Annotated in this window: 31 protein-coding genes and 1 pseudogene; 21 read left to right on the top strand and 11 right to left on the bottom strand. The window is 74.3% G+C overall.

Annotated elements, in window-relative coordinates; translation table 11 throughout:
• The 5 genes from IF73_RS0131410 to moeZ form a co-directional block, all read left to right on the top strand.
• Window positions 1-1,512, top strand: a 1,512-nt coding sequence (locus IF73_RS0131410; RefSeq protein ID WP_078868364.1) for a glycosyltransferase, incomplete at its 5' end; no start/stop codon positions are given.
• Window positions 1,505-3,055, top strand: a complete 1,551-nt coding sequence (locus IF73_RS42335; RefSeq protein ID WP_234338397.1) for a hypothetical protein — start codon at window positions 1,505-1,507, stop codon at window positions 3,053-3,055. The genes IF73_RS0131410 and IF73_RS42335, both read left to right, overlap by 8 nt.
• A gap of 126 nt (window positions 3,056-3,181) precedes the next feature.
• Window positions 3,182-4,153, top strand: a complete 972-nt coding sequence (locus tag IF73_RS0131400) for an NAD-dependent epimerase/dehydratase family protein (protein WP_031013908.1) — start codon at window positions 3,182-3,184, stop codon at window positions 4,151-4,153.
• Window positions 4,141-4,890, top strand: coding sequence for a spherulation-specific family 4 protein (locus tag IF73_RS0131395; protein WP_031013907.1), 750 nt, complete (start codon window positions 4,141-4,143; stop codon window positions 4,888-4,890). The genes IF73_RS0131400 and IF73_RS0131395 overlap by 13 nt, the downstream gene beginning before the upstream one ends.
• A gap of 63 nt (window positions 4,891-4,953) precedes the next feature.
• The gene (moeZ, locus tag IF73_RS0131390) at window positions 4,954-6,132 is read left to right on the top strand and encodes an adenylyltransferase/sulfurtransferase MoeZ (RefSeq protein WP_031013906.1); all 1,179 of its coding nucleotides are present in this window, start codon (window positions 4,954-4,956) and stop codon (window positions 6,130-6,132) included.
• 57 nt (window positions 6,133-6,189) lie between these two features.
• Here the strand turns inward: moeZ and IF73_RS0131385 are convergent, their stop codons facing one another.
• The 3 genes from IF73_RS0131385 to IF73_RS0131375 form a co-directional block, all read right to left on the bottom strand.
• A complete protein-coding gene (locus IF73_RS0131385) occupies window positions 6,190-7,734 on the bottom strand; it encodes an alpha/beta hydrolase (RefSeq protein ID WP_031013905.1) in 1,545 nt (514 codons plus the stop codon).
• Between the two features lie 229 nt (window positions 7,735-7,963).
• A complete protein-coding gene (locus tag IF73_RS0131380; RefSeq protein WP_031013904.1) occupies window positions 7,964-9,544 on the bottom strand; it encodes an alpha/beta hydrolase in 1,581 nt (526 codons plus the stop codon).
• A gap of 110 nt (window positions 9,545-9,654) precedes the next feature.
• Window positions 9,655-10,134 (bottom strand): MarR family transcriptional regulator, encoded by a 480-nt coding sequence (locus tag IF73_RS0131375; protein ID WP_031013903.1) that lies wholly within the window; start codon window positions 10,132-10,134, stop codon window positions 9,655-9,657.
• A gap of 104 nt (window positions 10,135-10,238) precedes the next feature.
• On the opposite strand from IF73_RS0131375, the gene IF73_RS0131370 reads away from it, so the two are divergent.
• The gene (locus IF73_RS0131370; protein ID WP_031013902.1) at window positions 10,239-10,607 is read left to right on the top strand and encodes an HGxxPAAW family protein; all 369 of its coding nucleotides are present in this window, start codon (window positions 10,239-10,241) and stop codon (window positions 10,605-10,607) included.
• 12 nt (window positions 10,608-10,619) lie between these two features.
• Here IF73_RS0131370 and narI read toward each other — a convergent pair whose 3' ends face one another.
• Genes narI through IF73_RS0131350 form a run of 4 tightly spaced genes read right to left on the bottom strand, consistent with a single transcriptional unit; the run spans window position 10,620 to window position 17,194 of the window.
• Window positions 10,620-11,342, bottom strand: a complete 723-nt coding sequence (narI, locus tag IF73_RS0131365) for a respiratory nitrate reductase subunit gamma (RefSeq protein ID WP_031013901.1) — start codon at window positions 11,340-11,342, stop codon at window positions 10,620-10,622.
• Window positions 11,342-11,971 carry a nitrate reductase molybdenum cofactor assembly chaperone gene (gene narJ / locus IF73_RS0131360; RefSeq protein ID WP_031013900.1) on the bottom strand — a complete coding sequence of 210 codons (630 nt, stop codon included), beginning with the start codon at window positions 11,969-11,971 and terminating at the stop codon, window positions 11,342-11,344. The genes narI and narJ overlap by 1 nt, the downstream gene beginning before the upstream one ends.
• Window positions 11,968-13,497, bottom strand: coding sequence for a nitrate reductase subunit beta (narH, locus tag IF73_RS0131355; protein WP_031013899.1), 1,530 nt, complete (start codon window positions 13,495-13,497; stop codon window positions 11,968-11,970). Before narH ends, narJ begins: the two co-directional genes overlap by 4 nt.
• A 1-nt stretch (window position 13,498) precedes the next feature.
• Complete coding sequence (locus IF73_RS0131350; protein ID WP_031013898.1) at window positions 13,499-17,194, bottom strand: nitrate reductase subunit alpha; 3,696 nt, start codon at window positions 17,192-17,194, stop codon at window positions 13,499-13,501.
• 139 nt (window positions 17,195-17,333) lie between these two features.
• Between IF73_RS0131350 and IF73_RS0131345 the strand changes: the two genes are divergently transcribed.
• Window positions 17,334-18,074 (top strand): YwiC-like family protein, encoded by a 741-nt coding sequence (locus IF73_RS0131345; RefSeq protein WP_037881107.1) that lies wholly within the window; start codon window positions 17,334-17,336, stop codon window positions 18,072-18,074.
• 88 nt (window positions 18,075-18,162) lie between these two features.
• Here IF73_RS0131345 and IF73_RS0131340 read toward each other — a convergent pair whose 3' ends face one another.
• Window positions 18,163-20,814 (bottom strand): lysylphosphatidylglycerol synthase domain-containing protein, encoded by a 2,652-nt coding sequence (locus IF73_RS0131340; protein ID WP_031013896.1) that lies wholly within the window; start codon window positions 20,812-20,814, stop codon window positions 18,163-18,165.
• Between the two features lie 150 nt (window positions 20,815-20,964).
• Between IF73_RS0131340 and IF73_RS0131335 the strand changes: the two genes are divergently transcribed.
• From IF73_RS0131335 to nudC, 7 genes and pseudogenes are all read left to right on the top strand, one after another.
• Window positions 20,965-21,357 (top strand): MGMT family protein, encoded by a 393-nt coding sequence (locus tag IF73_RS0131335; protein WP_402309943.1) that lies wholly within the window; start codon window positions 20,965-20,967, stop codon window positions 21,355-21,357.
• Between the two features lie 380 nt (window positions 21,358-21,737).
• Window positions 21,738-25,223 carry an ATP-dependent DNA helicase gene (locus tag IF73_RS0131330; RefSeq protein ID WP_031013894.1) on the top strand — a complete coding sequence of 1,162 codons (3,486 nt, stop codon included), beginning with the start codon at window positions 21,738-21,740 and terminating at the stop codon, window positions 25,221-25,223.
• A 168-nt stretch (window positions 25,224-25,391) separates the two neighbouring features.
• Window positions 25,392-26,159: a hypothetical protein gene (locus tag IF73_RS0131325; RefSeq protein WP_031013893.1), complete on the top strand. Its 768-nt coding sequence runs from the start codon at window positions 25,392-25,394 to the stop codon at window positions 26,157-26,159.
• 75 nt (window positions 26,160-26,234) lie between these two features.
• A complete protein-coding gene (locus tag IF73_RS0131320) occupies window positions 26,235-27,047 on the top strand; it encodes a hypothetical protein (RefSeq protein WP_031013892.1) in 813 nt (270 codons plus the stop codon).
• Between the two features lie 101 nt (window positions 27,048-27,148).
• Window positions 27,149-30,484: an ATP-dependent helicase gene (locus tag IF73_RS0131315; protein ID WP_031013891.1), complete on the top strand. Its 3,336-nt coding sequence runs from the start codon at window positions 27,149-27,151 to the stop codon at window positions 30,482-30,484.
• Between the two features lie 10 nt (window positions 30,485-30,494).
• Window positions 30,495-31,913: a dipeptidase gene (locus IF73_RS0131310; RefSeq protein WP_031013890.1), complete on the top strand. Its 1,419-nt coding sequence runs from the start codon at window positions 30,495-30,497 to the stop codon at window positions 31,911-31,913.
• A 56-nt stretch (window positions 31,914-31,969) separates the two neighbouring features.
• Window positions 31,970-32,782 (top strand): annotated as a pseudogene (gene nudC, locus IF73_RS0131305) (NAD(+) diphosphatase); the annotation flags it as partial.
• 192 nt (window positions 32,783-32,974) lie between these two features.
• Here the strand turns inward: nudC and IF73_RS39965 are convergent.
• On the bottom strand, window positions 32,975-33,229 hold the full coding sequence (locus tag IF73_RS39965) for a mycoredoxin (protein WP_037881113.1): 255 nt from the start codon (window positions 33,227-33,229) through the stop codon (window positions 32,975-32,977).
• Between the two features lie 221 nt (window positions 33,230-33,450).
• Between IF73_RS39965 and IF73_RS0131300 the strand changes: the two genes are divergently transcribed.
• The 5 genes from IF73_RS0131300 to IF73_RS0131280 all read left to right on the top strand — a co-directional run bounded on the left by IF73_RS0131300 (window position 33,451) and on the right by IF73_RS0131280 (window position 37,321).
• Entirely contained in the window at window positions 33,451-35,655 is a 2,205-nt protein-coding gene (locus tag IF73_RS0131300) for an ATP-dependent DNA helicase UvrD2 (RefSeq protein ID WP_037881110.1), read from the top strand.
• A 175-nt stretch (window positions 35,656-35,830) separates the two neighbouring features.
• The gene (locus IF73_RS0131295; RefSeq protein ID WP_031013887.1) at window positions 35,831-36,145 is read left to right on the top strand and encodes a hypothetical protein; all 315 of its coding nucleotides are present in this window, start codon (window positions 35,831-35,833) and stop codon (window positions 36,143-36,145) included.
• 169 nt (window positions 36,146-36,314) lie between these two features.
• On the top strand, window positions 36,315-36,683 hold the full coding sequence (locus tag IF73_RS0131290; protein ID WP_031013886.1) for a WhiB family transcriptional regulator: 369 nt from the start codon (window positions 36,315-36,317) through the stop codon (window positions 36,681-36,683).
• Entirely contained in the window at window positions 36,680-37,039 is a 360-nt protein-coding gene (locus tag IF73_RS0131285; RefSeq protein WP_031013885.1) for a hypothetical protein, read from the top strand. The genes IF73_RS0131290 and IF73_RS0131285 overlap by 4 nt, the downstream gene beginning before the upstream one ends.
• Window positions 37,040-37,138: 99 nt before the next feature.
• Entirely contained in the window at window positions 37,139-37,321 is a 183-nt protein-coding gene (locus tag IF73_RS0131280) for a hypothetical protein (RefSeq protein WP_031013884.1), read from the top strand.
• A 9-nt stretch (window positions 37,322-37,330) separates the two neighbouring features.
• Here IF73_RS0131280 and IF73_RS0131275 read toward each other — a convergent pair whose 3' ends face one another.
• Window positions 37,331-38,680 (bottom strand): ABC1 kinase family protein, encoded by a 1,350-nt coding sequence (locus tag IF73_RS0131275; RefSeq protein ID WP_031013883.1) that lies wholly within the window; start codon window positions 38,678-38,680, stop codon window positions 37,331-37,333.
• Window positions 38,673-39,893: a ThiF family adenylyltransferase gene (locus tag IF73_RS0131270; RefSeq protein WP_031013882.1), complete on the bottom strand. Its 1,221-nt coding sequence runs from the start codon at window positions 39,891-39,893 to the stop codon at window positions 38,673-38,675. The genes IF73_RS0131275 and IF73_RS0131270 overlap by 8 nt, the downstream gene beginning before the upstream one ends.
• A 167-nt stretch (window positions 39,894-40,060) precedes the next feature.
• On the opposite strand from IF73_RS0131270, the gene IF73_RS0131265 reads away from it, so the two are divergent.
• The gene (locus IF73_RS0131265; RefSeq protein WP_051717507.1) at window positions 40,061-40,594 is read left to right on the top strand and encodes a M48 family metallopeptidase; all 534 of its coding nucleotides are present in this window, start codon (window positions 40,061-40,063) and stop codon (window positions 40,592-40,594) included.
• Between the two features lie 112 nt (window positions 40,595-40,706).
• On the top strand, window positions 40,707-41,401 hold a 695-nt coding region (locus tag IF73_RS0131260), incomplete at its 3' end, for a TerD family protein (RefSeq protein ID WP_031013880.1).

The raw sequence follows: 41,401 nt of genomic DNA, 5'->3' as shown, positions 1-41,401 counted from the left end.
CCCCCCAACACCCGGCCCCTCCCCGCCACCGGCGAGGGCGCCCTCCCCGCCGGCCCGCCCGAGCGCGGCGGCCGCCGCGCCTACGGCCGCCGCGACCGCCGCCGCTTCGCCGAGGGCTTCCACGCCCTCGCCACCGGCCTCACCGCCGAGACCGACCCCGCCCACCCCGCCGGCGGCGACCCCGCCGACTCCTTCGCCACCGGCCTCGGCGCCCTCGCCGACCTCGCCCGCGACCGCGGCGGACTGCCCGCCGCGCTCCGCTCCGACGACGCCGTCCGCCTCCTGGAGACCGCCTGCCGCGCCCCCGGCGCCCGCCGCGCCGCCGCCGCGGCCGGACTCCACGACCACCTCGCCTTCGCCGACCACCTGGAGCGGGCCCTGCGCCCCCTCTCCCTCGACTGGTACGACGAGACCGCCCTCGGCGCCGCCGACCTCTGCCACGCCACCGCCGGCGGACCCGTCGCGCTCCCCGGCCTGCTGGCCAAACGCTTCTTCGGCACCCCGCTCCTCGTCACCGAGTACGGCGTCGGCCTGCGCTCCCACTACCTCGACGCGGAGGCCGGCGACCGCTCCACCGCGCTGCGCACCCTGCTCGCCGCCCTCCACGGCCGCCTCGCCGGCGAGACGTACCGCCAGGCCGCCCTCCTCACCCCCGGCAACGCCCACGCCCGCCGCTGGCAGGAGAGGCTCGGCGCCGACCGGGACCGGGTCCGCACCGTCCACCCCGGGATGCCCGCCGAACGCTTCGCCGAGGTCGGCGAGGACGAGGAGAGCGGCGAGCCCGGCACCCTCGTGTGGATCGGCCGGGTCGAACCCGCCAAGGACCTCGTCGCCCTCCTCCACGCCTTCGCCGAACTGCGCGCCCACCGGCCCGACGCCCGGCTGCGGATCGTCTCCGTCCCCGCCGACGGCGGCGAGGCCGAACCGGGCGGCGACCACTGCGCCTATCTCGCCCAGTGCGCCGCGCTCGCCGCCCAGCTCTTCCCCGACGAGGCCCCCGGCGCCCACGCCGTCGGCGAGAACCCCGTCTCCTTCGAGGAGCTCGGCGGACCCGAGGCCCCCACCCTGGAGGACGTCTACGCCTCCGCCGCCGTCGTCGTCCTCTCCAGCACCGTCGAGGGCTTCCCCGCCAGCCTCGTCGAGGCCATGTTCTGCGCCCGCGCCACCGTCTCCACCGACGTCGGCGCGGTCGTCGAGATCATCGGCGGCACCGGGCTCGTGGTCCCCCCGCGCAACCCCCGGGCGCTCGCCGACGCCTGCCTCGCGCTGCTGCGCGACCCCGAGCGCCGCCACCGGCTCGGCGCCGCCGCCCGCGCCCGCGCGCTGGAACTCTTCACCGTCGAGCAGAACCTCGCCGCGTTCCGCGGCATCTACCTGGAACTCCTCTCCCACGCGCCGGTACGCCACCGTGCCGGGTCCGACGTGCCCTTCGCCCACCCCGCCGAGGCGCACCTCGCCGGCGGCTGGGCGCCGAAGGCCGTCGCCGCGGACAGAGGAGCCCCCGATGCCTGAAGGAGGCACCCCCATGCGCGGCCCCGCCGCCCCGACGAGCCCCGGAGCCTGGGACGCACGCTCCGAGGCTCTCCTCGGCGCCCCCGCGGTGGACGCGGAACCCGCGCCCCCCGCCATAGCCGCGGGGCCCGCCGGCGCGCTCCCCACCCTCGACCTCCACGGGGACCCCCGGCCCGCCTCGCCGGACCCCGCCCCCGGCGCGTCCGCCCTCGACGACCTCCTCTCCGCCTTCGGCCCGCCCCGCCACCCCGCCGCCGACCCGGCACCCGCCCCCGCCGCCGAGGCGGACGAGGCGGACGAGGCCGAGCCCGAGTCCGAGCCCCACGCGGAACAGCCGGAAGCGGCGGAGCCGCAGGAGCCGGACGAGCCGCACGAGCCGGAGGCCGGAAGCGCCCCCGTGCCTGCCGCGCCGCCCGCCTCTGCCCCCGCCCCCGGCGGTGCCGTCGCGCCCGGCCCCGGGGCCGCCTGGGGCGAGGCGCCCGCGCCCGCCGAACCGCCACCCGCCGCCAAGCCCCCGCGGCGCACCGCCGGAGACCCCGTCAAGGTGCTCATGCACCGGCACCGGGAGCTGTGCGCCCGCGCCGTCGACCCGATGGAGATCGCCGCCGGGCTCGAAGCGCAGGGCTTCACCGACCGGACCGCCGCCCGCTACCGGCACCGGGACGTCTTCTCGCTCGCCGAGGAGCTGTACGCGCGCGTACCCCGCGGCCACCTGGAACCCGCGCCCGCCGAGCACGCCCCCGAGCCCCGCGCCCCGTGGGCGCTCGCCGCGCTCGCCCCCGGCGCCGCCGCCGCGCTCCTGGTGCCCGCCCTGCTCCACCTCGACGGGGCCGCCCGGGTCGCCGCCGCGACCGCCGGGGCGCTCGCGCTCGCCGGCGCGCTCGTCCTCGCCGTCCGGCGCGGACCGCTGCGCGCCGCCGCCCCCGTGCCCGCCGCCCGGCTCTGGACCCTGTGGCTCCTCGCGTACGCCGTCGCCGGCGACGGCCTCCTGGAGCAGGTGCTCGGCGGTGGACCCGACGGCGCCTGGACCCTCGCCCCCGCGCCGCTCCTCGGTCTCGCGCTCGCCGTCGCGCCCGCCGCCTGGTGCGCCCACCTCTTCGCCGGCCGGGCCCGTCGGCGCATCGCCGCCAGCCGCGGCCTCGCCGACTTCGCCGCCGCCACGCGCGCGTGGCTGCTCGCCGCCGTCCTCCTCCACCTCGCCGCCCTCACCGCCCTGCTGGCGCTCACCGGCCTCACCGCCGGCGCCCTCGCCCTCGGCGCCCTGCTCCTCCTCGCCCGGCTGCTCACCGTCCACGGACACCCCGAGACCGCCGCCGCCGCCCTCGCCGCCGCCTGCGCCGCCGAAGCCCTCGGCCTCGCGAGCGTGCTGGCCGCCCGGCTCCCGCTCCCCGGCTTCGACGCGCTCGCCGTCCCCGTACGGACCCTCGTCGGCGCCTGGGGACCCGGAGCCCTCCCCGCCCTCGTCTGCGGCGCCGCCGCGCTCGGCCTGCTGGCCCACGCGACCGGCGCCCTCGCCCGGGCCTCGGCCCACACCACCCCCTGACCCCGGGCACCCGCGGAGCCGACGCCGCGGGCGCACGGCCCCTCTCTCTCATCACCCCGCAAGGAGAACCCAGACCATGACCCCTCTCTCCCCAGCACCGGCCGGTCGGCACGAAGGGGCCGCACGATGAGGGTGCTACTGCTCGGAGCCAACGGATTCATCGGCCGCTTCGTCGCCGACCGGCTGCTCGCCGACCCGGCCGTCCACCTCACCGCCCTCGGCCGCGGCGACGACGCCGACGTCCGCTTCGACCTCGCCACCGGCAGCCCCGGCGCGCTCACCCGCTTCCTGGACGCCGTCCACCCCGGCGTGGTCGTCAACTGCGCGGGCGCCACCCGGGGCGGCGCCCGCGACCTGACCCGGCACAACACCGTCGCCGTCGCCACCGTCTGCGAGGCCCTGCGCCGCAGCGGCTGCGGCGCCCGGCTCGTCCAGGTCGGCTGCGCCTCCGAGTACGGGCCCAGCCAGCCCGGCTCCTCCACCGCCGAGGACGCCGTGCCGCGCCCGGGAGGCCCGTACGGCGTCTCCAAGCTCGCCGCCACCGAACTCGTCCTCGGCTCCGGGCTCGACGCCGTCGTGCTCCGGGTCTTCTCCCCGGTCGGCCCCGGCACCCCCGCCGGCTCCCCGCTCGGCCGGCTCGCCGAGGCGATGCGCCGGGCCATGCAGGCCGGGGACGGCGAGCTCAAGCTCAGCGGCCTCGGCGTGCAGCGGGACTTCGTGGACGTCCGGGACGTGGCCCGCGCCGTGCACGCGGCCTCCCTCTCCGCCGCGCAGGGCGTCGTCAACATCGGCACCGGACGGGCCGTCCGGCTCCGGGACGCCGCCGCCGTCCTCGCCCGGGTCGCCGGCTACGCGGGCAACCTCCACGAGGTGGACGCCCCGCACGGCATCCCGCAGCGGCCCGTCATCGGCCCCCCGCGCACCGAGGCGACCATCGCCGAACAGCTGGCCGCCGCGCCCTTCCCGTACCCCGACGGCTGCGGTCCCTGGCAGCAGGCCGACGTCCGCACCGCCCGCGACCGGCTCGGCTGGCGCCCCCGGATCAACCTGGAGGAGTCGCTCGCCGACATCTGGATGGAGGCGGCGTGTCGCATCTGACCGCCACGGGCACGGTCCGGGCGCTCGGGGTGGGCGCTCCCGGCTACGCCCACCCGCTGCTCGCCCCGGTCGAGTGGGCCGAACTGACCCGCCCCGGGACCCCGGTGCACTGGGCGGTGCTCAACGTCGCCGACGGCCCCGGCAGCCGCCCCGACCCGCACTGCCTGGAGACCGCCGGCCGGCTGCGGCACGCGGGCGTGCGGGTGCTCGGCCACCTGGACCTGGCGCACGGCTCCCGCCCCTTCGGCGAGCTGGTCTCGCAGGCGCAGCGGTACCTCGACTGGTACCGGGTCGGCGGCTTCTATCTGGACCGCTGTCCCACGGACCGGACGGACCTGCCCGGAGTGAGAAGGGTCACCGCCACCCTGTCGGCGCTCCTCGGCGGCGACGCCCACCTCGTCCTCGGTCACGGCAGCCACCCGTACCCCGGCTACGCGGAGGCGGCGGACCAGCTGGTGACCTTCTCCGGCGCCTGGGCGGAGTACCGCTGGTCGCAGGTGGCGGAGTGGACGGCCGAGTATCCGGAGGGGAAGTTCGCCCACCTCGTCCACGGGGTGCCGCGCACCCACCTCGACGAGGCGCTGCGGATCGCCCGCTGGCAGGGCGCCGGCACGATCTTCTTCACCGACCGCAGCGGAGGTCCCGGCGGAGCACCGGGACAGAACGCGCCATTTCACTCGCTGCCCGGCTACTGGGACGAAATCGTCTCGCGGATCGGACCGGGTGTCTCGGAATGAGAAGGGGCGTGGCAGTGTTACGGGGAGAACAACCGTACTGACATACCGACAACCGGAGTCCCCGTGTCGCTGCCACCCCTGGTCGAGCCGGCCGCCGAGCTCACCGTAGACGAGGTCCGCAGGTACTCCCGCCACCTGATCATCCCCGACGTGGGCATGGACGGGCAGAAGCGGCTGAAGAACGCGAAGGTGCTGGCCGTCGGCGCCGGCGGCCTCGGGTCGCCGGCGCTCATGTACCTGGCCGCGGCCGGTGTCGGCACCCTCGGCATCGTGGAGTTCGACGAGGTCGACGAGTCGAACCTCCAGCGCCAGATCATCCACAGCCAGGCCGACATCGGCCGCTCCAAGGCCGAGTCGGCGCGCGACAGCGTGCTCGGCATCAACCCGTACGTGAACGTGGTCCTGCACGAGGAGCGGCTCGAAGCCGACAACGTGATGGACATCTTCAGCCAGTACGACCTGATCGTCGACGGCACCGACAACTTCGCCACCCGCTACCTGGTGAACGACGCCTGCGTGCTGCTGAACAAGCCGTACGTCTGGGGCTCGATCTACCGGTTCGACGGCCAGGCGTCGGTCTTCTGGTCCGAGCACGGTCCCTGCTACCGCTGCCTCTACCCGGAGCCCCCGCCGCCGGGCATGGTCCCGTCCTGCGCCGAGGGCGGCGTCCTGGGCGTGCTCTGCGCGTCCATCGGCTCCATCCAGGTCACCGAGGCCATCAAGGTCCTCGCCGGTGTCGGCGAGCCGCTCGTCGGCCGTCTGATGATCTACGACGCCCTGGAGATGCAGTACCGCCAGGTGAAGGTCCGCAAGGACCCGAACTGCGCGGTCTGCGGCGAGAACCCGACGGTCACCGAGCTCATCGACTACGAGGCGTTCTGCGGCGTCGTGTCCGAGGAGGCCCAGGAGGCGGCGCTCGGCTCCACGATCACTCCGAAGCAGCTCAAGGAGTGGATCGACGAGGGCGAGAACATCGACATCATCGACGTCCGCGAGCCGAACGAGTACGAGATCGTCTCGATCCCCGGCGCCCGTCTGATCCCGAAGAACGAGTTCCTGATGGGCAACGCCCTCCAGGACCTCCCGCAGGACAAGAAGATCGTCCTGCACTGCAAGACGGGTGTCCGCAGTGCGGAAGTCCTCGCCGTGCTCAAGTCCGCGGGCTTCGCGGACGCGGTGCACGTCGGCGGCGGCGTGATCGGCTGGGTCCACCAGATCGAGCCCGAGAAGCCGGTCTACTAGTCGACCGTGACGAAGGCCCCGGACCGCTTGCCGGTCCGGGGCCTTCGCACGTCCGCGCTACCCGCAGGTCGTGCCGTACGCGGGCACCTTCCCGTCGAGCAGGTAGGCGTCGACCGTCTCCGTCACGCACTCCGAGGTGCCGTACGCGCCGTGCCCCTCGCCCTTGTTGGTGACCAGGACGCCGACGCCCTCGCCCAGCTCCTTCGCCATCCGCTCGGCGCCCTCGTACGGGGTCGCCGGGTCGCCCGTGGTGCCCACGACCAGCACCGGGGCCGCGCCCGGCGCGGAGGCCGCCGGGGTCTTGGCCTCGCCCTTCACCGGCCAGCCGGCGCACCAGCCGGCGGTGTCCCAGGCGAGGAAGGCGCCGAAGACGGGGGAGAGGCGGCGGAACTCCGGCAGCAGCGCCTTCGCCTGCGCGGCGGTCGGACGCTCGCTGGAGTCCGCGCAGGAGATCGCCCGCTGGGAGTGCGACTGGGTGGCGTAACGTCCCTGCGCGTCCCGGTCGTTGTAGGAGTCCGCGAGCCGCAGCAGCGGGGCGCCGTCGCCGGACTCGGCCGCCCGCAGCGCCTGGGTGAGCAGCGGCCAGCTCTGCTCGGAGTAGAGGGTCACCGCGACGCCGGTGACCGCGAGGCCCTCGGTGAGGCGCCGGTCGCCGACCGTCAGCGGCCGCCGGTCGAGCGCGGCGAGCAGCGTGGTGATCCGGGCGGTGGCGGCCGCCGGGGTCTGGCCGGTGCTCTTGGCGTAGTTGTCCAGGGCCCGCTGGAAGCCGATCGTCTGGTGCCGGGCGTGGCCCGCGCTGTCGGCGGTCGGGTCGACGACCGCGTCCAGGACCAGCCGGCCCACGTTCCGCGGGAAGAGGTGGGCGTAGGTGCCGCCGAGCTGGGTGCCGTAGGAGATGCCGAAGTAGTGCAGCTTGGCGTCGCCGAGGACGTGCCGGATCAGGTCCAGGTCGCGGGCGGTGGCCGTGGTGGTGGTGTACGGGATCACCCGGCCGGAGCGGCGGGCGCAGCCGGCGCCGAAGTCCGTCGCGTCCTTCAGGTAGGCGGCCTCCTCGGCGGGCGTGTCCGGGGTGGAGTCGACGCGGGTCTCGGCCGCCGCCTGCTCGGCGTCGGTGCGGCAGACGACGCCGGAGCTGCGGCTCACCCCGCGCGGGTCGAAGCTCACGAGGTCGTACCGCTCGCCCAGCTCCTCGTACTCCCCGGAGAGCTCCGGCAGCATGTCCACCCCGGAGCCGCCCGGCCCGCCGAAGTTGAAGAGCAGCGAACCGATCCGTCGCTTCGGGTCGGTCGCCTCCTTGCGTATCAGGGCGACGGGGAGGGTGGCGCCCGACGGCTTCGCGTGGTCCAGCGGCACGTTCACGGTGGCGCAGCGCCAGTCGCCGCCCCAGTCGTCGCAGCGCTGCCAGTCCGGCCGCTGGCCGGTGAGGGAGGCGGGGAGACCGGAGGCGGGGGAGGGCTTGGCGTCCGAGGGCGTCGGGGCGGCCGAGGTGGGGGCCGCGGACGGGGTCGAGGGCTGGGCCGCGGGCGGGGAGCCCGTGCTCGTGCAGCCGGTGACCAGCACTCCGCCGAGGGCGAGGACCGTCAGACGCCGGCGTATGGACATGGGAAACCCCCCGGGTTCGAGACTGGCCCGTCATCCTAGGCCCTGTCGTCACACGCCCGCCGTCGCCCGAAGGGCGGCCCTGCGGCGTCAGGTGCGTGCTCTCGGCGTGCCGGGCGCAAGCGCTCGTACTGGACGTACTCGGGCTTGTGCCCGGTGCGGCGAGAGCGCGTGCATGGCGTCGCGGGGCAGGCGGGAGTGTGACGACAGGGCCTAGGGGGCTCGGGTTCGGCTACTTGCAGACGGTGCCCGTGGCGGGGACCCTGCCGTCCAGGAGGTAGCCGTCGACGGCCTTCTTCACGCAGGCGCTGCCGCCGTTGTAGGCGCCGTGGCCCTCGCCCTCGTACGTCAGCTCCACGCCGACGCCCTTGCCGAGTGCCTGCACCATCGCGCGGGCGCCCTCGTACGGGGTCGCCGGGTCGCCGGTGTTGCCGACCACCAGGATCGGCGCCGCGCCGGGCGCCGACACGTCCGGGTGGTCCCAGGCGCCCGGCACCGGCCACTGCGAACAGCTCGACAGCGCCCAGCCCATGAAGTCGCCGAAGACCGGCGACGCCTCGCGGAACTGCGGCAGCCGCTCCTTGGCCTGGCCGAGGGTGTAGCGCTCCTTGAAGTCCACGCAGTTGATGGCGGCGTTGGCGGCCTGGATGTTGCTGTAACCGCCGTTCTCGCCGCGCCCGTTCATGGAGTCGGAGAGGGCGAGCAGCAGGGCGCCGTCGCCGCCGTCCGCCGCCTCCAGGCCCTGCTCCAGATACGGCCAGAACTCCTTCGAGTACAGCGCCTGGGCGATGCCGTTGGTCGCCTGGGTCTGGGTCAGCTTCCGGCTGCCGATGCCGGGGATCGGGTTCTTGTCGAGCGCGGCGAGGAGGTCGGTGACGCCCTCCTCGACCTCCGCGACCGTCGCGCCCGGCAGGGCGCACTCGTCGCCCCGGTCCACACAGTCCTGCGCGAAGTTGTCCAGCGCCAGCTGGAAGCCCTTCGCCTGGCCCAGCGCGCCCTCCTCGACGCCCGCGTCCGGGTCCACCACCGCGTCGAACACCGCCCGGCCCACCCGCTCGGGGAAGAGGTGGGCGTAGACGCCGCCGAGCTCCGTGCCGTACGAGATGCCGAAGTAGTGCAGCTTGTCGTCGCCGAGGACCTGGCGCAGCAGATCCATGTCGCGGGCCGCGCTCTCCGTGCCGACGTGCGGCAGGACCGGGCCCGCGTCCTTCTCGCAGCCCGCCGCGTACGCCTTCTGCGCGTCGGACAGCGTCCGCTCCTCCGCCGGGTCGTCGGGCGTGAAGTCCAGCGCGTAGTAGGCGTCCAGCTCCTTGTCCGTGGCGCACTCCACCGGCTCGCTGCGGCCGACGCCGCGCGGGTCGAAGGAGACCAGGTCGTAGCGGGTGCGGAGGGACTCGTAGTCGGGGGCGAAGCCGGGCAGGGCGGTGACGCCGGACCCGCCCGGGCCGCCGAAGTTGAAGATCAGCGAGCCGATGCGGCGGGCGTTGTCGTCGGCCCGCGCGCGGATCAGGGCCAGTTCGATCGTCTCGCCCTCCGGCTGCGACCAGTCGAGCGGCGTCCGCAGGAAGGCGCACTCCCATTCCGTGCCGTCCGGCAGCGGCGACGGTGCCGAGCCGCCGCCCTCCGACGCGGACGGGGGCGGGCAGGTGTCCCACTCCAGCTGTTGCTCCGTCAGCGCCGAGAGGCCGCCGGTGCCGGTGGGGCGGGAGGCCGCGGGGGTCCCGTCGCCGGAGTCGTCCGAGCAGCCGGTCAGGCAGAGGACGGCGGAGGCGGTGAGGAGGGCGGCGGCGCGCTGGGCGGCGGAGATCGGCATGCCCCCATGCTCCGGCGCCCCGCCGCCGCGCGCCCGTGACGCACCCCCAAGCGGGTGTCCCGGAGCCGGCCGCCCCTCAGCCGCGCCAACAACGCTGCAGGTCAGTACAGCTAGCCGGTGGGGCCGCGGAGGGCGTCGAGGTGGGCGCGGGCGGCTTCGGCTGCGTGGGTGAACCAGTCCGCGATCACGGCGGTCTCCTCGGGGGTGTAGCGGGCGAAGAGCTCGCCGAGGCGGTCGTAGAAGGGCTGGTACAGCTCCGTCAGGCGGACGACCGCGGCCGGGTCGGCGACCACGCGGACCCGGCGGCGGTCGGCCGGGTCGGGGACCCGGTGGGCGTATCCGGCCTTCTCCAGCCGGTTGAGGACGCCGGTCACCGCGCCGGTGGTGAGGTTGGCCCGCTCGGCGAGGTCGCCGGCGGAGAGCGGTTCGGCGGCGGCGCCGAGCACATGGCCGAGGCAGGTGAGGTCGGTCACGTTCAGGCCGAGCGCCTGGGCCACCTCCTGCTGCCCGATCAGGCCGAGCGCCACGTAGGTGTCCATGCGCGAGATCGCCTCGGCGGCGGTGGCCGGCGGCCGGCTCTTGCCCTGCACCCCGATACTCCTTAGTGTCTAAGATACTTGGCTCGTGAGATAAATGATCTCGGCGAGCCTCGACACCCTCATCCTGCCTGCCCTCACCCCCTCAGGGAGCCTCCGTGAGCGCCCACGGCGACGTCGACCTCGGCCACACCCTGGCCGGCTGGACCGGAACCGCCCTCGCCACCCTCGGCTGCGCCGCCCTCGGCGCGGCCCTCTGCCTCGGCTCCGCCCGGACCGCGGCGGCCGGCGCCGCGCTGCTCGTCGCCGCCGCCCTCACCACCTGGCTGCTGCACCTCGCCGGCTGGGGCAAGCCCTCCGGGCCCCGCCCCGCCGCCCAGTGGGACTGGCGCGTCCGCGACGCCACGGCCCGGACCGGGCACCCGGACTGCCTCGGCTGCCGCATCGCGGGGCGGCGGGTGCCCGCCCGGCCCGCCGCGCTCGCCGCCGCGCCCCCGGCGGCGCGCCGCCCGACCGCGCCCGCCTGACGGGCGGCGCGGTCAGACCCGCTCCCAGCCCCGCTTCGGCGCCCGGTTCGCGATCCGGCCGGGGCGCCGCCGCCGGTAGACGACGAACGGGCGGAACAGGTACCGCAGCGGCACCGCGAACATGTGGACGAGACGCGAGTACGGGATCAGCGCGAAGAGCGCGAAGCCGAAGAGGACGTGCAGCCTGAACGCCGCCGGCGCGCCCGCCATCAGCGCCCAGTCCGGGCGGAGCGCGAACAGCGACCGGAACCAGACCGAGACGCCCTCGCGGTAGTTGTACCCGTCCGTCGCGCCCGTCGAGTTGAGGACGGTGGCGAGGATGCCGAGGGCCATCGCCCCCAGCAGCACCGCGTACATGAGGTGGTCGCTCTTCAGGGTGGCCTTCCGCACCGCCGGCACCCGCAGCCGCCGGTACACCAGGATCCCGATGCCGACGGCGGCCGCGGCCCCCGCGACCGCCCCGGTGGAGACCGCCACCAGGTGGTAGGCGTGGTCGCTGATCCCGAGCGCGTCCGTCCACTCCATCGGGATCAGCAGCCCGACCACGTGCCCGAGGACGACGAACAGCATCCCGAAGTGGAAGAGCGGCGAGCCGATCCGCAGCAGCCGCGACTCGTGCAGCTGGGACGAGTGGGTGGTGATGCCGAAGCGGTCGTAGCGCCCGCGCCAGACCGTGCCCGCGACGAGCAGGGCCACCGAGACGTAGGGCAGCACGCCCCACAGCAGCAGATCCATCAGACCGGGGTCCTTTCGGTGCGGGGGAGGGTCGGCCAGGGCAGTTCCACACCGGGCCCGAGGGGTTCGAGTCCGACGAGCTCGCGCGGCGGCCCCGACCGGGCCAGCGCCTTCGCCTCCTCCTTCGTCCGGGGCGAGGGCCCGGGCAGGGTGCCGCAGACGGCCTCCAGCACACCGGCGTACGGCGTCCCGGCATCGGCCAGCGCCAGCCGCAGCAGCTCCAGACCGGCCCGGTGCTCCTGGAGCAGGGCGGTGCCGGGCTCCTCGTGGAGGGCGGCGAACTCCAGGGCGGCGGGCAGGAAGTCGGGCAGCTCGTCGCTGTCGAACTCCAGGCCGTGCTCGCGGTAGGTCCGCTTGATCCGGACCAGGGAGAGGCCGCGGCGCCGGGTGTCGCCGTCCGTCCACCAGGTGAGGTAGAGGCAGCGGCGGTTGCGGGTGTCGAAGGTGTCCGTGTAGTGCGCGGCGAGGTCCAGGAGCCCGGTCCCCTCCACGTGGCCGAGGAAGTCCGCGAGCCCGGACGGAGCCCCGCCCAGGGCCCGCCGCAGCAGCGGTACCTCCTCGTACAGCCGCTCGTCCGGGTAGGTCAGGCAGCGCGCCGCCGCCATCCGTACCACCGTGTCCGGGGTCATGAACTGCTCCTCGTGCGGCCCAGGTTGAGCAGGACCCGGCCGCCGCCGCCGCCCGCCTGGCCGGCGACCGGGCAGCCCTCCTCCAGGGGATGGCTGTCGGCGAGCGCGTCCGCGTCGGCGCGGGCGGCCGTCGGGACCACGTACCGGTCCTCGTACTTGGCGACGGCGAGCAGCCGGAACATGTCCTCCATCTCCTGCCCGGTCAGTCCGACCGCCTCCGCGACGGTCTCGTCCCTGTCCTCGCCGAGGTTGACCGCCCGCATGTAGGAGCGCATGGCGGCCATCCGGCGCAGCACCGCCTCCACAGGCACGGTGTCCCCGGCGGTCAGCAGCTCCGCCAGGTACTCCACCGGGATCCGCAGCGCGTCGATCGCGCCGAAGAGGTTCCCGGCGTCCTCGCCGTCGCTTCCGGTGGCGGCCACCGCGTCGACCACGGGGGAGAGCGGCGGCACGTACCAGACCATCGGCATCGTGCGGTACTCCGGGTGGAGCGGCAGCGCGACCTGGTAGGTGGCGATCAGGTCGTGGACGGGGGAGCGGCGGGCCGCGTCCAGCCACTCCTCGGTGATCCCGGACGCCTTCGCGGCGGCGGCCACCGCCGGGTCGTGCGGGTCGAGGAAGCACTCCAACTGGGCCGGGTAGAGGTCGTGTTCGTCCTCGACGGCCGCCGCCTCGGCGACCCTGTCGGCGTCGTAGAGCAGCACGCCCAGGTAGCGCATCCGGCCCACGCAGGTCTCGGAGCAGACCGTCGGCATGCCGACCTCCACGCGCGGGAAGCAGAACGTGCACTTCTCGGCCTTGCCGGTGGCGTGGTTGAAGTAGACCTTCTTGTACGGGCAGCCGGTGACGCACATCCGCCATCCCCGGCACTGCTCCTGGTCGACGAGGACGATGCCGTCCTCCTCGCGCTTGTACATGGCGCCGGACGGGCAGGCGGAGACGCACGCCGGGTTGAGGCAGTGCTCGCAGATCCGGGGCAGGTAGAACATGAAGCTCTGCTCGAACTCGAAGCGGATCCGCTCGCCGACCTGCTGCCGCACCTTCTCGACCAGCGGGTCCTTCGGCCCGTGCTCGGGCGCGCCGCCGAGGTTGTCGTCCCAGTTGGGGCCCCACTCGACCTTGTCGAGGGGTTCGCCGGTGACCTGGGAGACGGGCCGGGCGACCGGCAGGTCGTCACCGGCGGGGGCGTCGGTGAGGTTCCTGTACTCGTAGGTCCACGGCTGGTAGTAGTCGTCGAGCTCCGGAAGCTCCGGGTTGGCGAAGATCTGCCCGAGCCGCTTCAGCCGCCCGCCGGCCCGCAGCCGCAGCCGCCCGGACCGCGTCCGCTCCCAGCCGCCCTTCCACCGCTCCTGGTCCTCCCAGCGGCGCGGATAGCCCTGCCCGGGAAGCGTCTCGACGTTGTTGAACCAGACGTACTCGGTGCCCTGCCGGTTGGTCCATGCCTGCTTGCAGGTGACCGAACAGGTGTGGCAGCCGATGCACTTGTCGAGGTTCATGACCATCGCGACCTGCGCCATGACCCGCATCTCAGTACTCCACCCTCTGGTCGCGGCGGCGGATCACCGTCACCTCGTCGCGCTGGTTCCCGGTCGGGCCCAGGTAGTTGAAGGCCCAGGTCAACTGGGCGTAGCCGCCGACGAGATGGGTCGGCTTGAGCATCACGCGCGTCAGCGAGTTGTGGATGCCGCCCCGGCGGCCGGTCTTCTCGGTCTTCGGGACGCCGACCGTGCGCTCCTGGGCGTGGTTCATGTAGACCGTGCCGGCCGGCATCTTGTGCGAGACGATCGCGCGGGCGGTGACCACGCCGTTGCGGTTGACCGCCTCGATCCAGTCGTTGTCCCTCACCCCGATGGCCTCGGCGTCCTGCGGGGACATCCAGATCGTCTGCCCGCCCCGGCCGAGCGTCATCATGTACAGGTTGTCCTGGTACTGGGAGTGGATGGCCCACTTGTTGTGCGGGGTGAGATACCGGACGGCCACCTGCCTCCCGCCCGCCCGTCGCCCGCCACCACCCCTCTGCGGAAGCCCTTCGGGCAGCACCTCCTCGACGGTCCCCAGCTCCGGCTCCCCGTACAGCCGGTGCATGTCCAGCGGCGGCTTGTAGACGGGCAGCGCCTCGCCGACCTCGTGCATCCAGTCGTGGTCGAGGAAGAAGTGCTGGCGGCCGGTGAGCGTGTGCCAGGGCTTGAGGTGCTCCGTGTTGACGGTGAAGGCGGTGTAGCGGCGGCCGCCGGACTCGCTGCCCGACCACTCGGGCGAGGTGATGACGGGGACGGGCCGGGCCTGGGTGTCGGCGAAGGTGATCCGCTTGCCCTCGGCCTCGGCGGCCAGATGGGCCATCTCCTGTCCGGTGCGCCGCTCCAGCTTCTCGAAGCCCTGGGTGGCGAGCCGCCCGTTCGACGTGCCGGAGAGGGCGAGGATCGCCTCACAGGCCCGCCGCGCGGTGTCCAGCCGCGGCCGGCCGTCCGCGATCCCACCCCTGACCAGGCCGTTCTTGGCGCCGAGGTAGGCGATCTCCTCGTCGACGTCGTAGGTGATCGCCTTCGTCGTCACACCGAGCCGGTCGATCAGCGGGCCGAGCGCCGCGAACTTCTCGCCGACGGCCCCGTAGTCCCGCTCGACGACCGTCAGGTTGTACATCGTGCGTCCCGGGACCGGCTCGCACTCGCCCTTCGACCAGTCGAGCGCCACCCCGCCGGGCTGGGCCATCTCGCCGCCCGGGGTGTCGTGCTGGAGCGCGGTCGCCACCAGGTCCTTCCTGACCCCCAGGTGCTCCTTCGCGAGCTCGCCGAAGCGGCGGGCGAGGGCGAGGAAGGCGTCGTAGTCGGAGCGGGCCTGCCAGGGCGGGTCCACGGCCGGGGTGAAGGCGTGCAGGAAGGGGTGCATGTCGGTGGAGGACAGGTCGTGCTTCTCGTACCAGGTGGCGGCCGGCAGGACGACGTCGGACAGCAGGGTCGTGGACGTCATCCGGAAGTCCATGGCGAGCAGCAGGTCGAGCTTGCCCTCGACGTCCTCCTCCCGCCACCGCACGTCCCTCGGCGAACAGCGCGGCCCGTCCTCCGGGAGGTTGGAGTGGGTGCCGAGGAGGTGCTTGAGGAAGTACTCGTTGCCCTTGGAGGAGGAGCCGAGGAGGTTGGCCCGCCACACGTTGAGCACCCGCGGCCAGTTCCCCGGCGCGTCCGGGTCCTCCCCGGCGAAGCCGAGCGTCCCGTCCTTCAGCGCCCGTACGGTGTCGGCGACCGGGTCGTCCTGGGCGCCGAGCTCCAGCGGGTTGCGGTCGAAGGTCGGGTACGAGGGCATCCAGCCCATCCGCGCCGACGCGGCCAGGCAGTCGGCGCCCGTCATGCCCGCGAAACGGCCCGCGCCGAGCGGCGACGCCAGCGACTCGGCCGGCAGGGTGTCGTACCGCCACTGGTCGGTGTGGAGGTAGAACCAGCCCGCGCCGATCATGTGCCGGGGCGGCCGGCCCCAGTCGGAGGCGCTCGCGAGGGTCGCCCAGCCGGTCACCGGCCGGCACTTCTCCTGGCCGACGTAGTGGCCCCAGCCGCCGCCGTTGCGCCCCTGGCAGCCGGTGAGCGTCAGCAGCGCGAGGAAGGCCCGGTAGATCGTCTCGGAGTGGAACCAGTGGTTGGTGCCCGCGCCCATCAGGATCATGCAGCGGCCCCGCGAGCGCTCGGCCGTGTCCGCGAACTCCCGCGCGACCCGGGCGGCTTGCGCGGCCGGGACGGAGGTCAGCGTCTCCTGCCAGGCGGGCGTGCCGGGCTGCGAGGCGTCCTCGTACGACTCCGGCCAGGCGCCCGGCAGGCCGGGCCGCCCGACCCCGTACTGGGCGAGCAGCAGGTCGTACACGGTGGTCACCAGGCGGTCGCCCAGCCGCCGCACCGGGACGCCCCGGCGCAGCACCTCGCCCTCCTCGTCGAAGCGCGGCAGCACCACCTCGGCGGCCTCCCCTTCCTCCAGCAGGGACAGCCGGGGGCGCACCCCGCCGAGGTCGAGATTCCAGTCGGGCTCGCCGTCGGTGCCCCAGCGGTGCCCGAGGGTGCCGTTCGGGACGACGGGCTCGCCGGTCGCGTCGTCGACGAGGACGGTCTTCCACTCGGCGTTCTCGACGTCGTGGCCGAGGTCGGCGGCGGTCACGAACTTCCCGGGGACCAGGCCCCGTTCGGTCTCCGTCAGCGTCACCAGGAACGGCAGATCGGTGTAGGTCCGCACGTACTCCGCGAAGAACGGCGTCTCCCGGTCGACGAAGAACTCCTTCAGGACCACGTGCCCCATGGCCAGGGCCAGCGCCCCGTCCGTCCCCGGGTGCGGGTGCATCCACTCGTCGGCGAACTTGGTGTTGTCGGCGAAGTCGGGGGAGACGGTGACGACCTTCTGGCCCCGGTAGCGGGCCTCCGTCATCCAGTGGGCGTCCGGCGTGCGCGTCACCGGCACGTTCGAGCCCCACATCAGCAGATAGGCGGCGTCCCACCAGTCGCCCGACTCGGGCACGTCCGTCTGGTCGCCGAAGACCTGCGGGGAGGCCACCGGCAGGTCCGCGTACCAGTCGTAGAAGGAGAGCATGGGCGCGCCGATGAGGGAGTGGAAGCGGGCGCCGGCCGCGTGCGAGGCCATCGACATCGCCGGGATCGGCGAGAAGCCGGCCACCCGGTCCGGGCCGTGCTCCCCGATGGCGTGGACGTGCGCGGCGGCGGCGATCTCCACCGCCTCCTCCCAGCTCGCCCGCACCAGACCGCCCTTGCCGCGGGCCTGCTGGTAGGTGCGGCGGCGCACCGGGTCGCGCTGGATGTCCGCCCAGGCGAGCACCGGGTCCTTCAGGCGCTTCTTCGCCTCCCGGTACATCGCGAGCAGGGCGCCCCGGACCATGGGGTGCCGGACCCGGGTGGGGGAGTAGCTGTACCAGGAGAAGGAGGCGCCCCGGGGGCAGCCGCGCGGCTCGTACTCGGGCCGGTCGGGGCCGACGGACGGATAGTCGGTGGCCTGGGTCTCCCAGGTGATGATCCCGTCCTTGACGTACACCTTCCACCGGCACGAACCGGTGCAGTTGACGCCGTGGGTGGAGTACACGACCTTGTCGTGGCTCCAGCGGTCCCGGTAGAACGACTCGCCCTCGCGACCGCCGGTGCGGTGCACCGTCCGCAGGTCCTCGGAGACCTCGGCGCGGGAGAAGAACCTCCCCGCCCGGAGGAGGATCTCGGCGGCGTCCGGCTGCTCCTGCGGCACGTCAGGCTCCTTCACGACGAAGCGGTTCAGCAGCTTGAGCCTAGGCCGGGCGAGACACCCGGAAGGGGGGCCGATGGTCCCGAACGGGGGTGACCAAGTCCCGCATTCGTCCCGGGGACCGGTGTGTGAGGCTGGCCCGGTGAGCACTCTCCGACGGTGGATACCGAACCAGCACGGAGCCTGGGCCATGCTCGTCGTGCCCGTCCTGGCGGGAGTCCTCACCGGCTCCCCGACCTGGCTCCAACTCCCTCTCCTCCTCGCGTGGTTGCTCGGCTACTGCGCCGTCTTCCACATCGAGCAGTGGGTACGGCTCCGACACGCCTCCCGCAACCCCCGGGCAGCCGCACGCCACCTGCGCCCCGCGCTGGTCCTCGCCGGCGCGACGGCCGCCCTCGGCCTGCCCCTGCTGATCGCCGCACCCTGGCTCGGTGTCGCGGCCGCCCTGATGGCGCCCTTCCTCGCGGTGAACGTCGTCTTCGCCCGCCGCAACCGGGAACGGGCGCTCGTCAACGGTCTCGCGGCCGTCGTCCCCGCCTGCGGGATGCTCCTCGTCGCGCTGCGCCTCGGCGGCGGCGCGACCGCCGACGGCCTCGCCCCCGCGGCGGCCTGCCTGCTGTACTTCGCCGGCACCGTCCCGTACGTGAAGACCATGATCCGCGAGCGGAACTCGGCGGCGTACCGGAGGGGTTCGGTCGCCTACCACGCGGTGGCGCTGGTGGCGGCGACCCTGCTCGACCCGTGGCTCGCCGTGCCCTTCGCGGTCTACCTCGCCCGCGCCGCCGTCCTCCCCGGCCGGGGGATCCGGGTCCCGGTGGTGGGAGCGGTCGAGGTCGGCTGCTCGCTGCTGCTGCTCGGCTTCCTCGTCGGCGTGTACGGCTGAGGGCGGGCGGGGCCACGGCCGACGGCGGGTCCGCGGCCCGACGGCGGGTCCGCGGCCGACGGCGGGTCCGCGGCCGGCCGCCCCTCCGCTACAGCGCCTCCCGCTTGGTCAGCCAGTTGAAGCAGATCCAGCCGGGCAGGACCGGCAGCCACAGCGTCAGCATGCGGTAGAGGAGGACGGCCGGGGTGGCGACCTCGAACGGCAGGCCGACCGTGACCAGGCCGAAGGTGAGCGCGCCCTCGACCGCGCCGATGCCGCCGGGCGTCGGGGCCGCCGAGCCGAGCGCGTTGCCGGCGAGGAAGACCACCGCCACGCTCGCGTAGCTGATCGACGCGTTCCCGTGCCCGAAGGCGCGGATCGACGCGTCCAGGCAGAGGACGAACGTGCCGGTCAGCAGCAGCATCCCGCCGATGCCCGTGACCAGCTTCATCGGCCGCTGGAGCACGTCCAGCATGCGCGGCACCACACCCGCGAAGAGCGAGCGCAGCCGGGTCGAGACGAACTTCCGCATGAACGGGATCGCCGTCATCACCAGCACGAGCACCGCGACCGTCAGCAGGCCCGCGATGACCGTCCTCGACGGGGTGAAGGACGGCGACTTCTCCGTGCCCGTCAGATAGCCGAAGAGGAGCAGCAGCAGGATGTGCGCCCCGAGCCCGAAGAGCTGCGAGGCGCCGACGCTCGCCACCGCGAGCCCCGGGCGCACGCCCGCGCGCTGGAGGAAGCGGGTGTTGAGGGCGACACCGCCGACCGCCGCCGGGGCGACGATCTTCACGAACGAGCCGGCGACCTGCGCCACCACCGTCCGCCAGAAGCCGACCCGCTCCGGCACGAAGCCGAGCAGGCTCATCGCCGCCGCCACATAGCTGAGCGCGGAGAACAGCACCGCCGCCGCCACCCACCGCCAGTCCGCCTCGCTGATCGTGGACAGCGGCGTCCGGGCGATCTGCGAGAGCAGGAAGTACGCGGCGACCGCGCCCGCGATCATCGAGATCAGCGTCCGCGGCTTGATCCGCTCCAGCCGGACCGGCTCCACCGGCGCCTGCGGCCGGATCAGCAGCACCTGCCGGCGGATCTGCGCGAGCAGGTCCTCCTCACGGGCCTCGTCCAGGGCCTCGTCGAGCGCCCGCTTCTCCGCCTTCTTCTCCGCCTTCTTCTCGGCCTTCTCGGCCTTGGGGTCGGTGCCGGGCACCGGAAGGCCCGCGTGCGCGGCCGCCTTGGCGCGCTCCCGCTCCCTCTTCGCCGCCTCGGAGGCCGCCAGGACCGCCTCCCGCTCCCGCTGCGAGCGCTCCCGTGCCAGCCTCCGCAGGGTGGCGCGGGTCGACCGGCTCAGCGCGATCGGCTGCAGCAGCGGCAGACAGTCCGCCACCGCGTCCGGACCCAGCACCTCCACCGCCGACGCCACCGCCCGCTCCGCCCCGACCCGCAGGCCCAGGGTGGTCAGGAACTGGGCGATGTCCATCCGCAGCACCAGATCGCCGGCCGCGATCTCGCCGCCGCGCAGATCCGTCAGGAACACCCTGCCGGAACGATCCACCAGGATCGCGTCGCCCGACAGCCTGCGGTGCGCGATCCGGCGCGACTGGAGCGCCCTCACCTGCCGCCAGGCGCTCCGCACCAGCTCGTCGGTGATCTCGTCGTCGTCCAGCGAGTCCAGGCTCCGCCCGCCGATGTGCTCGTACACGAGCATCACCGCGTCCGGGCCCAGCTCCGAGGTGGCGATCAGCTTCGGCGCGTTCGCCCCCGCCGCGATCGCCGCGTACGCCAGCAGCGCCTCCTGCTCCAGCGCCTGCCGGAGCGGCACGATCGACCGGCGGGTGGTCACCGTCCGCAGGGTGATCCGCCGCCACAGCCGGTAGAAGAAGCCGTGCGCCTGCTGCTCCCGGTCGACGACGGTGACGTCCAGCGGCGCCCCCTCCTCCAGGGTCACGATGTACCGGCGGCCCCGGTCACCGCTCTCCGCCGTCTCCGGCACCTCCTCCGCGCGCAGCGCCGTCACCGGCCGGAAGCCGACCCGGCGCAGGCCGGCGAGGAGGGTCTGGCCGGTCGGCCGCACGTTCGGGGAGCCGACCGCGTACAGCGTGCCGTACGCCACGGTCCAGCCGATCAGCACGGTGAGGATGATCGAGAAGGCGGTGGTGTAGCCGGCCACCAGCAAGGTGAAGGCGTCGAGCAGCAGCACCGCCCAGAGCGAGAAGCGCCAGCGCGGTCTGCGGGCCATGCCGACGGCCGTCATGTACGCGATCACCGGCGCGAGGTAGTTGTGCACCGGGTCGGTCAGCCCGCCGCCGCTCGCCGCCTGGGTCAGCGCGTCCTGGATGGTGTCCGGCGCGGCCTTCGCCACCCACAGGTCGGTCGCCAGCGTGACGCCGTGCGCGAGCACCGCGGCGAGCACGCCGTCGGCGATCCGCAGCCCGTCCCGTTTCACCAGCCGCTCGATGGCGAAGGCCACCGGCAGGACCAGGATCGCGATCGACGACACCAGCCCGGCGATCTTGACGAAGACGTCGGGGGCGCCGACCGCGCCCTTGTTGATGTCCTGCTCCAGGCCGGAGGTGGTGCCGTGGGCGAACGCGGCGATGGCGAGGACGACGGCGATGGCCAGCACCCCGGCCAGCAGACGCATCAGGTCGGAGGGCCGGTGGACACGGGCGGCGAGCAGCGGCTCGTCGCCGGAGACCCGCTCGGGCATGTCGGGCCGAGCCTCACCGGGAGGCTGTGTGTCCTGACCCATCACCATGTCCGTCTCTGCGTGTACATCCGTCGGTTCTGCCTGCGTCTGCCGCTGTTGATCTCGTATCACCAGTCACCGCCCGGACGATGGTGGCACGAAGAGCCGCCCCGCGGAGGCATCAGGGCCATGTCGGTGGGGTGAGGCAGGATGGGGCGGATGAGGCTGGAGGGACCCGTGGGACGAACCGGAGCGAGCGGAGCGGACGGCTCCGGACCGGCGGGCGAGCTGCCCCCGTACGCGGAGGCCGTGCTCGACGTCGCCGACCGCATTCCGCCGGGGCGGGTGATGACCTACGGCGACGTCGCCGAATGGCTCGGCGAGGGCGGCCCCCGCCAGGTGGGCCGCGTGATGGCCCTCTACGGCGGCTCCGCCCCGTGGTGGCGGGTCGTCCGCGCGGACGGCACCCTGCTCCCCGGGCACGAGCTGCGGGCCCTCGGCCACTACCGCGACGAGGGCACCCCGCTGCGCGAGCGCGGCCCGGCCGCCGAGGACCACGTGCCGAGGATCGACATGCGCCGGGCCCGGTGGGACGGCACCGATCCGGAATGACCCGCGCCGGGGGCGGCGCGGGGGACGGCGCCACGCGCGCGTGCGGGATCTCACACCCGCGCGTGCAGCCCTGGTGGCGCCGGGGACCCCGGCCGTCCGGTCCTGGAGACCGGGGCCCGCGACCGCCCGCTTTCGCGTAACGTCGACGGGCACGCCGCCCGCGGCGACCGGTCCGCCGGCTTCCGTGGATCCGACCGGTCCGGCGAGTCCGACGGCTTCGACGGATCCGACGGATTCGGCGGATCGGGGAGTGGTGCGGACAGGTGTACGGGACCCGGCACGCGCGCGTACGCGTGCCCGGCGCCGTACGCCGTCCCGTACCTCCGTCGTCACCGGCACCGCCCGCACCACATCACCACCGACCAGGACCGGCCAACCACGTGAGCTCCTCCTCCACCACCCGGCCGACGCCGCCGCACCGGGGACAGCCGTACCCGGGTGCGGGCCGGCCGCGGACCCCCGGCGCGTACCGGCTGGTGCGCACGGCCCCGGCCCCGGTGGATCCCCCTCAGCTGGACGCAGCGCAGCGGGCGGTGGTTGAGCACGACCGGGGACCGCTCCTCGTCCTCGCCGGACCCGGCACCGGCAAGACGACCACGCTGGTCGAGGCGGTCGCCGCCCGCATGGAACGCGGCACCGACCCCGAGCGGATCCTCGTCCTCACCTTCAGCCGCAAGGCCGCCGTCGAACTCCGCGACCGGATGGCCACCCGGCTCGGCGGCCGGCGCCCGCCGCAGGCCACCACCTTCCACTCGTACTGTTACGCCCTCATCCGGGCCCACCAGGACGCCGAGCTCTTCGCCGAACCGCTCCGGCTGCTCTCCGGCCCCGAGCAGGACCTCGCCGTCCGCGAACTCCTCGCCGGCCAGATCGACCTCGAACGGACCGGGCTCGGCGGTGTCCGCTGGCCCGACGAACTCCGCGCCTGCCTCACCACCCGCGGCTTCGCCGACGAGGTCCGCGCCGTCCTCGCCCGCTCCCGCGAGCTGGGCCTCGGCCCCGACGCGCTCCGCCGCTTCGCCGAACGCGTCGGCCGCCCCGACTGGAAGGCCGCCGCCGGCTTCCTCGCCGAGTACCTCGACGTCCTCGACCTCCAGGGCGTCCTCGACTACACCGAGCTGGTGCACCGGGCCGTCCTCCTCGCCGAACGCGTCACCCTCCCCGCGTACGACGCCGTCTACGTGGACGAGTACCAGGACACCGACCCCGCCCAGGTCCGGCTCCTGACCGCCCTCACCGGCGGCGGCCGGAACACGGTCGTCGCCTTCGGCGACCCCGACCAGTCGATCTACGCCTTCCGCGGCGCCGACGTGAACGGCATCCTCGACTTCCCCGCGGCCTTCGGCGGTGCCCCCGTCCGGGTCCTCGGCACCTCCCGCCGCGCCGGCGCCGACCTCCTCGCGGCCACCCGGCAGCTCACCCAGAGGATGCCGCTGAGCCGCCTGCCCGCCGCCGCGGTCCGCGCCCACCGCGAGCTGTCGCCGGTACGGGACGGGGGCCGGGCCGAGGCGTACACCTACCCCACCGCCTCCGCCGAGGCCGAGAACATCGCCGACCTGCTGCGCCGCGCCCACCTGGAGGACGGCGTCCCCTGGCACGCCATGGCCGTCCTCACCCGGGCCGCCGCCGTCCTCCCCGCCCTCCGCCGAGCCCTCACCTCGGCCGGCGTCCCCGTAGAGACGGACGCCGCCGACACCCCCCTCCGCCACGAACCGGCAGTCGCGCCCCTCCTCCTGGCCCTGAGAGCGGTGGCCGCCACCGCCCACGGCGCCGCACCGGCGCCCGAACCCGCACCCGCCGAGTCCGCACGGACCGAGTCCGCACGGACCGAGTCCGCACAGACCGAGTCCGCACAGACCGAGTCCGCACACAGCACGCCCGCACAGACCGAGCCCGCACACAGCGCGCCCGCACAGACCGAGCCCTCGCAGACCGCGCCCGCACCGGACGAGACGCCCGTCCGCGACGAGACGCCCGCCCCCGACGAGCCGTCCTGGCTGGACGTCCAGACCGCCCTGGAGCTCCTCGCCTCCCCCCTCGCCGGCATCGACCCCGCCGACCTCCGCCGTCTCGGCCGCGCCCTCCGCGACGAGGCGCGCGCCGCGGGCGACAAGGTCCCGCCGCCCTCCGACGTCCTGCTCGCCCGCGCCCTCGCCGAGCCCGAGCGCCTCGCCGCGCACGACCCCGCCTACGCCCGCGGCGCGCTCCGCCTCGGCCGGCTCCTGCAGGAGGCCCGCGCGCTGCTCGCCGCCGGCGGCACCGCCGAGGAGGCCCTGTGGGTGCTGTGGAACGGCACCCCCTGGCCCGCCCGCCTGGAGCGCGCCGCCCTCCGCGGCGGCCCCGCCGGCCGCAACGCCGACCGGGACCTCGACGCCGTCTGCGCCCTCTTCGAGACCGCCGCCCGCGCCGAGGAACGGCTCGGCGGCCGCGGCGTGCTCAACTTCCTCGAAGAGGTCGACGCCCAGGACATCGCCGCCGACACCCTCACCCGCCGGCACACCCGCCCGGACGCCGTCCGGCTGATGACCGCGCACCGCTCCAAGGGCCTGGAGTGGAGCCTCGTCGTCGTCGCCGGCGTCCAGGAGGGCCTGTGGCCGGACCTGCGCCGCCGCGGCTCCCTCCTCGAAGCCGACCGCATCGGCCGCGACGGACTCGCCGAACCGCTCACCCCCGGCGCCCTCCTCGCCGAGGAGCGCCGCCTGTTCTACGTGGCCGCCACCCGCGCCCGCGACCGGCTCGTCGTCACCGCCGTGAAGGCCCCCGCCGAGGACGGCGACCAGCCCTCCCGCTTCCTCGCCGAACTCGGCACCGAACCGAAGGAGGTGCCGGGCCGGCCCCGCCGCCCGCTCGCCGTCTCCGCGCTCGTCGCCGAACTGCGCGCCACCACCGTCGACCCGGACGCCTCGCCCGCGCTCCGGGACGCCGCCGCCCGCCGGCTCGCCGAACTGGCCGCCCTCACCGACGAGGACGGGCAGCCGATGGTCCCCGCCGCCCACCCGGACCGCTGGTGGGGCCTGCACGAGCCCACCCGCTCCGCCGTGCCGCTCCGCGACCGGGACCGGCCCGTGGCGCTCTCCCCGAGCGCCCTGGAGAACCTGGCCGCCACCTGCTCCCTCCAGTGGTTCCTGGGCCGCGAGGTCAAGGCCGCCGAACCCGCCTCCGCCGCGCAGGGCTTCGGCAACGTCGTCCACGTCCTGGCCGACGAGGTCGCCTCCGGCCGCACCCCCGCCGACCTCGACGTCCTGATGGCCCGCCTCGACACCGTGTGGGACGCGCTCGCCTTCGACGCCCCCTGGAAGTCCGAGCAGGAGAAGGGGCACGCGCGCGTGGCCCTGGAACGCTTCCTGAGCTGGCACGTCATGGACCGCGGCGGCCGCACCCCGGCCGCCTCCGAGCACGGCTTCGACGTCACCCTGGAGGCGGGGGAGTACCAGGTCCGCATCCGCGGCTCCATGGACCGGGTCGAGACCGACGAGGAGGGCCGCGCGTACGTCGTCGACTTCAAGACCGGCAAGTCCGCCCCCACCCGGGACGAGGTCGCCCACCACCCGCAGCTCGCCGTCTACCAGCTCGCCGTCCGCGAGGGAGCCCTCGACGAGGTCTTCGGCGGGCGCCGACCCGAGCCCGGCGGCGCCGAACTCGTCCAGCTGCGCCAGGCCGCGCCCAAGAAGGAGGGCGGCGACGCGCTGCCCAAGGTGCAGGCCCAGCAGCCGCCGGAGGGCGAGTGGATCGGCGACCTGCTCGCCACCGCCGCCGGCCGGGTCCTCGACGAACGCTTCAGCCCGACGCCCGGCGGACACTGCGCGACCTGCTCCTTCCGCGCCGCGTGCAGCGCCAGGCCCGAGGGCCGACAGGTCGTCGACTGAGCCGTCACGCCGGGAAGTGACGCGAGTCACGTTCCCGGTTGCGCATCCTTTGTCCACCCCGGATTGTCACTGCTTGCGCGGCACCGCATAAGGTCCGCGTGAGGGAAACCTGTGAATATTCGCTTTCGAACACGTCGAAGCGCATCGAACACGCTGAGGAGTACGCGCATGAGGGCCAACCGGAAGCTCTGGGCCACCGCGACGATCTGTCTGGCCGTCGTCGCCGGTGTCTCGGGCTGTGGCAAGGGCGACGACAAGCCCGCCGACCCCTTCGCGGGCCTCTCCGCCGACGCGATCGCCGACAAGGCCGTCGAGGCCACCAAGTCCGCCACCGCCTTCCGCATGAACGGCAACGGCACCGACGAGGGCGTGGCGATGAAGGTCGACTTCGCCGTCGACGACAAGGGCAACTGCAAGGGCTCCATGGAGAGCGGCAAGGGCGGCAAGGCCGAGATCGTCGGCACCGGCGGCACCAGCTACATGAAGGGCGACGACGCCTTCTGGAAGTCCTCCAGCGGCGAGGAGGGCTCCTCCGACGAGGAGGCCGGCGCCATCTCCACGCTGCTCAAGGGCCGCTGGATGAAGATGCCGGCCGGCGAGGAGGGCCCCGGCGCCTTCTGCGACCTCAAGTCCATCACCAAGGACATGGACGAGGACACCCCCCGCAAGGGCATGACCCGTGAGGCCGACGCCGACGTCGACGGCACCCCGGCCGTCGTCCTCAAGGGCAAGGCCGACTCGAAGGGCGAGACCTCCACCCTCTACGTGGCCAAGGACTCCGCCAAGCCGTACATCCTCCGCGTCGTCACCACCGGCGGCGACGAGCCGGGCACGGTCACCCTCGCCGACTACGACAAGCCGGTCACCGTCACCGCCCCGCCGGCCGACCAGGTCGTCGACATGGAGCAGCTCATGAAGGCCGGCGCCGGCAGCTGACCCGTGCGCTGAGTAGCGGCCACGCGCGCGTGGGGCGACCCTGGTGAAAGGGTCCGGGGGGGCGAGGAGGCTCGTATGAGGTCCCAGTCCAGCCACCGGAAGCTCCGCGCCGCGGCCGTCGTCTGCGCGGCCGTCGCCGTCGCGGGCCCCGCCCCGGCGGCGGCCTGGGCGGCGACGGCGTCGCCCGGCCCCGCCCCGGCCGCCGCGGGCCCGTCCCCGGACCCCTTCGACGGACTCACCCCCGCCCAGATCGCCGACCGGGGCGTTGCCGCCACCCGCTCCGCCGACTCCCTGCGCATGACCGGCGAGGTCGTCACCGAGGGACAGCGGCTCGACGTCGACTTCTCCGTCGACGACCAGGGCTCCTGCCAGGGCCGGATCGGCGTCGACGACGGCTCCGCCGAACTCCGCCGGCTCGACGACATCACCTATATGAAGGGTGACGAGGAGTTCTGGCGGATCTCGATGACCTCCCAGGGCGTGCCCGCGAACCAGATCGCCCCGATCATCGAGCTCGTCAAGGGCCGCTGGCTCAAGATCGCCCCCGGCCAGGCCGGCAGCGGCGACCTCAGCGAGGTCTGCGACCTCGACTCCCTCCTCGACGGCCTCGGCCAGGACCCGGAGGACCGCCGGGGCCTCACCCGCGGCCCCGACCGCGAGGTCGACGACACCCCCGTGGCGACCCTGGTCAAGAAGGACGGCGACGAGACCACCACCGTCTCCGTCGCGCAGGAGGGCAAGCCGTACATCCGCCAGGTCGTCAGGACCGGCGGCGACGAACCCGGCAAGATGACCCTCTCCGACTTCGACCGCCCGGTGAAGGTCACCGCCCCGCCCGCCGACGAGACCGTCGACCTCTCCCGCCTCGACCCCGGCACCCCCGCCTGACCCCGCCGGGGATCCGGACGCCAGGCCGCCCCCGGCCAGGAACGCGCAGGTGAAAAGCGTGCGGGACGGGAATGTCCGACCGCCCGGTTAGCCTCTTCAGGGTGACCGCGCACCTCACCGACCCCGAGCAGCTCAAGGAGCTCCTCGGCATCCCCTTCACCCCGGAGCAGACGGCCTGCATCACCGCGCCGCCCGCCCCGCAGGTCATCGTGGCCGGAGCCGGCTCCGGCAAGACCACGGTGATGGCGGCCCGGGTGGTGTGGCTGGTCGGCACCGGACAGGTCGCCCCCGAACAGGTCCTCGGCCTCACCTTCACCAACAAGGCCGCCGGCGAACTCGCCGAGCGCGTCCGCACCGCCCTCGTCCGCGCCGGCGTCACCGACCCCGACCCGGTCGATCCCGAGAGCCCCCCGGGCGAGCCCCGCATCTCCACGTACCACGCCTTCGCCGGGCAGCTCCTCACCGACCACGGCCTGCGCATCGGCCTCGAACCGACCTCCCGGCTCCTCGCCGACGCCACCCGCTTCCAGCTCGCCGCGCGCGTGCTCCGCGAGGCCCCCGGCCCGTACCCGGCGCTCACCAAGTCCTTCCCGACCCTCGTCGAGAACCTGCTCGCGCTCGACGCCGAACTGGCCGAGCACCTCGTCGACCCCGCCGACCTCCTCGCGTACGACGCCGAGCTGCTCACCGCCCTCGCCGACGCCAAGCTCACCAACGACGACCTGCGCAAGCTCCCCGAGACGGCCACCGCCCGCCGCGAGCTCACCGCGCTCGTCAGCCGCTACCGCGCCGCCAAGCGCTCCCGCGACCTCCTCGACTTCGGCGACCAGATCGCCCTCTCCGCGCGGCTCGCCACCACCCGCCCCGAGGTCGGCGCGATCCTCCGCGACGAGTACCGCGTCGTCCTCCTCGACGAGTACCAGGACACCTCCGTCGCCCAGCGGCTCCTGCTCTCCGGCCTCTTCGGCCAGGGCACCGGCCATCCCGTCACCGCCGTCGGCGACCCCTGCCAGGCCATCTACGGCTGGCGCGGCGCCTCCGTCGCCAACCTCGACGACTTCCCCGCCCACTTCCCGCACGCCGACGGCACCCCCGCGAGCCGCCACTCCCTCTCCGAGAACCGGCGCAGCGGCGGCCGCCTCCTCGACCTCGCCAACGGCCTCGCCACCCCCCTGCGCGCCATGCACGCGGGCGTGGAGGCGCTGCGCCCCGCGCCGGGCGCCGAGGCCGACGGCACCGTCCGGATCGCCCTCCTCCCCACCCACACCGAGGAGATCGACTGGCTCGCCGACTCCCTCGCCCACCTCGTCCGCACCGGCCGCGAACCCGGCTCCATGGCCGTCCTCTGCCGCACCGCCGGCGACTTCCCCGCCATCCAGGCCGCCCTCGTCGCCCGTGGCGTCCCCGTCGAGGTCGTCGGCCTCTCCGGCCTGCTCCACCTCCCCGAGGTCGCCGACCTCGTGGCCGTCTGCGAAGTCCTCCAGGACCCGGGGGCCAACGCCGACCTGGTCCGGCTCCTCACCGGCCCCCGCTGGCGCATCGGCCCCCGCGACCTCGCCCTCCTCGGCCGCCGCGCCCGCCTCCTCGTGCACCGCGGCGACACCGACGCCGACCCCGGGCAGCGGCTCGCCGCAGCCGTCGAGGGCGTCGACCCCGCCGAGGTGATCTCCCTCGCCGACGCCCTCGACACCTTCCTCGACTCCGCCGGCCACCCCGACGACGGCCTGCCCTTCTCCGCCGAGGCCCGGGTCCGCTTCGCCCGCCTCGCCGCCGAGCTCCGCTCGCTGCGCGCCTCCCTCGCCGACCCCCTGATGGACGTCCTCCACCGGGTCCTCACCGTCACCGGCCTGGAGGTCGAACTGTCGGCGTCCCCGCACGCCCTCGCCGCCCGCCGCCGCGAGACCCTCGGCAACTTCCTGGACGTCGCCGCCGGCTTCGCCTCCCTCGACGGCGAGGCGAGCCTCCTCGCCTTCCTCGGCTTCCTGCGCACCGCCGTCCAGTTCGAGAAAGGCCTCGACCACGCCCTCCCGGGCGGCGAGAACACCGTCAAGGTCCTCACCGCCCACAAGTCGAAGGGCCTGGAGTGGGACGTCGTCGCCGTCCCCGGCCTGGTCGCCGGCCAGTTCCCCTCCGCCCGCGCGCGCGAGTCCTGGACCTCCCAGCCCCAGGTCCTCCCGCACGCCCTGCGCGGCGACGCCGCCACCCTCCCGGACCTCGACGCCTGGACCGCCGCCGCGATGAAGTCCTTCAAGGCGGCGATGACGGACCACCAGCACACCGAGGAACTCCGCCTCGGCTACGTCACCTTCACCCGCCCCCGCACCCTCCTCCTCGCCTCCGCCCACTGGTGGGGCCCGACCCAGAAGAAGCCGAGGGGCCCCTCGGACTTCATGGCGGCGCTGTACGACCACTGCGCGAAGGGCCACGGCGACATCGAGGCATGGGCGGAAGCCCCGGAGAAGGAGGCGGAGAACCCCCTCCTGGCAGAGTCGACCCAGGACCTCCCCTGGCCGCTTCCCCTGGACGAGGAGGCGCTGAAGCGCCGAAGGGAGGCCGCGGAGCACGTCCGCACCGCGTTGTGGGCCATCGTTCCGCAGGGCGGAACGGGGGGCCACAACGCCCCCGGCGCGGCGCCCGACTCCTCGGACCCGCACCCCGAGGACCTCTGGCTCCCGGACGACCCGCAAGAGGCCCCCGGCACGGTGCCGCACCCCCGGGAAACGCTCACCCCCGAAGAGGCCCGCACCATCGCCTCCTGGGACAGGGACCTCGCCGCCCTCACGGCGGAGCTGCACCGCTCCCGCGCCACCACCCGGGACGTCCTCCTCCCCGCCTACCTCTCCGCCTCCCAGGTGATCCGCCTCGCCGAGGACCCGGACGGCTTCGCGCGGGAGCTGGCCCGCCCGATGCCGAAGCCCCCGCAGCCCGCGGCCCGCCGCGGCACCCGCTTCCACGCATGGGTGGAGTCCCGCTTCGACGAGCTCCCGCTGCCGTTCCTCGGCCCGGACGAGCTCCCCGGCGGCGAGGACTTCGCGGGCGAGCCGGAGATCGTCGACGAGCGCGACCTGGAGGCCCTCAAGGAGGCGTTCGCCCGCACGCCGTACGCCCGCCGCACCCCGTACCGGGTGGAGGTCCCCGTCCACCTCACGCTCGCGGGCCGGGTGGTCCGGGGCCGGATCGACGCCGTCTACCGGGACCCGGACTCCGGCGCGTACGAGATCGTCGACTGGAAGACCAGCCACCACCGCACCGCCGACCCCCTCCAGCTCGCGCTGTACCGGCTCGCCTGGGCCGAGCAGCACGGCCTCGACCCCGAGGACGTCGCCGCCGCCTTCGTCTACGTGCGGACCGGCGAGGTGGCCCGCCCGGCGAGGCTGCCGGGCCGGGCGGAGCTGGAGGCGATCCTGCTGGGCGGGGCACCCTCCGGCGCCGGATAGGCTCGGGACCATGAGCGAGACCCCGGACAGCGTCGTCCAGCCCGTACGCGCGTACATCGAGCAGCACCGCGCCGCCTTCCTCGGCGACCTCGCCGACTGGCTGCGCATCCCGTCCGTGTCGGCGCAGCCCGAGCGGGCCGGGGACGTGCGGCGCAGCGCCGACTGGCTCGCCGGCGCCCTGAAGGACACCGGTTTCACCACGGTCGAGATCTGGGAGACCGAGGGCGCCCCGGCGGTCTTCGCCGAGTGGCCCTCCGAGGACCCGGACGCGCCGACGGTGCTGGTCTACGGCCACCACGACGTGCAGCCGGCGGCCCGCGAGGACGGCTGGCACACCGACCCCTTCGAGCCGACCGTCGTCGACGGGCGGATGTACGCGCGCGGGGCGGCCGACGACAAGGGCCAGGTGTTCTTCCACACCCTCGGGGTCCGCGCCCACCTCGCCGCCACCGGACGCACGGCGCCCGCCGTCCACCTCAAGCTGCTGGTGGAGGGCGAGGAGGAGTCCGGCTCGCCGCACTTCCGCGCGCTCGTCGAGGCGCACGCGGACCGGCTCGCCGCCGACGCGGTGATCGTCTCCGACACCGGCATGTGGTCCGAGACCACCCCCACCGTCTGCACCGGCATGCGCGGGGTCGCCGACTGCGAGATCGACCTGTACGGCCCCGACCAGGACATCCACTCCGGTTCCTTCGGCGGCGCCGTGCCCAACCCGGCCACCGTCGCCGGCCGGATCGTCGCCGCCCTGCACGACGCCGACGAGCGGGTCGCGATCCCCGGTTTCTACGACGGCGTGAGCGAACTCACCGAGGCCGAGCGGCGGCTCGTCGCCGAGCTGCCCTTCGACGAGGCCGCGTGGCTGCGGACCGCCAAGTCCCACGGCACCCTCGGCGAGGCCGGCCACTCGACCCTGGAGCGCGTCTGGGCCCGCCCGACCGCCGAGGTCAACGGCATCGGCGGCGGCTACCAGGGCCCCGGCGGCAAGACGATCGTGCCCGCCTCCGCCCACCTCAAGCTGTCCTTCCGGCTCGTCGCCGGCCAGGACCCGTACCGGATCGAGACGCTGGTGCGGGAGTGGCTGGCGGGGCTCGTCCCGGCCGGCGTCCGGTACGAGATCGTCTTCGGCGCCCCGACCCGCCCCTGCCTCACCCCGCTCGGCCACCCGGCCCTCACGGCGGTGGCCGGGGCGATGAGCCGGGCCTTCGACGGGGCCACCGTCCGCTACACGCGCGAGGGCGGCTCGGGACCGGCCGCCGACCTCCAGGACGTCCTGGACGCGCCCGTGCTCTTCCTGGGCATCTCGGTCCCGTCCGACGGCTGGCACGCGCCGAACGAGAAGGTCGAGCTCGACCTCCTCATGAAGGGCGTGGAGACGACCGCCTACCTGTGGGGCGACCTGCCGGCCGCCCTGCGGGCCGGCGAGTGCTGAGCGCCGGGCCGAACGCCGCAATCACTGACACCGATCCGGGGGAGTTGGAAGCACCTGTGAGCACCCTGAACAACGCGTTCGCGGACCGTCCGATCTCGCTCACCGCCCCGAGCGGGATCGACCGCGCCGCCCACCACCGCCTCGACGAGGCGTGGCTCGCGGCCGCCTGGAGCCACCCGAGCACCCGCGTCTTCGTGGTCTCCGGCGGCCAGGTGCTGATCGACGACCGCCCCGACGGCACCACCGAGCTCGTCATGACCCCGGCGTTCGAGGCGCCGATGACCGAGACCCACCGGTACTTCCTCGGCACCGACGCCGACGGGGTCTCCTACTTCGCGCTCCAGAAGGACTCGCTGCCCGGCCGCATGGACCAGTCGGCGCGCCCGGCCGGCCTGCGCGAGGCGGGCCTCCTCCTGTCGCCCCGCGACGCGGGCCTGATGACCCACGCGGTCGCCCTGGAGAACTGGCAGCGCCTCCACCGCTTCTGCTCACGCTGCGGCGAGCGCACGGTGATCGCCGCGGCCGGGCACATCCGCCGCTGCCCGGTCTGCGGCGCCGAGCACTACCCGCGCACCGACCCGGCGGTGATCATGCTGGTCACCGACGACCAGGACCGGGCGCTGCTCGGCCGCCAGGTGCACTGGCCGGAGGGCCGCTTCTCGACGCTGGCCGGCTTCGTCGAGCCCGGCGAGTCCATCGAGCAGGCGGTGGTCCGGGAGGTCTTCGAGGAGGCCGGCGTCACCGTCGGCGAGGTCTCGTACGTGGCCAGCCAGCCGTGGCCGTTCCCGTCCAGCCTGATGCTCGGCTTCTTCGCGCGGGCCACCTCCCCGGAGATCGAGGTGGACGGCGAGGAGATGCTCGCCGCACGGCAGAAACGCCCAAGTAGCTCCGCTACGAGGGCGCCCCTGCCGCACGCCGATCGCACGCACCTGACGACCCGGCCTGATCCGACGCGCATTGTCAGACAGGCCCTGGGACCCGTCCGAGAACACGCGAAGGCCCCCGCTCCCAAGGAGAGCGGGGGCCTTTCCCTCACCCCGGACGGGCTCGCGGAGCGGACCTCAGACGGCGAGGGCCTGCTTGACCTGGGCCAGGCTCGGGTTGGTCATGACCGACTCGGTGCCGGCGGGGGAGACGACCAGGACCGTGGGGACGGTCTGGTTGCCGCCGTTGGCCTGCTCCACGAAGGCGGCCGACGCGGGGTCCTGCTCGATGTTGATCTCGTCGTACGCGATGCCCTCGCGGTCCATCTGGCTCTTCAGCCGGCGGCAGTAGCCGCACCACTCGGTGCTGTACATCGTCACAGTGCCCTGCATGGCCAGGCGCTCCTCATCGGTCGGGGGTCGTGCCGAAGGGAGAACGTACGCCATCCGGCCACCCATTCCCGCACGCCGGGTGAGCTGCGCCGCTCTTCCCCCGGTCCGGGACGACCGGGCCGGACCACCGGATCGGGACGATCATGTGACGGTACGACCACGGTCCGCGGCCTGTGGACGACGCGCCGCACCGACCCCGCCCGACCTGGCAGCATGGCGGAGTGACAGCAGCAACGCACTCCCCTCTCTTCCCGGCGGTCCCGGAGACGGCCGACGCGGTGCTCGACGGGCTCGACCCGGAGCAGCGCGAGGTCGCCCTGGCCCTGCGCGGCCCGGTCTGCGTCCTCGCCGGCGCCGGCACGGGCAAGACCCGGGCGATCACCCACCGGATCGCCTACGGGGTGCGGACGGGTGTGCTGCCGCCCGCGAGCGTGCTCGCCGTCACCTTCACCAACCGCGCCGCGGGCGAGATGCGCGGCCGGCTCCGCCAGCTCGGCGCCGGTGGGGTGCAGGCCCGCACCTTCCACTCGGCGGCGCTCCGGCAGCTCCAGTTCTTCTGGCCGAAAGCGATCGGTGGCCCGCTGCCCCGGCTCGTGGAGCGCAAGGCCCAGCTGGTCGCCGAGGCCGCGGCCCGCTGCCGGGTCCGGCTCGACCGGAACGAGCTGCGGGACGTCACCTCGGAGATCGAATGGGCCAAGGTTACCCAGACCGTGCCCGCCGACTACCCGGCCGCGGTCGCCCGCGCCCGCCGGGACGCCCCCCGGGACCCGGCCGAGATCGGCCAGCTCTACGCGATGTACGAGCAGCTCAAGGGCGAGCGCTCGGTGATCGACTTCGAGGACGTGCTGCTGCTCACGGTCGGCATCCTCCAGGACCGGCCCGACATCGCCGAGCAGATCCGCCGCCAGTACCAGCACTTCGTCGTCGACGAGTACCAGGACGTCTCCCCGCTCCAGCAGCGCCTCCTCGAGGAGTGGCTGGGGGAGCGGGACAGCCTCTGCGTGGTCGGCGACGCCAGCCAGACGATCTACTCCTTCACCGGCGCCACCCCCGACCACCTGCTGGACTTCCGCACCCGCCACCCGCACGCGACCGTGGTCAAGCTGGTCCGCGACTACCGCTCCACCCCGCAGGTCGTGCACCTCGCCAACGGCCTGCTCGACCAGGCGAGCGGCCGGGCCGCGGACCACCGCCTGGAGCTGGTCTCGCAGCGCGAGCGCGGACCCGAGCCGGTCTACACCGAGTACGGCGACGAGCCCGCCGAGGCCGAGGGCACCGCCCGCCGGGTCCGCGACCTGATCGCCGCCGGCGTCCCGGCCGGCGAGATCGCCGTCCTCTACCGGATCAACGCCCAGTCGGAGGTCTACGAGCAGGCCCTCGCCGACGCCGGCGTCCCCTACCAGCTGCGCGGCGCCGAGCGTTACTTCGAGCGCCAGGAGGTACGGGAGGCGATCGCCGCCCTGCGCGGCGCGGCCCGTTTCGGCGCGAACGACTCGCTCCTCGACGGAGCCGAGGACCTGCCGGCCCAGACGCGGGCGGTGCTTTCCGGCCACGGCTGGAGCAGCCGGCCGCCGGCCGGCTCCGGTGCCGTCCGGGACCGCTGGGAGTCGCTCGCCGCGCTCGCCCGGCTCGCCGACGACTTCGCCGCCGCCCGCCCCGGCGCCACCCTCGCCGACCTGATCGCCGAGCTGGACGAGCGGACCGCGGCCCAGCACGCCCCCACCGTCCAGGGCGTCACCCTCGCCTCCCTGCACGCCGCCAAGGGCCTGGAGTGGGACGCCGTCTTCCTGGTCGGCCTCACCGACGGCATGATGCCGATCACCTACGCCAAGACGGACGAGCAGGTCGAGGAGGAGCGCCGGCTGCTCTACGTGGGCGTCACCCGCGCCCGCGTCCACCTCACCCTCTCCTGGGCGCTCTCCCGCTCCCCGGGCGGCCGCCCCGGCCGCGTCCCCAGCCGCTTCCTCAAGGGGCTCCGCCCCGGCTCCGGCAGCCGGGCCGCCGGTCACGGCGGCACCGGCGGCGGCATCGAGCGGGGCGGCCCGGGCCCGTCCGGCGAGACCGTCCGGCGCCGCCCGCGCGGCCCGGTCCGCTGCCGGGTCTGCGGCACCACCCTCACCGAGGCCGGCGCGATGAAACTGCTCCGCTGCGAGGACTGCCCCTCGGACATGGACGAGGGCCTGTACGAGCGGCTGTGGGCGTGGCGGGAGGAGCGGGCCCGGGCGCTCGGCCAGCCCGCCTATTGCGTCTTCACCGAGAAGACGCTCATGGCGATCGCCGAGCGGGTCCCCTCCTCCGGCGGCGAGCTGGCCATGATCGCCGGGGTCGGCGCCCGCAAGCTGGACCGCTTCGGAGCCGACGTCCTCGCCATCTGCGCAGGTGAAGACCCAGGTGAAGAGGGTGTAAGGGGCGCAGGGGAGGACTGATCGAAACTCGTGGGAAAAATAGTTTGCGCCCGCCCCGTCAAGCCCCATAGGTTCTTAACCACGCAACAGCGGCTTCTTAAGAAGCCCTGTCTCGTGCTGTACTTGTCCAAATGAACATCGAGAGCCCGGCTCGCACCCGAGCTCTCCGAGACGCCGAGAGGAGGCGATTCCAGTGATCAGCAACATCAACAGCAACACCGTCGTCAGCACCGCCAAAATGACCGATCGCTCGGTCGTCTCCGCCTGCTCGCTCGGCTTCTCCGCCGTTGAGCTCCTTGGCAGCGGTCTGCCCGTCACCGGTCTGTCCGGTCGCGGCATGGCCGTCATCGAGCGCACCGAGCGACCGACCAAGGCACGGGTGGCTGAAGAGGGTAAGGCCGGATTCACGGCCTATGGCTTCGCGGCAGCCGGTGCCGGCAAGCAGCAGACGACGCAGCACCACACGATGTGGGCCTTCCGTGGGCTCGAACCCTGGAGTGATCCAGCCTGACCTGATCAGGCCGGCGCCTTCAGGGCCGCGGAACCCCACCCGGGATCCGCGGCCCTTCTGTTTGTCCCCGAACGGGGACGGCGGAACGAAGGGGCCTCGGGACAAGAAACCCGGTACCAGCCGAAGACCCGGCCCACCGGCCGGAACGACCAGACGAGGAAAGACACCCGTGCAACTCGAAGCGCACGCCCCGTCCGTACCGCCTTCCGAAACGATCCCCCCGTCCGGCCTCACGGAGGACCACGCCTTGACCCCCCTGACATCGCTCACCGCGCTCGACGACGCCATCGAGAACCTCGGCGTCCCGGTTCCCTGCCGGGCCTACGACCCGGAGGTCTTCTTCGCCGAGTCCCCGGCCGACGTCGAGTACGCCAAGTCCCTCTGCAAGACCTGCCCGCTGGTCGCGGCCTGCCTCGCCGGCGCCAAGGAGCGCCGTGAGCCCTGGGGTGTCTGGGGCGGCGAGCTCTTCGTCCAGGGCGTGGTCGTCGCCCGCAAGCGGCCCCGTGGCCGCCCGCGCAAGAACCCGGTCGCGGCATGACCGCCCTCACCTGGGAGGCACCCCACAAGGCCCCCAGGCGAACCGGAACGATCGACCATCCCCTCACGCACGATCCCCAGAAGCAGGCCCCGATGACCACGTCCGCCTTCGAGCCCATCCGCTCCGCTACCCCCGACTTCTCCCCCGCCGGCGCCCCCGCGCTGCGTCAGAACAGGACCCGAGACATGCAACTCATCCCAGAAGCCCTGGCCCGTGCCCATATGCACGAGCGACAGCGTGAGGCCGAGGCGGAACGTCAGGCCGTGCGCCTGATCGCCGCCCGGCGCATGCAGCGCCGCGCCGAGCGCGTCTCGCTGCGCGCCCGCCGCGCGCTGGCCATGGCCGTCATGCACTGAGCGCCCCACCAGGCGTCCCCGCGGGGGCCGGTCCGAACGGACCGGCCCCCGCGGTGCGTTGCCCCGCGGAGGCCGCCCCGCCGGGCTATCGTCACGAGGATGAACGAGCCCCGCGCCGCGGAGGAGCCCGTGGTCTGCGCACGCTGCGGCAGGACCGCCGACACCCTCCCGATCACCTGGACCTGCTCCGTCGAGAACGGCCGCCGCCAGTACTTCTGCGAGGAGTGCGCCCGCGCCAACATCCGGGCCATCGAGGGCCGCCTGGACTCCTCCTGGTGGTGACCCGGCGCCTCAGGCCGCCGGGTCGAAACCGGGCAGCCAGGCGGACAGCTCGTCGCGCAGCCGGACCGTCGCGTTCAGCTGGCAGAGCACCCCGATCGTGGACAGCGTCACCCGGTGGATCAGCAGGTACGACGGCGGCAGGTTCAGCTGCCGCCCCAGCTGGTGCGCCGGGGACCGGGGATCGGCGATCCGGGCCGCCTGCGTCCGCATCCAGCCCCGGGTGAAGACGAAGGACTCCGCCCCCGCCGGCTCGATGATCGGCAGCAGGTACTCCAGGACCTCGTCCGGGTCGAGCGCCACCGACTCCTTCACGAAGCCCTCCTCCCGCAGCAGCGCGTACACCGGCTCCGCCTCACCGGCCAGGGTCATCCGCAGACAGGTCCCGATCATCTCCGGAAGCCCGCCCGGCAGCCGGTCCACCGTGCCGAAGTCCAGCACCCCGAGCCGCCACCGGGAAGGATCGTCCGCCCCCTCCTCGCCGTCCGGCGGCAGCAGCCGGAAGTTCCCCGGATGCGGGTCGGCGTGCAGCAGCCCGGTCCGCGCCGGACCCGAGAACAGGAACCGGGCCAGCAGCTGACCGGCCCGGTCCCGCTGCTCCTGGCCGCCCTCGGCGATCACCTCCGACAGCGGGACGCCGTCCATCCACTCCGTCACGAGCACCTGGTCCGCCTGGTGCACCACCGCCGGGACCACCACGTCCGGATCGTCCGCGAAGACCTCGGCGTGCTCCCGCTGGGACCGCGCCTCCAGGGCGTAGTCCAGCTCCTCCGTCACCCGCTCGCGCAACTCCGCGATCAGCGGCTTCACCTCGACCCCCGGCACCAGCGGCCCGAGCAGCCGGGCGAACCGGCTCAACTGCGCCAGGTCCGACAGCAGCGCCTCCCCGGCACCCGGGTACTGCACCTTCACCGCGACCTCGCGCCCGTCGTGCCACACCGCCCGGTGCACCTGCCCGATCGACGCGGCCGCCGACGGCTTGTCCTCGAACTCCAGGAACAGCTCCCGCCATTCCGCCCCGAGCCGCTCCTCCAGGACCCCGTGCACCGTCCGCACCGGCATCGGCGGCGCGGCCTCCTGAAGCTTCGTCAGCGCCGCCCGGTAGGGGCCGCCGATCTCCTCCGGCAACGCCGACTCGAAGACCGACAGCGCCTGACCGAACTTCATGGCCCCGCCCTTGAGCTCGCCGAGCACCTTGAACAGCTGCTCCGCCGTGCGCTCCTGGAGCTCCCGGGCCACGAACTCGGCGGACTTCCCGCCGATCCGCTTGCCCAGGCCCCAGGTCGCGCGGCCCGCGATGCCCAGCGGCAACGCGGCCAACTTGGCGGTCCTGGTGACCGCCTTCCGGGGAAGATCAGACATGCGCCCCTCCAATTCCCAGACTGCCGTGCCGCGCAGGGCTGCGCCCCGCCATTGTGGACCGGGTCTCCCCGGCTGTTGAGACGGCCACCCCCACCCTGCCCCGTGCGGCCCCGCAGGGACAGGCCGCATGCGGCACCAGCCGCTCGGACCGCCATCCCAGCGACGGCGCCGCCGCCTCCCAGCGGACCCCGGTGCTCGCCGGCAGCTCCCCGTCCAGGAAGGCCAGCGCGTGCCCCGCGGCGAGGCCCGCCACCGCCGTCGCCAGCGCCACGTCACAGGCCGGCAGGGGATGCGGCGCCCCCGAGCGCCACTGCGCGAGCAGCCGCGGCCACGCCGGGTCCCGGTCCGTCGCCTCCTCCTGGAGACACCGGGCGCACGCCGTCCCGCCCGGCAGCACCAGCGGCCCCACCACCCCCGTCGCCTCCAGCACCCCCGCGTACAGATGCGGCACCCCGGCCGCCATCCACGGCTCCGCCGCCACCGGATCCGGCACCAGCACCCCCAGCCCGTCCCGGGGCGTCACCACCACCAGCGACACCGGCACCCGGCCGTCCCCGCCGCTCCCGTCCGCAGGCCCCGCCGTGCGCCGGTCCGCCCGCCGCGCGGCCACCGGGCCACGCGCCCAGCGCGCCACCAGCCGCCGCGCCGCCGCCACCCGGCGCTCGCCGACCGCCTCCGCCGGCAGCCCGCCCGGCGCCGTCTCCCACGGCTCCACCCGCCCGCCGTCCACCCCCTCCACCCCGCCGACGCCCGCCGCCGCGAGCAGCGCCGCCACCGTCGCGCCCACCCGCCCGGCGCCCCGCACCCGCACCCGCCGCTCCCGCCGGGCCGCCAGCGTCCGCAGCGCCCGGTCCGGCTCCGGGCACACCACCGACAGCGCGGCCAGATCCGCCCGCAGCGGATCCAGCGCCGCGTCCACCGCCCCGGCCGCGGGACCCGACCGCCCCGGCCGGCCCGCCCCGGCCTCCACGAGCAGCCCCGCCGCGGCGAGCCGCCCCAGCAGGGCGTCGAGCCGTCCCTCCGGCAGCCCCAGCTCCGCCGCCTCCCGCCGCAGCAGCGCCGTCCCGCGCGTCCCGTCCATCAGCCCGAGGAGCCGGCCCGTCGCCGTGTCCACCCGGTCCAGCACCACCGCGTGCGCCGGCGTCACCCCGTACTGCGCGCACGTCAGACTCCGCCAGGCCCGGCGCAGCGCCGGCTTCACCATCGGATGCATGTCCCGCCCCCGTCCTCCTCCGCGTTTCTCTCCCGGACCCAGACTGCCCGTCGGCGCGGCACCGCGCCGAGAGTTGTCCACAGGCCCGCCCGAAAGTCGTACAGGTCATATGAAGGGGTGGGTCGTGCGACGGGGATTCCTCGCGCCGCCCGGGTACCGTCGAGGGCGTGCCAGTCGAGATCCGCAGGAGCGCCCGCCGCACCCGTTCCGTCTCCGCCTACCGCGAGGGGGACCGCACCATCGTCCTCATCCCGGCCCGGATGTCGGAGGCCGAGGAGCGCCGCTGGGTCGGGGTGATGCTGGAGAAGCTCGCCGCGAAGGAGAAGGACAAGGAGCGCCGCGCCACCCGCGGCGACGCCGAGCTGGCCGAGCGCGCCGGCCGCCTCTCCGACCGGTACCTCGGCGGCAGGGCCCGGCCCGACTCGGTTCGCTGGGTCACCAACCAGAACAGCCGCTGGGGCTCCTGCACCCCAGCCGAGGGCTCCATCCGGCTCTCCCACCGCCTCCAGCCGATGCCCGAGTACGTCGTCGACTACGTCCTCCTGCACGAGCTGGCCCATCTCCTGGTCCCGGGCCACGGCCCCGGCTTCTGGCGGCTCCTGGAGGCGTACCCGAGGACCGAGCGGGCCCGCGGCTACCTCGAAGGAGTGGCAGCCGCCACCCGCCTCCCGCACCCCCCGGACGGGGAACGCACGGCCTGAGGCCGTGTTTCCCGATTCCGTACCGGAACCGACCCGCCCTGTCTCAATGTCGTTCTCAGCGGATAGCCTGACGCGAGTCATTCGCCATCGGGATGGGGGACGGTCGTTACGCATGGCCAGGGAATTCCAACGCGGCCACAAGGCCAAGATCAGTGATCTGACCGCGGGCACCGATCTGTACGTGGGCGTGCAGATCGCGGCGCCCGGGCTCACCTTCGACATCAGCTGCTTCGGACTCGACGCCGACGAGCGCCTCTCGGACGACCGCTACTTCGTCTTCTTCAACCAGCCGAAGTCGCCCGAGGAGTCCATCCAGCTGCTCGGGGCGCAGTCCGGCGACACCGAGTCCTTCCGCGTCACCCTCGACCGGATCCCCCCGCAGATCCACAAGCTGTCCTTCACCGCCACCATCGACGGCAACGGCCAGATGTCGCAGGTCGGACCCGGCTGGATCCGGATCGTCGCCGGTGGCGAGGAGGTCGCCCGCTACGCCTTCACGGGCGCCGAGTTCTCCACCGAGCGCGCGGTCATGCTCGGCGACTTCTACCTGAAGGACGTGTGGCGGTTCGCCGCCGTCGGCCAGGGCTTCGACGGCGGCCTGGAAGCGCTGCTGCGGAACTTCGGCGGAGAGGTCCTGGAGGAGGAGCAGCCCGCGGCCCAGCCGCCCGCCGCCCCCCAGCAGGCCGCGCCGGCCTTCGGCGCCCCCGCCCAGGCCGCGGCGCCCCCGGCGTTCGGCGCCCCCGCCCCCCCGGCCCCCGCCGCCCCCGCGCCCGCCCCGCAGCCCGGCTACGGCCCCCAGGCGCCGAC

Origin of the sequence: Streptomyces sp. NRRL F-5727 (genome assembly GCF_000719555.1) — a bacterium.
In the GTDB taxonomy this organism is placed as follows: Bacteria; Actinomycetota; Actinomycetes; order Streptomycetales; family Streptomycetaceae; genus Streptomyces.
Note: the sequence above shows the minus strand (reverse complement) of the source record. Positions and strands in the feature narration are given on the sequence as shown.

Bases quoted from the DNA above. Each gene is read 5' to 3' on its own strand.
- IF73_RS42335 (WP_234338397.1), top strand. From the start codon at position 1,505: ATGCCTGAAGGAGGCACCCCCATGCGCGGCCCCGCCGCCCCGACGAGC.
- IF73_RS0131400 (WP_031013908.1), top strand. From the start codon at position 3,182: ATGAGGGTGCTACTGCTCGGAGCCAACGGATTCATCGGCCGCTTCGTC.
- IF73_RS0131385 (WP_031013905.1), bottom strand. From the start codon at position 7,734: ATGTCCATACGCCGGCGTCTGACGGTCCTCGCCCTCGGCGGAGTGCTG.
- IF73_RS0131380 (WP_031013904.1), bottom strand. From the start codon at position 9,544: ATGCCGATCTCCGCCGCCCAGCGCGCCGCCGCCCTCCTCACCGCCTCC.
- narI (WP_031013901.1), bottom strand. From the start codon at position 11,342: ATGGATCTGCTGCTGTGGGGCGTGCTGCCCTACGTCTCGGTGGCCCTG.
- narJ (WP_031013900.1), bottom strand. From the start codon at position 11,971: ATGACCCCGGACACGGTGGTACGGATGGCGGCGGCGCGCTGCCTGACC.
- narH (WP_031013899.1), bottom strand. From the start codon at position 13,497: ATGCGGGTCATGGCGCAGGTCGCGATGGTCATGAACCTCGACAAGTGC.
- IF73_RS0131340 (WP_031013896.1), bottom strand. From the start codon at position 20,814: ATGGTGATGGGTCAGGACACACAGCCTCCCGGTGAGGCTCGGCCCGAC.
- IF73_RS0131335 (WP_402309943.1), top strand. From the start codon at position 20,965: ATGAGGCTGGAGGGACCCGTGGGACGAACCGGAGCGAGCGGAGCGGAC.
- IF73_RS0131325 (WP_031013893.1), top strand. From the start codon at position 25,392: ATGAGGGCCAACCGGAAGCTCTGGGCCACCGCGACGATCTGTCTGGCC.
- IF73_RS0131320 (WP_031013892.1), top strand. From the start codon at position 26,235: ATGAGGTCCCAGTCCAGCCACCGGAAGCTCCGCGCCGCGGCCGTCGTC.
- IF73_RS0131310 (WP_031013890.1), top strand. From the start codon at position 30,495: ATGAGCGAGACCCCGGACAGCGTCGTCCAGCCCGTACGCGCGTACATC.
- IF73_RS39965 (WP_037881113.1), bottom strand. From the start codon at position 33,229: ATGCAGGGCACTGTGACGATGTACAGCACCGAGTGGTGCGGCTACTGC.
- IF73_RS0131285 (WP_031013885.1), top strand. From the start codon at position 36,680: ATGACCGCCCTCACCTGGGAGGCACCCCACAAGGCCCCCAGGCGAACC.
- IF73_RS0131280 (WP_031013884.1), top strand. From the start codon at position 37,139: ATGAACGAGCCCCGCGCCGCGGAGGAGCCCGTGGTCTGCGCACGCTGC.
- IF73_RS0131275 (WP_031013883.1), bottom strand. From the start codon at position 38,680: ATGTCTGATCTTCCCCGGAAGGCGGTCACCAGGACCGCCAAGTTGGCC.
- IF73_RS0131270 (WP_031013882.1), bottom strand. From the start codon at position 39,893: ATGCATCCGATGGTGAAGCCGGCGCTGCGCCGGGCCTGGCGGAGTCTG.